The following is a 56,531-nucleotide window of genomic DNA, read 5'->3' on the forward strand; positions in this document are numbered from 1 at the left end:
CCTATGTCGAGGCGGACCGGTCCCGGGTCGATGACTACTACCTGGCCGAGGGCAGCGGCGTGGCCCGCCGTTTTGGCGCCGCACCCGGCACGGGCGTGATCGATCTTGGGGTGCTGGACGGCGATGGGTACGAGCAGTGGGTCGCCGGCTTCGACCCGGTGACGGGGCAGGCGCGTGATCGGCGCCGCGAGAACGGCAACCCGGTGCGGTTCGTGGAGATCACGGTCAACGGGCCGAAGACCTGGTCCCTGGCGGCCGCACTGAACCCGGAGGTCTCGGCGGCCTACGACGCCGCCCAGGACCGGGCCGCGGAGCAGGTCATCGGCTGGGTGGCCGAGCATGCCACCACCCGGGCCGGGCAGCGCAACCGTCAGGTGCAGGTCCCGGTCGAGCGGCTTGAGGCGGTGACGGTGCGGCACTACACGTCTCGCGCCGGGGATCCGCACCGCCACCTGCACCTCCAGGTCAATGCGCGGGTGTTCGCCGTCGGACAGTGGCGAGGCCTGCACACGGTCGGGTTCCGCGACTACATCGAGGCGCTCAACGGCATCGGCCACGCCGCGGTGATGTGTGACCCGGAGTTTCGCGCCGCTCTGGCCGGCGCCGGGTTCACCCTCGACCCAGCGTCCGGCGAGATTCTCGAGCTGGCGCCCTTCGTGGGGGCGTTCAGTGAGCGGGCCGCGCAGATCGGCCGGAACATCGACCGGTACGAGGCCGAATGGCGCAGCGCGAACCCCGGACAGGAGCCCGGCCCGGCGATCCGTCGGTCGTGGGACCGGCGGGCGTGGAAGGACGCCCGCCCCGACAAGATCGCCCCCAAAGACGGCGCCGAACTGGTGGCAGCCTGGAACCAGCAGCTGACCGACCTCGGCTACCAGGACCCCCCACCACAGCCCGGGCTGCCGATCATCGTCGACGCACCGCGAGTGGGTGAGTTCGACAGGGCTGGCGCGGTGGAGACCATCGTGGTCGGTCTCGGTGCCCGGCGGTCGGCCTGGAACGCCGCCGACATCCGCGGCCACGCCGAGAAAGCGATCGCCGCGGCCGGGCTCGTCCTCGACCCAGGTGTGCGCACCGAGCTGGCCGAGGACATCACCGCCCGCGCCATCGAGGCGTGCGTGCCGCTCCTACGCCACCCCGACGTCCCCGAGCACATCCGGTCACTCACCTCACGCCACGTCCTGGAAACCGAGGCCGACATCGTGGCCCGGCTCGCGGACCGAGCCACCCTCCCCCCGACACCAGCGGTGTTCTCCCCCGACACCGGGACAGGGCTGGATGGGCATCAGCGCACCGCAGTCGCAGCGCTCGCCGGGGACGCGGAGCTGGTGGTGGTCGAGGGTGCGGCCGGGGCGGGGAAGACCACCACGCTCGCCGCCACCCAGACCGTGCTCGGTGAGCAGGGCCGGCGGATGCTGGTAGTGACCCCGACGTTGAAGGCCGCCCAGGTCGCGGCCCGCGAGGTCGGCACCGCCGGGTCGGTGGCCTGGCTGGTCCACCAACACGGCTACCGGTGGGACACCGACGGCCGCTGGACCCGCGTCGCCGCTGACCCGGCGCCCGACGCGATGCTCGGGCGTGGTGACCTGCTGCTCGTCGACGAAGCCGGGATGCTCGACCAAGACACCGCCCGCGCTCTCCTCACCCTCGCCGACGAGATGGGCGCCCGCCTCGCCCTCGTGGGTGACCGGCACCAGCTCCCCGCCGTCGGCCGCGGTGGCGTCCTCGACCTCGGCGCCCGCTGGGTCCCACCCCAAGCACACGTCGACCTCGACGTCGCCCACCGGTTCGCCGACCCCGAGTACGCCGCAATCAGCCTCGCCCTGCGCACCGGGTCCTCCACCTACACCCTCCCACCACCAGCCCCATGCCAAGCAGATGGTGAGCCCGTTGGTCAGCCGGTTGGTGAGCCCGTTGGTGAGCGGGATGGTGAGCCGACAGGAGAGGTGTGGGCAGCGTTGTGGCGCCGCGGCCAGGTCCAGATCTACCCCAGCGAGGCCGAACGCACCCAGGCGCTCGCCCAGCTTGCCGCCGACGCCATCGGGAGCCGAGACCGGCGCGCCCGCCAGATGTTGATGCTGGCCGACACCCGCGAACAGGCGGCCGCTCTCAACGGCGCGATCCGCGACCGGCTCGTCGCCGCCGGCCGTGTCGACGACACCCACGCGGTCGCCACCGACGCCGGGGAACGGGTCGGGGTCGGGGACCGGATCGCGACCCGGCGCAACGACCGCGACCTCGGGGTCACGAACCGCGACACCTGGACCATCACCGCCATCGGCCCCGACGGCAGCCTCGCCCTGCGGGGCCGACGCCCCACCGACCTGCGCACCGTCCCCGCGAGCTATGCGCGGGAGCATGTCGAGCTCGCCTACGCCACCACGGTGTACGGCGCCCAAGGCGAAACCACCCAAACCGGACACCTCGCGTTGGGCGAGCACACCTCAGCTGCTTCCGCCTACGTCGCGATGACCCGCGGCCGGGACGACAACATCGCCCACCTCGTCGCCGAAGACGAAGCCGACGCGCGCCACCAATGGGAGCAGGTCTTCGCCCGCGACCGGGCCGACCTCGGCCCCGCCGCAGCCGCCCAGCGGGCTATCGAGGACATCGAGCGATACGGCACCCAGCCACCCACCCGACCCCTCGACCAGGTGCTCGGCGACCTGTGGGCGGCATGGACCCGTCAGGCCGACCTCCACGAACAGCACCAGCGTCTGGCCGGCGAACGCGACGCCCTCGAGCACGTCGGCGCGATCCACGCCCGCTACACACCCGACCGAGAGCGTCTCCACAACGATGTGGCCGACGCCAGACGCAAGTGGCGCCAGGCACGCCAGCAGGTCGACGACCTCGACACCGCACTCAAGTCCGAAACAGCCGACCTCCAGACCCGGATCTGGACCGCCTGGCGCCAAGACCTCTCTGAGGCCCGGCATGCCGCCGACGTCGTCCGCGCCGGCGCCGGACGACTCGGCCAACACCGCCGGCAGGTCCGCGAAGCCAGCGCCGACCTGACCGGGTTCGCCGAACGTTGGCGACCTGCCGTCCCCGACCTCGCCACCGACCCCACGGAGCTCGCCGACCAGGTGAGGTGGCTGCACGGGCGGCGCGGCGACGACTCGATCAGCGCCTTCATTGCACGCACGGTCTCCGACGCCCACCCTGACGCCGACCACATCCGCGACGCCGAACGCAACGGCTACGCCGCGTACGACCGTGCCGAGCGGGCGCGCACCCAGCTCGACGAGGCGATGTACGCCGAGCTGCGCCCGTACGGGCGGGCAGCGCACACTCGCGACGCCACCGGTCGGCTCAGTGCCGTCGCAGAAGAACTGGCGGGCGTTGAACGCGAGCTGCGCACCGTATCCACCCGCCTCAACGCCCTCAACATCGAACCAAGCCTCCGGACGCTCCCGGACGGAGACCTCGACAACGAACACCAGCGGTGGGCCGACGACCGCGGCGCCCGGCAGAAGGCCGCCACCCGGGAAGCCAACGAACACCGACAGCGCCTGGAGAAGGCACAGCGGATCGAGCCGCCTCCTCCGAGCCCGAGCACGCCCGACCACGGCCGGGGCATCGGCCGCTGAAAACTGGCCTCACTGACCAGCGCCCGCAAACGATGTCCGATCCGGGCCGCAAGTTGTTGCCTTTCAAGCCATGGACAACCGCACACCCGGCGCAGCTTGGTGGGCGCCCGTGATCGCCAGATGAGCCGTCACACCCTTTGGTCAACAACAGGCGCTGTCCATTCGGCACCCGCGAATGCGCCTGAACGTCATACACGACCGACGAGGAGAAGCACATGAGCACCACACCGCACCACGACGACGACAACAACCACGACCGGCACCACGCCGACGACGAGAGGGCCGCCATCGAGGAAGCCGCCGCCCAGCTCCGCGTGCCGGTCGCCACCCTGCGGTACTGGCGAACCCACCGCAGGTTGCGGCGGACCCAACCTGGACGCCGTCCGGGCTCCGGTTCGACCGGAGTCTGACCGTGGGCTACGCGGCCTCAGGCGTCGAACACGCCATGGCCTCTGCCCGCCGACGCCGCCGCGACTGCAGGCTCCCAGGCCGCCCGGATCTTCTCCGGCAGCACGAGCTCGGACCAGGCAACCACCAACAGGGCTCCATCGACCCAGCGCATGATCATGTGCTGGTCGCCCTCCACGAGCAGATTCTCGTACAGGCCCCGACGATCCGTCCGGTCCCGCAGATCCCACTCGCCCTGCTCGGTGTGGCCGACCAGGTCGGGCATCCGGACGGTGTCGAAACACCCCGGCACCTCCACCCGCCACAGCCGGTCCGGATACCAGAACGCCTTCAGCCCCGGCAGGAAGTCGACCTCCCACACCACCGTCGTCACCATCCCCAAGTCCGCGCCGGCCGCCTGCATCAGCCGCTCCGCGACATCGAGCATCGGGACCTTCCGACGCCGCTCGTACATCGACACCGCCGACTGCGTTGTCCCGCCTCGCCGAGCCAGCTCCGCCTGCGTCAGACCAGCCCCGCGCCGCGCCACCTCGATGATCGTCGGTCGCTCCACACCACGATTATCGCCAGCCAGCGATATTTTGCCATCTGATTCGAGAGCCCTGCGCACCTACTCAACGCAGGAATTCCCTGCGCCCAACCCCCAACCATCGCGATCACCCCCAGGAGTTCACCGATGACCGCCCAGCCCATCAACCCCAACCCGCGCCGCAACGCCGGTGACGAGATGCTCACCCTCCACGAGGCCTGCGCCCTCCTGCGGGTTCCCGAAGGCACCCTGCGGTACTGGCGCCACCTCGGCTGCGGACCCCGCAGCTTCAAAGTCGGCCGCCACGTCCGCTACTGGCGAACCGACCTCATCCTCTGGCTCACCGAGCAGACCAACCGTCCACAAGGCCACCGATGAGGCCCGGTAGTCGTCGGCGGCCAGGCGCAAGATGGCAGCAGGCGACAGCAGGAAGGTGATCTGCCATGGCACATGTGCAGAAGCGGCAACGCATGAACAAGGACGGGACACCGGGCGCCGTGCTGTGGTGCCTGCGCTACGTCAATCCGGAGACCGGCAGGGAACGCACCGAGACATTCCGACTCAAGCGCGACGCCGAGCGGCGACTCACGGAGATCGAGGCGAGCAAGCTGACCGGCTCGTACGTCGACCCTCGGGCGGGGAAGGTCACAGTCGGGGTCTGGGCCGAGCGGTGGCTCGATGTGCAGGTGCAACTCAAGGCGACGACGCAGGCGCGGTATCGCAGCATCCTCGACGTCCATATCATTCCGCGCTGGGGAGAGACCGAGTTGGCGAAGGTCCGGCACTCCGACGTACAGAAGTGGGTCGCGGACCTCTCGTCCGAGCTGGCGCCGGCCACGGTTCGCAAGATCCACCGAGTGCTCTCCCAAGTACTCGGCTCGGCGGTGAAGGACGGCAGGCTGGTGCGCAACGTCGCCGAGGGCATCGCACTCCCACGCGTCCGATCGAAGGAGCGCCTCTACCTCACCCACGAGCAGGTGTCCGACCTCGCCGATGCCTGCGCGGCCGTCCCGGTGAGCAAGTACGCCTCAACGACGGAGGCGGATCGAGGTGCGTACCGGCTGCTCGTCCTGTTCCTCGCCTACACCGGCTTGCGGTGGGGGGAACTCGCTGGGCTGCGCGTCGGGCGACTGGACCTGATGCGGCGTCGGGCGTCGATCGTCGAGACGTACGTCGTCGTTGATGGCCATGTCGTGCCAAGCGATCCGAAGAACCACGAGCGTCGGGAGGTTCCGATGCCACGGTTCCTCATCGACGAGCTGGCTGCCCACGTCGCCGGGAAAGCCCCCGATGCGCTCGTCTTCGGCGGCGAGAAGGCCGGTACTCCGATGAGATCGCGCACCTTCCAACGCGCAGTATTCGACGAGGCATCCGCGGCGGTCGGTCTCGACGGTCTCACTCCGCATGCGCTCCGGCACACCGCGGCCTCGCTGGCGATCGCCGCCGGAGCCGACGTCAAGGTCGTTCAGCAGATGCTCGGACACAAGTCGGCCACAATGACGCTCGACCTCTACGGGCATCTGTTCCCCGACCGTCTCGACACGGTTGCTGACGCGATGGACGCGGCTCGCACGGTCGCGCTGAACGTGGCAGCCGAAGCTGGGACGGGACGCAGACGGGACACGGCCGCTGTTGTGCCACTCCGGCGGTGAAAGCAAAAGGCCCCTGGCTCTGCGTTTCCGCAGGCCAGAGGCCGTTCACTACTGGCGACCCCGACGGGACTCGAACCCGCGGCCTCCGCCGTGACAGGGCGGCGCGCTAACCAACTGCGCTACGGGGCCTTGTGAAGCGGTGGAACTCTAACCCATGGCGTCCGGCCGATCCCAATCGAGGGGCCCGGTCGAGGTGGCGCTCGATAGTCTCCCGGCATGGGTGCGAGTGCGGGTGGGTCGGCAGACCTTCCTGAGCCCGTCGTGATCGAGCTGCGCCGCACTGCCGCCGAGCTGTTGGGGGACGTGTCGTCGTACGCCGATGACATGCTCGACTACATCCTCGAACGTATCCCGGAGGCCGCTGCCGATGACGATCTCCGCGGGCTGACGCTCGGGTCGTGCTCGTCGAACCTCGAGGCCGCGCTGTCGATGGTCCGGCACGGTATCGACGCGAGCGCCGCGACGGCGCCGGTCACGGCCCTCGAGCACGCACGGGCCATGGCGGCCCGCGGCTACAGCGTCGACGTGATGCTGCGCTTCTACCGGATCGGTCACGCCTACTTCACCGCCCGCATCCTCGCCGGGATCACCGACGTGGTGCCCGACCCGGCCCTCGCCCTCGCCGTGGTGACCGACCTGCAGCGCTTCGCCTTCGCTTACGCCGACCGCATCTCCAGCGAGGTCGCCGCCGAGTACGTCGCCGAGCTCGACCGCATCCAGAACCGGGTCCGCGCGGCCCGGACCGATGCGGTCCGCGGGTTGATCGCCGGGGACAAGATCGACCTCGGGCGAGCCGAGCGCACGTTGTCGCACCGGCTGACCGGGTGGCAGACCGCGTTCGTCTGCTGGACCGATGGCGACGACGCCGACCTCGCACGGGTCGGCGCGGCGGTCGGTGCGCACTTCGGTTCGCCTCCTCCCCTGCTCGTCCCGGACGGCGCCCACGCGCTGTGGGGCTGGGTCTCCACCACGCGAGCGCCCGAGGTGGCGCCTGAGGACCTCGCGCCCTTGGCCGAGCAGGTCCCTACCAACGTCCGGATCTCTCTCGGCACGCCGGCGCAGGGCCCCGGCGGCTTCCGCGACTCCCACGCCCAGGCGCAGCGCGGCCGTCGGATCATCGAGCTCTCCGGCCGGGCAGCTCCGGTGACGTCGTACGCCGAGGTTGCGCTCGTGGACACGATGAGCGGCGACCTGGACCTGGCCCGCGCGTTCGTCGCGACGGAGCTCGGTGCCCTGGCAGTCAAGGGACGCCGGGAGGACGAGGAACGACGGGCACTGCTGGCGGTGCTCGCCGCACAGGGAGGGCTGGCCGCCGCAGCCGAGGCCCTGGGGGTGCACCGCAACACCGTGCTGCAGCGCATGCGCCGGGCAGAGGAACGGCGGGGACGCCCCGCCACGGAGCGGGTCGTCGAGCTTCACGCCGCGCTGCGGCTGGCCCAGGTGCTCGGTCCGGCGGTGCTCACCACGGAGCCCGGCGCTACCTGACCGGCATGTGCTGCGCGCACACGCGCGTGGGCTCGGACCCCCTAGCACCGGTGGCTCGCGGTTCATAGGTTGCGGGCATGTCAGCAATCACCGAGCAACCCGCGCCCGCAGCCTCGCGCCACGCGCTTCCTGACCCCGGCGTCGGGGTTTCGGCGATCTCGTGGCCCATCGTCGGCATCTTCTCCGGCGCTCTCGCCGTCTTCGCGTTCTCCACGTGGGCAGCGCTGGCCGATCGGCTTCCCGCCCCGGCGACGGTCCTGCTCAGCGCGTCCGCGATCTTCGTGCTGTTCACCGTGCTGCACGACGCCGCCCACTACTCGGTGAGCACCCACCGCTGGGTCAACGTGGCCTTCGGCCGGGTCGCGATGCTCTTCGTCTCGCCGCTGATCTCGTTCAAGTCGTTCGCGTTCATCCACATCGAGCACCACCGCAACACCAACGACGACGCGAACGACCCCGACCACTTCGTCAGCGGCGCCCCCTGGTGGCAGCTTCCCGTCCGGTTCCCGCTGATGGACGTGCCGTACCTGGCCTTCCTGGTGCGCAACGTGAGGCGTCGTCCCCGGGCCGAGGTGCTGGAGACGGTCTTCCTGATGGGCACGACCGTCTCGGTGATCGTCGCCTCGGCGTTCACCGGACATTTCTGGACGCTGGCGGTCCTGTACCTGATCCCCGCGCGGGTCGCCATGTTCGTCCTGGCCTGGTGGTTCGACTGGCTGCCGCACCACGACCTCGAGGACACCCAGCAGGAGAACCGCTACCGCGCCACCCGCAACCGCGTCGGCTCCGAATGGATCCTCACGCCCCTGCTTCTCTCGCAGAACTACCACCTCGTCCACCACCTGCACCCCTCGATCCCGTTCCACCGCTACGTCGCGGCCTGGCGGCGCAACGAGGAGGCCTACCTCGAGCGCGACGCTGCGATCGGCACCGTCTTCGGCCAGCAGCTCGACACCGATGAGTACCGCGAGTGGAAGAGGCTGAACGGCAAGCTGGCCCGGCTTCTCCCCGTGCGGATGCCGAAGCGGTCCTCCGCCCGTGCCGCGGTGTTCCACCCGGTCCGGGTCACCAGCGTCGACCGGCTGACCGAGGACAGCGTGCTGATCCGCTTCGAGGTGCCCGACGACCTGCGGGACGAGTTCTCCTTCGAGCCCGGTCAGCACGTCACCGTCCGCACCGACCTCGGGGGCGAGGGCGTACGGCGCAACTACTCGATCTGCTCCCCGGCCACCTCCGACACGCTCGCCATCGCCGTCAAGCACATCCCCGGCGGTGCCTTCTCCACCTTCGCGATGGAACAGCTCCAGGCCGGCGACACCCTCGACCTGATGACGCCGACCGGTTCGTTCGGCACACCGCTCGACCCGCTGGGCAGGAAGAACTACGTGGCGATCGCCGCCGGCAGCGGCATCACCCCGGTGCTCTCGATCCTACAGACGACACTTGCCGTCGAGACCGAGAGTCGCTTCACCCTGGTCTACGGCAACCGGGACGCCGACAGCACGATGTTCCGCGACGAGCTGGACGAGCTCGAGGCGCGCTACGCCGACCGGCTCCGGATCATCCATGTGCGCTCGCGCGACCCACGACACCCGGCACAGCTCCGCGGTCGCGTCGACCGCCCGAAGCTCGAGGAATGGCTCGGCTCCGACCTGGCCGCGGCCTCGGTGGACGAGTGGTTCCTGTGCGGACCGGTCGAGATGGTGACCGACCTGCGCGACCTGCTCCTCGAGCGCGGCACCGAGCCGGACCAGGTCCACGTGGAGCTCTTCCACGGCTACCAGAAGCCCAAGGTCGCCGACGACTTCTCCCCGGCGACGGTCGGGGTCAACCTGCGCGGCCGTGAGCACCAGGTCTCGCTGGCAGCCGGCGACACCGTCCTCGAGTCCGCGCTGAAAGCCGGGCTGGAGGCGCCGTACGCGTGCCTCGGCGGGGCCTGCGGCACCTGCAAGGCGAAGGTGCTGCTGGGCTCGGTCGCGATGGAGCAGAACTTCGCCCTGTCGCCGGCCGTCGTGGAAGCCGGCTACGTGCTCACCTGCCAGTCGCACCCGACCAGCGACGAGGTCCACGTTGACTACGACGCCTGACCTGCACGGAACGGGAGCGGCGCGACCGGTGCCGGGGTACGCCCGATTCGTCCGTGGGTTGCAGCAGCGCTTCGTCATCGACATGCCGGGCGGACCACGCATCGTCACCTTCGCGACCGTGATCAACCTCCAGAAGTGCTTGATGTTCGCCTACCTGGGTGCACTCATGTGGCTGTACGAAGGTCACACGCCGGCTGCCACGAGTACTGCGGCGTGGATCTACCTGGCCTTGCACGGCTCGTACGGCCTGGTCTGGTACCTCAAGGACAAGGCGTTCCCCGACCCCGGGTGGCAACATCGGCTCACCTTGCCGGGCGCCGCGAACGCGATCCTTGCGATCCTCGGTTGGTATTGGCTGTTCGGCTGGCTGCTGATCTCCGGCCGCGGAGGCGACTATCCGATCGATGACAACCCGTGGTTCGCGGTGTGCATCACGCTCGTCGTGCTCGGCTCAGTGGTGATGATCGCGGCCGACGCGCAGAAGTTCTACACGCTGCGCATCCAGCGCGGCCTCATCACCGACGGCACGTTCCGCTTCGTGCGCCATCCGAACTACACCGGCGAGATGATGATCTACCTCGGCTTCGCCCTGATGGTCTGGCACTGGCTGCCGTTCGTGGTGTTGGCCTGGGTGTGGGGCGGCCTCTTCACGGCGAACATGCTGGCCAAAGAGGCGAGCATGAGCCGGTATCCCGAGTGGGCGCCCTACAAAGCGCGCTCGCGTTGGGTGATCCCCTACGTCTTGTAGTGGTCAGCGCTGGAGCATCCCCAGCACTTCGTCGAGGGTCAGGCCGGGGTCGGTCAGATCAAGCCCGTCGAACAGCTGCCAGATGTAGGACGACGAGCCGTGGACCCGGAGCGGGTGCAAGTCGGCCAGGGCAGGATCGTCCCGGAAGCTGTCGAACGCTGCTTGGGATTCCCATTCGACGAGGATGAGGATCTGGCGGGGGGTCAGGTCGCCGGTCACGTTGGCTCGGAAACGGCCGAGTGCGATCGGGCGGCCGCCGTGTGCCGGAATCTCAACGGGCAGACGGCTGAAGTAGCTCAGGTACTTCTCGTCATCTTCCAAGTCGAAGAGATTGAGTGCGTAGACCTTCCCCCCGCGCGCGTTCTCGCTCATCCCATATCTCCTTTGGTTGAAGGCTCCTCAGACCGCACTGATCCGGAGCGGTTTGCAAACTTGGGTGTCAGGCGTGGCAGGTCAGCGGCATGCCGCCGTTGTAGGTGACCATGTCCTCGAGAGTGGCGGCTGCGTCGAGCGGCGCTCCCCAGGGCGCACCGCGCTCCTCCGCATACGCGCGATGGAGGTTGCCGACGATCCGCTCGCGGTCGAGCAGGTCCGCGAACTCTCCGAGGTCGGTGTCCAGCGCCGCTTCCAGTGGCGAGACGCCGGCCGCGACCCCCCGCGCTGCGACATCCTGCACGAACCGGAGGTAGGACGTAACGTCCCCGATGACGTCCGGACCGCAGACCGGCCCGTGCCCGGGGACAACGACCTCGGCACCGAGGCGTTCCACAGCAGCCAGGGTCTCGAGCATGCCGCCGACCGACCCCTGGACCACGAACGGCGTCACCCCGTTGAACAGGAGATCCCCGCTGAAGAGGACCTTGCGCTCGGGCAGCCACACCACTGCGTCGTTGTCGGTGTGGGCCGGCAGTCCCAGGTGCTTGACCTCGCACCTCAGCTCGTCGACGTAGACGGTGACGGACTCGTCGAAGGTGAGGAACGGCGGCGCGAGCTCGACGTCACCCCACTCCACGTCGGTCCAGTACGGCGCAGAGCGCGGCAGGCCCCAGGCCTGGATCGCGGCCCGTGAGCGCTCCTGGCCGACGATCGTCGCCGACGAGAACAGGTAGTTCCCGAACGTGTGGTCCCCGTGGTGGTGGGTGTTGATCAGCGTGCGCACAGGCTGGTCGCTGACCGCCGCGATCGTCTCCAGGTAGGCCCTCGTGCGCGCCTCCGTGGAGGAGGCGTCCACGCTCACCACGCCCCGCGACCCCACCAGGAAACCGGTGTTGTTGATCCACCAGCTGCCATCGGGCTGGACGTAGGCGTAGACGCCCTCGCTCACCTCGACGGCCTGGCCGAGGCCAACTCGCCCAGAGTCCTGTAATGACACGCTCACCTCACCTCCTGCGGGTGGATGTTCCCGGTCGTGTGACCGCGCCAACGCTGCGCCCACTCCGTCATCTCCTCTACGACCGGCAGGAGGTCGCGGCCCTTTCTAGTGAGCCGGTACTCGTAACGGTCAGGACGGCTCTGGTACTGCTGGCGCACAAAGATCTCTTCGGCCGTCAACTCCTTCAACCGCTCCGCCAGAACCTGGCGCGAGATGCCGAGCTCGGCCTGAAAGTCGTCGAACCTGCAGACGCCGAGCAGCGATTGCGCGACCAACTCCAGGTCCCACGGACTACGGAAGAGATTCACTCGCGCTCGCGCGGCCATGAGTCGAAGCGTCGACGTGGTACGGGTCGCAGACAAGCCCTCACTCGCATTGAGGCGTTTCCGTACCAGTGCGCGGCACGCGCGTTCTATTGGCGGCGGAACGCTGCTTCCTACGGTGGCAGGACCGGTGTCGACAATCGAGTCGCTGCGCCCCGCTGCGGGCAGCAGATCCCTTGCGGCAGGAGATGCAATGAGCCACCTTCGACACGAGCTGGGCGTGTTGACGTTCGAGGTGCTCGTCGTGGACGGCCAGCCGATCCCCGGACGACCCGCCCCCGATGGCTCGCCGAGCATGTGGTCGCCCACATCGGCGACCCTCATCTGCGGCGAGAAGCGCGCCGTGCTCATCGACGGACTGACCACCAAGGAGCACGCGGCCGCACTGATCGACTGGATCGACGGCCGCGGCCTCGAGCTGCAGACGATCTACGTGACCCACGGCCATGGTGACCACTTCTTCGGCCTCGGCCCGCTCGTGGCGCGGCACCCGGGCGCCGAGGTCGTCGCGCTGACCGAGGTCGTCGACCGGATGCAGGAGCAGACCTCCCCCGAGGTCTACGACAGCCTCTGGGGGCCGCTCTTCGGCGACCAGATCCCCGAGGAGATCGTGAAGGCGGTGCCGCTGGAGGGCGACCGCATCGACCTCGAGGGCCACAGCCTGTTGGTGCACCGCGCCGGTCACTCCGACCGGTCGGACACGACCTTCGTGCACGTCCCGGAGCTCGACCTCGTCGTGGCGGGCGACATCGTCTACAACGGGGTGTTCCCGTACACGGTCGACACCGACCGCGCCAGCCGTGACGAGTGGCGGCAGGCGCTCGACGCGATCGCCGCCTGCAAGCCGTCGCGGGTCGTCGCCGGCCACAAGGCCCCGACCGCGGACGACGACCGCCGGCACATCGCCGAGACGCGGAAGTTCCTCGATGACTTCGACGCCGCCCTGGACTCCGGCGCCCCACCGGAGGAGATCTTCGACAGCCTGGTCGCGACGCACCACGACCGGCTCAACCGGACGGCCCTCTGGGTCGGCATCTCCGTCCAGGCCCACCACCGCGACAAGCAGTCGACCCACAGATAGGGATCACCACCATGCAGGAGCTCTTCTCAGTCAAGGGCAAGAAGGCCGTCGTCACCGGCGGAACCCGCGGTATCGGCTACATGATCGCCGAGGGCCTCCTCAAGGCAGGCGCGGAGGTCTACATCTCTTCCCGCAAGGCCGACAGCTGCGAGGAGGCCGCACGGGATCTCGGGAAGCTCGGGACAGTGCACGCCTTCGCCCGCGACCTCAGCCAGGAGTCGGAGTGCCGGTTGCTGGTGGAACAGATCGCCGAGCACACCGACACCGTCGACATCCTCGTCAACGACGCGGGCGTCACCTGGGGAGCACCCCTCGAGGACTACCCCGACAGCGGCTGGGACCGGGTCATGGACCTCAACGTCAAGGGCGTGTTCAACATGACCCGCTTCCTCCGGCCGATGCTCGACAAGGCCGCGATGCCGGATCACCCGGCTCGCGTGATCAACATCAGCTCCATCGACGCGACCATGGTGCCGCTCTTCCCCGCCTTCGCGTACGGGGCGTCGAAAGCGGCGGTCAACCAGCTCACCGTGCACCTGGCCGCCGAGCTGGCACCGAACATCCTCGTGAACGCGATCGCTCCGGGCCCCTTCCCGACCAAGATGATGAACGCGATCCTCGACGAGCAGGGCGACGAGATCCGCGCCATGACCCGGGTCGGGCGGACGGGCGAGCCGGACGACATCGCCGGTGCGGTCATCTTCCTCGCCTCCCGTGCGGCGAACTACGTGACCGGCGCGGTCCTGCCTGTCGATGGCGGACTCAGCACGACCGGCGCGGCGAACTAGTGGCATGAAGACAGTCGTGTACGCCGAGAACGGCCCGTCCAGCGTGATGGGCGTGGTCGAGCGCGACGTCCCGGACCCGGGCGCCGGGGAGGTCCGGGTCCGGGTCGTCCGCTCGGGGGTGAACCCCACTGACTGGAAGTTCCGCGCGCGGATGCCGTTCCAGCACACGGAGATCTCGCCCGGACAGGACGGTGCCGGCGTCGTCGACGCAGTGGGAGAGGGCGTCGTCGACCTGGCCGTCGGAGATCCCGTCTGGCTGCTGCTGGCCCAGTACGGCCGCGCCTACGGCACGGCGGCCGAGTACACGGTGCAGCCGGTCGAGCGCGTCGTACCGATGCCGGCGGGAGCCGACTTCGACCTCGGTGCGTCGCTCGGCGTCCCCGCCGTCACCGCCCATCGCGCCCTGACCTCGGCCCAGGACGGGCCCACGAGACTCGGCCCGGGAGCACTCGCTGGCCGGGTGGTGCTGGTCGCGGGCGGCGCCGGTGCGGTGGGCAACGCCGCAATCCAGCTGGCTCGATGGTCGGGAGCCACCGTCATCACGACGGTGTCCACCACCGAGAAGGGATTCCTGGCGCGAGCGGCCGGCGCCCACCACGTCGTCAACTACCGGGAGTCCGACACGGCCGCGGCGATCCGGGCACTCGCCCCTGAGGGCGTCGACCTCGTGGTCGAGGTCGCTCCGGCCGAGAACAACGAGCTCGACATCGCGGTCATCAAGAACCACGGCACGATCGCCGTCTACGCCAACAACGGCGGCAACACCTTCACCGTCGACATCGGCAAGACGTTCTGGCAGAACGTGCGCTACCAGTTCGTGCTGCTCTACCCCCTCGATCCCGAGCTTCTCCGGGCGGCCGCGGAGGACATCAACGCCGCGGTGGCCTCGGGAGCACTCCGCGTCGGCTGGCCGGCCGGCCTGCCTCTGCATCACTTCACGCTGGACCAGGCCGGGGCGGCCCACGACGCGGTGGAGAACAACGTCATCGGAAAGGTCATCGTCGATGTTGCCCAGCCACCGCAGACGCGCCCTGCTGTGGCGACGACGTTCCGCACCACTCCGACGGCCCACGCCGTCTCGCCGGACTGCGGGCAGCACTGGGCGGCAGAAGGTGCGTGGCAGGTCGCGGAGGGCATCCACCGGATCCCCCTGCCGCTGCCGTCCGACGTCCTGAAGGCGGTCAACGTCTACGTCGTCCAGACCGACGACGGACTCACCCTGGTCGACGGCGGTTGGGCCATCGAGGCTGCACGGGACGTGCTGGAGCGGAGCCTGCGCCTGCTCGGGGCCGGCTTCGGCGACATCCGGCGGTTCCTGGTCACGCACGTGCACCGCGACCACTACAGCATGGCCGCCCAGCTCGGCCACGAGTACGGCGCCGACGTCGCGCTCGGCGCGGACGAGAAGGCGACGCTCGACCTGCTCAACGACCACGCCCGGCCGCGGACGGAGACCCCGTTCTTCGCCAGTCTCGTGAGCGCCGGCGCGGTCGGGCTCGCGGAGCAGTGGAACCAGGTGGAGAACGCCGTCCCGAACCAGGCGGTCTGGCTCTATCCCGACACCTGGTTTGAGGGCGACCACGCGATCCCGGTCGGCAACCGGACACTGGACGCCATCCACACACCGGGCCACACCGCGGGTCACTACGTCTTCGCCGACCGGGGCGCGGGACTCCTGTTCGCCGGTGACCACGTCCTCCCGACGATCACGCCATCGATCGGCTTCACGATGCCGCCGGCACCCGACCCGCTGGGTGACTTCATGGCGTCGTTGACGAAAGTTCGTGCGCTGCCGGACCTACGGGTGCTCCCCGCGCACGGACCGGTGGCGCCGTCGACCCATGCCCGGGTCGACGAGCTGCTGGTCCACCACGAGCAGCGCCTGGTGAACAGCCTGGCCACGCTGGCGGGGGGCCCGCTCACCGCCCTGGACGCCGCGACCCGGTTGAGCTGGACGCGACACGAGCGCTCCTTCGACGAGCTCGACGTGTTCAACAAGGGCATCGCGGCGATGGAGACCAATGCGCACCTGGAGCTGCTGGTCAGCCGGGGTCTGGTCACCCGCAGCTCGACGACCGAGGGTGTGGTCCTGTTCACCCGGGCAGAGAGCGGAGCAGCTCGATGACCATCCACGCTCCGACCGACCCGCTCTCGATCGCGCTTCCGCCGCTGGTCGTCGGCCGCTACCGCTCCCCCGACGGGCGCGCCGAGGTCGCCCTGCGCAGCAGCGTCTGGCTGGACGGAGCGTGGTGGTCCTGCATCGACCGGACCTTCCAGGCCGGCGCCGGCTTCCTGGTGCCCCACCGACACGCCCACACCGACGAGGTGCACCTCGTGCGTGACGGCGCCGTTCGCTACCTGCTCCGCGGGCGCGTGCGTACGGCGCACAGCGGCGACGTCATCGTCGTACCTGCCGGCACCGTCCACGCGGACCCGTGGGCGACGAAGGACGGGCCTGCGACCGTCACCTCCCTGCTGTCCCCGGCCGCCCGCGAGTGGATCGACTTCGGTGTCCGGCTGGGGGAGGCCACGCGACGAGGACAGCTCGCCTCCAGCGGGCAACCACCGCTGCCGGTGGTGATGCGGATCGTGCACGAGACCGGTGCCGACGTACTGGCGCCGGGCCTGCCCGCCGCCCTGCAAAGGCGCGTCGCCATCCCGGCGCTGGCCGCGATCGGCCGACTGTTCTGGAAGGAATCATGAGCGAACATCTGGCGACGTGCCCGCTGTGCGAGGTGGCCTGCGGGATCCGGGTCAAGGTCGAGGGCGACGAGATCGTCGGAATCCGTGGCGACGCCGACCATCCGGCGACGCGTGGGTTCATCTGCCCCAAGGGCACCGCGCTGCAGAGCCTGCACCACGATCCCGACCGGCTGCGCGCTCCGCTGGTGCGACGCGGCGGGGAGTTGGTCGAGACGACCTGGGAGGACGCGTTCCGGTTCCTCGAGGAACGGCTCGCGCCGATCGTCGCCGAGGGCGGGCCCGACGCGGTCGCGTGGCACCTCGGCACCCCGCTCACCCACGACTACGGCACCTGGATCTACGGCAACCTGTCGTTGCGCCTGGCCGAGGCGAAGCAGGTCTACACGACGGCCACCGTCGACCACATGCCGATGATGACCGCGGCCGGGCTCATGTTCGGCGCGCGCGACACCAACTCGTTCTCGAGTGCGGCACCCGATGTCGACGCCTGCCACCTGCTCGTCCTCGTGGGCTGCAACCCGCTGGTGTCCAACGCGACAGGCATCACCGCTCCGCGCGGACGACTCAAGGCCATCCAGGAGCGCGGTGGCCGGATCATCGTCATCGACCCGGCGCGCACCGCCACCGCTGAGCTGGCCGACCTCCACCTCGCCGTACGACCGGGCGGGGACGCCGCACTGCTCGCGGCCGTGGCCCAGGTGATCTTCGACGAGGGCCTCGACCGGCTCGACGTCCTCGGTCCCCACATCGCCGGCGCGGAGGAGCTCCGCACCGCGGTGGCCCCGTTCACGCCCGAGGCGGTGAGTGATCGCTGCGGCATCGCACCTGAGGTGATCCGGGAGCTGGCGCGCGAGATGGCGAACGCTCCGTCCACGGCGATCTACGGACGGGTCGGCGCCATGACGCAGGAGTTCGGCACCGTGACGACCTGGTTCATGTACGCCCTCGCCGCGGTGACCGGCAACCTGGACCGGCCCGGCGGGACGCTCTTCCCGATGGGGGCGGCCGCGACCCACAACACGCGCGGCGTTGCCGGCCGCGGGGCGCCCTTCCCGACGGACCGCTGGCGGAGCCGCGTGGGCGGGCACCCCGAGGTCCTCGGCGAGCTCCCGGTGGGCGCGCTGGCCGACGAGATCCTCGCGGACGGCTCACCGATCCGTGCCCTGATCACCATGGCCAGCAACGGCGCCCGCTCCGTGCCCGACAGCGCGCGCTACGAGGCCGCCGCCCGCCACGTCGAGCTGCTCGTCTCGGTCGACCACTACGTCAACGAGACCACGCGCCACGCCGACCTGATCCTGCCCCCGCCGTCGGCCGTCGAGCGCGACCACTACGACATCTTCTTCGAGCAGCTCGCCAGCCGGAACCACACGCGCTGGACCGACGCGGTGATGCCGCCTCCGCCCGACGCCTACTCCGAGCACGACATCCTGCTGGAGCTCACCGCCGTGCTGGGCGGGTTCGGCGACATGGATCGCGGGGTCATCGACGACATGCTGCTCTCCGCACTCGTCCACGACATCGTGGAGGAGCCCGGCAGCGTGCTGGCCGACCTCGACCCTCAGGACGTGCTCGCCGCGCTCGGCGACGTGCGCGGACCGCAGCGTGGTCTCGACCTCCTGCTGCGGGCCGGGCCGTACGGCGACCACTTCGGCCAGCGGCCCGGTGGCCTCACCCTGGACGAGCTCAAACGCCATCCGCACGGCATCGACCTGGGCCCGCTGCAACCCCGCCTGCCTGACGTGCTGCGGACGCCGTCGGGCCGCGTCGAGCTCGCGCCCGAACCGCTGGTGGCCGACCTGCGCCGGGTGTACGACGGGCTCGGCGACGACCCCGGCCTCGTCATCATCGGCCGCCGCCAGACCCGGTCGCTCAACTCCTGGATGCACAACGTCCCCGCCCTGATGCGCGGCCGCGACCGGTGCACGGTGCTGCTCCACCCCGACGACGCGAGCGCGCACGGTCTGGTCGACGGCGCCCGCTGCGAGATCTCGTCCGACGCCGGCGCCGTCGAGGCGACGGTCGAGGTCAGTGACGAGATCCGGCGCGGCGTGGTCAGCCTGCCGCACGGATGGGGCCACGAGGGGCCGGGACTGCAGCTCAGCGTCGCCGAGCAGCACCCCGGTGCCAACCTCAACGCGCTCACCGGACCGGGTGGCCTCGACGTCCCGTCGGGCACCGCGGCGTTCAGCGGCGTGCCGGTCGCGCTGCGCGCGCTCCCCACACCCGCCTGACCCGGGTCCCGGGAGGCCCAGTCACCAGGCGAAGAGCACCTTGCCGGCCCGGCCGGTCTCGGCCGCGTGGGCCAAGGCGGCCTGGCACTGATCGAGCGTGTAGGTCGCCGTCACCGGCGCCTTCAGGACGCCGTCGCCGACGAGCGCGCCGAGTCGGGCGTACGCCGCGGCGACCTCCTCGCGTGGCGTCCTCTCGAGCCAGTGCATCTGCCAGAAGCCGCGGACGCGGATGTCGCGGAAGATCAGGTCGGCGGGACTCATGGCGACCGGACCTCCGCTCATCCCGCCGTAGCTCACCAGCGTGCTCCCCTGGGCGAGCCACGGGACGAAGTCGGTCACCGCGTCCCCGGCAACCCCGTCGATGAGGAGGGAGATCCGGTCGTCGCCGAGGGCGTCGGCCACGTCGTCCGCGAACTGGGGGCCGGTGACGACGACCGCGTCGGCGCCCGCGGCGAGCAGGGCCGGCACCGCTTCGGGTCGCCGTACCAGGCTGAGACTGCGGAGGCCCGCCTGCCGGGCCAGCGCGACGACATAGCTGCCCACGGCCGAGCTGCCGCCGGTCTGGGCCACCCACGCACCGGGCGGGAGATCGACGAAGCTCCGCAGCAGCAGGTCCGCGGTCATGGGGTTGATGCCGAGCATCGCCATCTGCAGCGCGTCGGCATCGGGATCGACCGGTAGCGCATCGTCCGCCTCGACGGCGACCTGGTCCTGCCAGGTGCCGTGCCGGAGCGTCGGGACGATGAGGACCCGCTCGCCGACACGGGTCGGTGCGACCGCAGCGCCGACATCGATGATGCGACCGATGCCTTCGGTCCCCAGCTCGGCGGGCAGGCGCGGACGGTGTCCGTAGCGCCCCCGCATGAGCAGGAGGTCCGACGGGTTGATCGGCGCCGCCTCCATGGCGACGAGGACCTGACCGGCCTCGGGCCGGGGAGCATCGCGCTCGACCAGCTCCACGACGGCCGCGGGCTTCCCGAAAGTGCTGATCTGCAGACTCTTCACTCTGACCTCCATGGCAGCTGAGCGTGGCGGATGACGGGTGCGGAACGACCGCCGCGCACCCCGGTGCACCGACTGCTCGGGGTGCTCGAGGTGCGCGACGGACGTTCAGCAGTACCTACATGCCGGTGCTGGGCGGGAACGGACCACTCTCGATGTAGTCGCGCCGCTTCTCGAGGGGGATCTCCAGGAACGCGAGGCAGGCCGCCTTGGCGTCGTCGGACTGCATGGCCTCCTGCCAGAACAGGCTCTCCATCTCGAGGCCGCTCTGGAGGTCGGTGTTGAATCCCTTGTAGATCGAGGCCTTCGCCTTCGCGATGCCCATCGGGGGCAGGGTCGCGATCTCCTTGGCGATCTCGAGGGCGCGCGCCGGCGCGTCGTCGACGAGCTCGGAGGTGATGCCGAGCGACTGGGCCTCCTCCGGCGTCACGACCATGCCCCGCAGGATCATGTTGAGGGCCTTGCCCAGGCCGATGAGGCGCGAGAGCCGCTGGCTGCCGCCGGCGCCGGGGATGATGCCGAGACGGACCTCGGGCTGGCCGTACCGGTAGTCGCCGCGCTCCCCGATGCGGATGTCGCAGGCGAGCGCCATCTCCTGGCCCCCACCCATGGTGTCGCCGTTCATCGCCGCGATGGTCACCTTGGGCAGCGCCGCGATGCTGTCGAGGAGGGCCTTGAACTGGCGCACCACCTCGGCGGCGTACCGCGACGTCTCGGGCGACTTGATGATCAGCTCGTAGATCTCCTCGACGGAGAAGTGCGTCAGGAAGCCGGTCTCGTCGGGGCGGGACTGGAAGATCACCGCGCGGAAGCGTGGCTCCGCCATCACCGGCACCAGCTGTCCGAGCTCGCCGAGAGCGGTGACGTTGAGGTAGTTCAGGGGGTCGGCCGAGTAGGTCACGATGAGGACGCCGTCGGCCTCCTCCAGGGTGAAGAGCTCGGTGGATTCCGGCAGAGGCATAACAGACGCCTTTCGTCTTGATGGCTGTCCTTGCAGGCTAGGGAGGCCTGACGGAGCGCCCATAGAACGACTGCGCCTCGTCGTGGGACCTCCGCGCCCGACCGGGAGACGGGCCGAGCACAGGTAGCTACCTGCGTAGTTCTGCGCTCGTCCGGGCGTGGTCCGCGGCGCACGATCGGATCATGCCTTCCGGTCGCCCAGTGGCTCGATCACCGAGGCTGATCGCGCGCCGTGCGGCGCAGGTCCGAGGGTGACGTGCCGAACCACCGCTGCACCGCGCGCGTGAGGCTCGACTGCTCCCGCAGGCCGACCCGGACAGCGATCCGCGTGAACGCCAGGTCGGTGGTCGTGATCAGCTTCCGCGCTTGCTCGCGCCGCACCAGGTCGACCAGGTCTTTGAATCCGACCCCCTCGACGGCAAGCAGCCGCTGGAGCGTGCGCGGATGAAGACTCAGCAGGCGCGCAACCTTGGCCAGGTCCGGCTGGTCCGGTCCCGGCTGGCCCTCGAGGATCGCGGTGACCAGGTCGGAGACCGGCACCTCCTCGTGACCGAAGTGGCTCTCGAGGTAGTCGACCGCGATGTCGCGCAAGATCTCGTTGCCTCCGCTGACCGGCACGTCCAAGAGCTGTCGCGGCATCCGCAGAGCGGCGCGGTCACAGTCGAAGGCGACCTCGGCCCCGAAGTGGTCGCGGTACGCCGTCTCGGGGGCGAGAGCGGGATGGGGAAGCTGGACCGAGCGGAGTCCGTACGACCCGCCGGTCACCAGCGTCACGACGCGGTGGACCATGCCGAGCCCGTAGTCGATCGCCTGCGGCGACGCGGTGCCGGTCGTGCTTGCGTAGCGGATCGCGAGGACCCCAGGGTTGTCCAGCGGGTCCGGGATCACCTCGTGGGACAGCGCGGGACTGAGGACGGACAGGTAACGGCTCGCGCACTCCAGGGCCTCGCCGACCGTGCGAGAGTTCTCCATCGCGATCGCGAGTGGGCCCAGGACGTGGAGGTCCTGCTGGGCTGCCATCCGCAGGCCGAAGTCGGGGACGTCGAGCTGTGCCGCAGCATCCTCCAGGACCTTCTCCACCAGTCGCACGCTGACGAACGTGTCTTGCTGCGCCGTCAGCCGCTCGTCGACGCCGTACGCCGCGAGGAACTTCTCCCCCGGCCCGCCGACGCTCGTGACCACGGCGGGTAGGCCGCGCAGGATCGACGCGCGGATCGGGACGTCGCTGTCGCGCAAAGACAAATCCTTGTCGTGTGGGGGCAAGTAACCACTGTCACACCGAAGCAAACTACAGAGCACCTATGAAGTCGAGAGCTCCAGCACCAGACCGCCTCGACACCAGAGAGAGCAGCGAGCAGACCGTGACCATGACCCAGACCCAGACGATTCCCGAAGTCTCCCCCGCCATCTCGCACGAGGAGCGGGACTTCCGCTGGCGGATGGCCATCCATGACCGCCTGGCGAGCCTGAAGCTGAAGCCCACGAACCGGATCCAGGGTTACGGCTCCCACCAGGCGCGGGACATCGGCGACCTCCTCATCACCGACTGGCGCTGTCCGGACCTGGAGGGCGTCCGCGGTAAGACCATGGCCGACAAGGAAGCCGAGTCGGTGGTGCTGTTCATGGTGACCACCGGGCGGCAGATCGTGCAGACCCCGACCGAGACCCTGGTGCTGCGGCCGGGCGCCCTCCTGCTAATGAGCACCCGGGCCACGGGCAGCGTCGTCATCCCCGACAAGGTCCGGAAGCGCACGGTGCGGGTCCCCCTGACGGCGCTCGCCCCGTACGACACGGGGCCGGGCGTCCCGGACTTCCTGTGCCTCGACACCAGCGCGAATCCGCTCGCCCGGCTGACCCAGGACTTCCTGAGCGGCGTGGACGCGCAGCTCGGTCAGATGTCGCCGCTCGACGTCGAGGCCGGCCGCAACGCCCTCCTGGTCCTGATCGCCGGGATGATCCGTTCCAGCCACACCCCGGACGTCAGCGAGACCGACTTCCTCCCGTTCCTCCGGCAGGAGCTGGAGAACTGGATCGCCGGCCACCTCAGCGAAGGTGCGATCCGGGTGCGCGACCTCGCGGTCGCCCACAACGTCGCGCCGCGTACCGTCCACCGCGCGTTCGCCGCCACCGGCGACACCATGGGAGCCGTCGTACGGGCGCACCGCCTGGCCGCCGCGCGGAACGACCTGGTGCACACGTCCGCCTCGGTCGCGGCGATCGCACACCGGTGGGGATTCTGCGACGCGAGCCACCTCGGCCGCGAGTTCCGACGCGAGTTCTCGATGTCGCCGGGTGACTACCGCGCGGCTCACGGTATCGCGTGAAACGCATGGCGCGCCGGTTCCACAGCCTGTCGCGATCGTTCTATGAGGCGTCCGTCACAGATCCGTACGTTCGTCCTGTCCGAGACCACGAGTGAAGGCGGCGCTGAAGATGACCCGAGAAGACATTGAGTTCCCCGGCGAAGGTGGCATCACCCTCCGGGGCTGGTTCTACAAGGCCGAGGGTGCGACCGGCCCCGCTCCGGCCGTCGTGGTGACGCACGGCATGTCCGGCGTCAAGGAGATGCACCTCGACGACTACGCGCAGGTCTTCGCGGAGGCCGGCCTCAACGTCGTCGTGTACGACCACCGCAACTTCGGCGCGAGCGATGGCTCGCCCCGCCAGGAGAACGACCCGGTCCTGCAGCACCGCGACATCCGCAACGCGATCACCTACGCGACCACGCGTCCCGAGGTCGACGCCTCGAGGATCGGCGTGTGGGGCACCAGCTTCGCCGGCGGCCACGCGCTCGTCGTCGCCGCGATCGACAAGCGGGTGAAGGCCGTGGTCTCGCAGGTGCCGTTCATCTCGGGATCGCGCCAGCTGGCCCAGGCGGTCCGTCCCGACTTCATCCATCACGTGCGTGAGCAGTTCGACGGCGACCGGGCCAACCGGTTCGCCGGCGGCGAGCCCGCCATGCTGGATGCCGTCACCCCGGACCCGACCCTCCCGGCGATGATGCCGTCCCTCGAGGCCTACGAGTGGTTCACCAAGACCTCCGCGGACCGGGCGCCCAGCTGGAAGAACCAGCTGACTGCGCGCAGTCTCGAGATGGCCTCCGAGTACGAGCCCGGCAGCTACATCAGCCGGATCGCGCCGACCCCGCTCCTGATGATTGTCGCCGCCGAGGACGCGGACGCGCCGTACCAGCTCGCGCTGGAGGCCTACGAGGCGGCACGGGAGCCGAAGCAGATCATCGTCACCCCGGGCGGCCACTTCGCCAACTACAGTGGCCCCGGCTTCGACCAGGCCGCCGCGGCCGCGCGCGACCACTTCGTCAAGCACCTCAGCGCCTGATCAACAGACGATGACCACCATCACCGGCCGCCCCGAGCCTGCGGCCATCGCGGCGAACGCGGGCGCTGTCATGCGCCCCGCGTTCGCCGGCCAGGAGCTCGCCGAGACCGGGCTCGGCAAGTACGTCGCGTGGCTCGCCACCCGAGGCCGTCGCTTCGACTCCTACCTCGACCTGTGGGCCTGGTCCGTGGAGGACCTGGAGGACTTCTGGTCCTCGCTCTGGGAGTACTTCGACGTCCCTGGCTCTCCGGGCACGTGCGTCCTGCCCGACCGGGAGATGCCCGGGGCCAGCTGGTTCCCGACCGCCCGCCTGAACTACGCCGAGTGCGTCCTGAGGGCGGTCGACGACCCGGACCGGCCCGCGATCCTGGGCCGGTCCCAGACCAGGGAGCCGGTCGAGCTCACCTTCGGAGACCTGGCGGAGCAGGTACGCCGCGCCCGCGCGGCGTTCCAGGCTCTCGGCGTCCGCAAGGGCGACCGGGTCGCGGGCTACCTCCCGAACGTTCCCGAGGCCGTCGTGGCGATGCTCGCGACCGCCTCGCTCGGGGCGACCTGGGCGTGCTGCCCGCCCGAGTTCGGGGCCAGGAGCGTCGTCGACCGGCTGGCTCAGCTCGAGCCGAAGATCCTGATCGCCGTCTCCGGCTACACCTACGGCAGCAAGGCGGTGGACCGGACCTCGGAGCTGCAGACCATCCGCGCCGCACTGCCGACGGTGACCGACGTGGTCGGCCTGTCCTACGGGATCCACGAGGTCGCCGACGCCCACGACTGGACCGCGCTCCTGGCGGCCCAGAGCGCGGACGCACCTCTCGAGTTCGAGCCCGTCTCCTTCGACCACCCGCTGTGGACGCTGTTCTCCTCGGGCACCACCGGGCTGCCGAAGGCAGTGGTCCACAGCCACGGCGGCATCACGCTGGAGCACCTGAAGCTGCACGGACTCCACCTGGACACCCGGGCCGGCGACCGGGTGATGCTGATGACCACCACCGGCTGGACCGTGTGGAACTGCATGGTCAGCGCACTCATGGTCGGTGCGACCATCGTGGTCAGCGACGGCAACCCGCTGCACCCCGACCTCGAGGAGCCGTGGCGCACGGTGGCCGAGACCGGCGTCACGATGTTCGGCACCAGCCCCGGCTACCTGATGGCCTGCCGCAAGGAGGCGATGCGGCCCGGTGACAGGTTCGACCTGAGCGCGCTCCGCACTCTCGGGGTGACCGGCGCGGTCCTGCCTCCCGAGGCGTACGACTGGCTGTACGACGTCCTGCCCGCCGACGTCTACCTGAACTCGATGAGCGGCGGCACCGACATCTGCTCGAACTTCATCTCGGGGAGCCCCTGGGTGCCGGTCTACCGGGGCGAGCTCTCGGGACCTGCGCTCGGGTCGGACGTGACCGCGTTCGACGATGACGGTCTCGAGGTGACCGGCGTGGTCGGCGAGCTCGTGGTCCGCTCCCCGATGCCGTCCATGCCGGTCGCCTTCTGGAACGACAACGGCATGGAGCGCTACCGGGCGGCGTACTTCGACACGTACCCGGGGATCTGGCGCCACGGTGACTGGGTCACGGTAAGTGAGCGACGGAGCTTCGTGATCCAGGGCCGCTCCGACGCCACATTGAACCGTGGCGGCGTCCGGCTCGGGACCGCCGAGTTCTACAACCTCGTCGAGAGCCTCCCGGAGGTCCAGGACAGCCTCGTCGTCCACCTCGAGGACGCCGCCGGCGGGCCGGGCGAGCTGATGCTCTTCGTGCAGCTCGCTCCGGGCCACGAGATGGGCGCCGACACGGTGAACGCCCTGCGGGGAGTCATCCGAAAGGAGCTCTCCCCCCGGCACGTGCCCGACCTGGTGGCTGCGGTCCCCGCGGTCCCCCGGACGCTCACCGGCAAGAAGCTCGAGACGCCGATCAAGAAGATCCTGGCCGGCGCCAAGCCGGACCAGGTCGTGTCCCGGGGCTCGATCACCGACTACGACGCCATCGAGGCCTACATCCGCGCAGCTTCCAAGACTGTGTGACCCACCACCATTTCGCGCCAGCAGGAGGAACAGCAATGCCGTACTGGGAGATCTTCACCCCGGAGAACGCCTATACCGAGGAGGACAAGCGCCAGCTGTCCAAGGACCTCACCAAGGTGTACGTCGACTTCGTCAACCTGCCGGAGTTCTACGTGGTCATCCGTTTCCACGAGATGCCCGAGAACACGATGTACGTCGGCGGCGAGCCCAAGAACAACTTCGTGCGGATGGTTGTCGACCACATCGCACGGCAGATGGACGACCCCGAGTTCCGCAAGCTCGCCATGTCCGTCTTCGAGGCGACGATCGCTCCCTACGTGAGGGACCGCGGCTACGACTGGGAGATCCACTTCGACGAGACGCCCATCGACCTGTGGCGGGTCCAGGGCCTGATGGCGCCGCCGGAGAACTCCGAGATGGAGAAGCTCTGGGCCAAGGAGAACCGGCCGATTCCCTATGACGAAGAGACCATGCTCCCCCTCGAGCCCGTCCCCGCCCCCTGACGGAGGACCCGGGGCGCGGCTCACCCCCCGTGCCCCGGGACCTCATCCACCGTTTCCACCCCGGTCCGCCGGCCAGCACGCCACGACAGAGAAAGCACCCTCATGCCTGAAGCAGTCATCGTCGCCCACACCCGCTCCCCCATCGGTCGGGCCATGAAGGGCTCACTGAAGGAGGTCCGGGCCGACGACCTCGCCGCCCAGGTCATCGAGTCCGTCCTGAGCTCCGTGCCGGAGCTGGACCGGGAGGAGCTCGGCGACCTCATCCTCGGGTGCGGCCTGCCCGGTGGCGAGCAGGGCTGGAACATGGCGCGACGGGTGGCGGTGCAGCTGGGGATCGACACCCTGCCCGGCACGACGGTGACGCGCTACTGCTCCTCCTCACTCCAGACGACCCGGATGGCGTTCCACGCGATCAAGGCCGGCGAGGGCACGGCGTACCTCTCCGCCGGAGTCGAGTCGGTGTCGGGCTTCGTGCGCGGCAGCTCCGACCACTTCCCGGGCACGGAGCACCCGCTCTTCGACAGCGCACGTGAGCGCACGGCCGCCCGCAAGGTGAGCGGTGCCGCGTGGAGCGACCCCCGCGAGGACGGCCTCGTCCCCGACGTCTACCTCGACATGGGCGAGACCGCCGAGAACGTGGCCTCGCTGACCGGGATCCCGCGCGAGCGACAGGACGAGTGGGCCGTGCGATCGCAGCACCGCGCCGAGGCGGCCACCAAGCGGGGACACTTCGAGTCCGAGATCACGCCCATCACGCTGGCGGACGGCACCGTGGTCTCGACCGACGACTGCCCCCGTTTCGGTACGACGTACGAGGCCGTCGCCGGGCTCAAGCCCGCCTTCCGCGAGTCGGGGTCGGTCACCGCGGGCAACTCCTGCCCCCTCAACGACGGCGCCGCCGCGCTCGTGATCATGTCCGACGTGCGGGCACGCGAGCTCGGGCTCACGCCGCTGGCGCGCATCATCTCGACGGGCGTCACCGGTCTCTCGCCGGAGATCATGGGCCTCGGTCCGATCGAGGCGACCAAGCAGGCGCTCGCGCATGCGGGGATGAGCATCGGCGACGTCGACCTCGCCGAGATCAACGAGGCGTTCGCGGTGCAGGTGCTGGGCTCCGCCGACGCGCTGAAGCTCGACGAGGACAAGCTCAACGTCAACGGCGGTGCGATCGCCCTGGGTCACCCGTTCGGCATGACCGGCGCCCGGATCACCGGCACCCTCATCAACAACCTCCGGTCGCAGGACAAGACGATCGGCCTGGAGACCATGTGCGTGGGCGGCGGCCAGGGCATGGCCATGCTCATCGAGCGTCTCGCCTAGCAGGTCGGAGCCGCGCATGGGCCGAGCACCAGCGCCCGACCAGCCCGAGGTGGGCCGCCGATACCGGATCGACCGGCCCACCCTCGGGGTCGTCGTGCGCGACCTGCGGATCCCTGCCGACCATCCGGGGCCCGGGGACCAGGTCCCCCTCTTCGACCTCCCCACGACGGACGGCGGCCGGTTCAGCAGTGCCGACATCACCGTTCGCGGTCGACCGCTGGTGCTGGTGTTCGGGTCGCTCACGTGCCCGATCACCGAGGGCGCTGCGCCGGGACTGGTCACCCACCACCGCAGGTACGGCGACGCCGTCGACTTCGTTGTCGTGAACGTCCGCGAGGCCCACCCCGGTGCCGACGTCCGCCAGCCGCGACTCGCCAGCGCGAAGATGGCGAACGCCTGCGCGTTGAGGAGCCAGCACGGCTTCGATTTCCCGGTCGCGGTGGACGACATCGACGGCACCGTGCACCGCGCCTTCGGGACGAGGCCGAGCTCGGCGTACGTCATCGACGCGACGGGCACCATCGTCTTCCGCGCCCACTGGTCCAACCGCCTGGCTGCTCTCGAGGACGCCGTACGAGCGGTCCGTTCCGGGGAGGTCCCCCGGCGTGCTGCCGTCGGCGAGACCGTGCGCGCACTCGCCGGGATGGCGGGACCTGCCGACGTCACGCTGCAGACCGCCGGGCGGGGTGCGATGCGCGACTTCTGGCTCGTCGCGCCGCCGGTCGGCCTGTTCCTGACCGTGTCGAGGGTCTGCCGGAAGCTCTCCAGGCGGCCCGAACCACCTGCAGCGGGGTGACCCGACGCCTATCCTGACGCGGTGAGCCAGTTGGCCGCCGCACCGGCGGCCCGATCGAGCCTGCCGGCGGAGCTAACCGAGTTCGTCGGCCGGCGGCAGGATCGCGCCGACGTACGGCGACTCCTGACCGAGGCGAGACTCGTGACGCTCACCGGCCTCGGTGGCGTCGGCAAGACGCGACTGGCGCTCCGGGTGGCGGCGGACCTGCAGCGGGCGATGCACGACGGGGTGTGCTTCGTGCCGCTCGCCGAGCTGTCCAGCCCCGAGCTGATCCCGGAGGCGACGGCGACGGCGCTCGGCATCCACGACCGGTCGAGCGAGTTCGGGACGATCCGCCTCACCGAGTACCTGCGCGACCGCGAGCTGCTGCTGGTGCTGGACAACTGCGAGCACCTCATCGACGACTGCGCGATCCTGGCCGACACGCTCCTGCGGACCTGCCCGGGGTTGCACGTACTGGCCACGAGCCGGGAGCCGCTGCGCATCGCCGGCGAGGTGATCCGTCCGGTGACTCCGCTGTCCATCCCGGACTCGGCGACCGAGCTCACCACGCTCCAGGACTACGAGGCGGTCCGCCTGTTCGTGGAACGGGTGCGGCAGGTAGCGCCGGGATTCGAGCTCGACGGCGAGAACCGGGCAGCCGTGCTGGAGATCTGCCGACACCTGGAGGGCATTCCGCTGGCCCTGGAGCTGGCCGCCACGAGGCTGCGCGCGACGTCGCCGGGCGAGCTCCTCACGCGGCTCCGGGACCACTGGCAGCTGCTCGACCTCGGCAGCCGGAACGCGCCCGAGCGGCACCGCACGATGTCGGCCTGCACCGAGTGGAGCTACGCCCAGTGCACGCCGGCAGAGGCCGGGCTGTGGGAGCGGTTGTCGGTCTTCGCCGGACGCGTCGAGATGGACGCGATCGAGCACGTCGCCTCAGCGAACGGCGCCTCCGTCTCACCGGAGGCCACCGCCGACCTCGTGCAGGCGCTGGTGGACAAGTCGATCCTCACGGTGGAGGTGGCCGACGGCCGCACCCAGTTCCGGATGCACGAGGTCCTGCGGCAGTACGGCGCGACGCGACTCGCCTCGACCGGGTCCGTTGCTGAGACCCGTCGTGCCCTGCTCACGTTCTACATCGACCTGCTGGGCCGCGCCGATGCGGAGTGGATGAGTCCGCGGCAGATCGGGTGGATGCGCCGACTCCGGCGCGAGGATGCGAACTTCCGGACCGCGCTCGAGTTCGCCGCCACGGAGCCGGGCGAGGCCGCGAGCGGCCTCGAGCTCGCCGCCCGGCTGCGCAAGTACGCCATCGCCTACGGCGCCTTCACCGAGGTTCGCTACTGGCTGCGCCGACTTCTCGACCTGGTGCCTGAGCCCGGCCTCGGGCGGCTCCGCGGGGTGCGCGCCGCGTGCGGGCTCGCAGCCCTGCAGGGCGATCGGCAGGCTGCCGCGGCACTCGCGGCCGAAGCACGGGAGCTCGCAGACGGTCTGCCGCCGCCGGCGACGTGGCTCGCCGACCAAGCCGCCGGTTGGCAGCTGATGTTCCTGGGAGAGCACGAGGCGTGCGTCCAGCGCCTCGAAAGCGCCCTCATCGCGCTGGAGGACGGAGGGAACGCACGCGACATCGCCGAGACGTACACGCTGCTGGGGATGGCGCGGGCCTTCGCCGGCGACTTGTCGGGCGCCGCCGCCGCCCACGAGAGAAGCCTTGCGATCTGCGAGGCCAGTGGCGAGTCGTGGTGCCGGTCGTTCTCGTTGTGGCACCTCGGCCTGGTCGTCTGGGCGGGCGGTGACCTGGTCCGGGCGATCGAGCTGGAGCGGCAGAGTCTCGAGCTCCAGCGGCTCATGGACGAAGGATTGGGTCTGGCGCTGTGCCTGGAGGCCTGCGCCTGGATGCACGCGGCCGATGATCCCCGGAGGTCGGCGACCCTGCTCGGCGCAGCCGACCGGCTGTGGCACGTCATGGCGACCTCGCTCGAGGTCCTGCCCGGACTCACGCCGTTGCGGCATGGGTGTGAGACCGCGGTGCGGGCGTCGCTCGGCAACGACCAGTTCCAGAGCTCGTACGACGCCGGCTTGGCCATGGACGAAGGAACGGCCATCGCCTGCGCGCTCGACGAGAAGCCGACCTCCCCGACCAACACCGGAGCGCCGACCGAGGGCGGCGCCACGCTTCTCACGAAGCGTGAGCGGCAGGTGGCCGAGCTCGTGGCCACCGGACTCACGAACCAGGAGATCGCCGGCAAGCTCGTGCTGTCACGACGGACCGTGGAGGGCCACGTCGAGCGCGCTCTCACCAAGCTCGGCTTCAGCTCCCGGACCCAGCTCGCGCTCTGGGTCTCCGAACACCCCCGGTCCTGAGACCGCTCCCCTACAGCGTCGCGGCGAGCTCGACGCCCTGGCGGATGGCCCGCTTGGCATCGACCTCGGAGGCGTCGAGGGCTCCCCCGATGATGTGCGGCTGGAACCCGGCGTCGCCGAGGGCGTCGTACAGGTCCCGGCTGGGCTCCTGGCCGGCGCAGACGATGACGGTGTCCACGGCCAGCACCGACCGCTCACCGGCGATCTCCACGTGCAGACCCTTGTCATCGACCTCCAGGTAGGTCACGTCGGGAACCATCCGCACTCCCCTGGCGGTCAGCTCGGCCCGATGGATCCAGCCGGTCGTGAGCCCGAGTCCTGCGCCGACCTTGCCCTTCCTCCGCTGAAGCAGGTGGACGGTGCGGGAGGCACTCTCGGCGGCAGGGGCGACCAGGCCGCCCTCACCCTGGTGGTCCGGATGGACGCCCCAGCGCCGGTTGAACGCTTCGACGTCCTGGCTGCTCGCCGGCCCGTCCTGGGTGATGAACTCGGCGACGTCGAACCCGATGCCGCCTGCGCCGATGATCGCGACATTGCGGCCCGGCACGACCCGCCCCTGGAGGACGTCCAGGTAGCCCACCACCTTGGGGTGGTCGGAACCCACGAGGTGGACGGCTCGCGGGGTGATGCCGGTCGCGACGACCACTTCGTCGTACGCCGCGGCCGCGAGGTCGCTGACCGTCACCCGCCGTCCGAGCCTGACCTCCACGCCGGCCGCATCGAGCTCGGTCGAGAAGTAGCGCAACGTCTCGGCGAACTCCTCCTTGCCGGGGATCCTCCGGGCCAGGTCGAACTGGCCGCCCAGGGTGTCGGCCGCGTCGTGGAGCTCCACCTGGTGGCCGCGCTCGGCGGCCGCGAGGGCGAAGGCCATGCCCGCGGGTCCGGCGCCGACGACGCCGATCCGCTTGCGGCGACGGGTCGGCGACAGGTCGAGCAGCGTCTCGTGACACGCGCGCGGGTTCACCAGGCAGGACGTGATCTTGCCGCCGAGGGTGTGGTCGATGCACGCCTGGTTGCAGCCGATGCAGGTGTTGATCCGATCGGGCCGACCGACGCGGGCCTTGATCACGAAGGCCGGGTCGGCGAGGAACGGCCGCGCCATCGACACGAGATCGCTGACGCCGTCGGCCAGCAGCTGCTCGGCGACCTCGGGCGTGTTGATGCGGTTGCTCGCGACCACGGGGATCCCGACGCTCTGCCTCAGCTGCGCCGTGCTCGCCACGAAGGCCGCCCGCGGCACCGAGCTCGCGATCGTCGGGACCCTGGCCTCGTGCCAGCCGATCCCCGTGTTGATCAGCGTCGCGCCCGCGGTCTCGATCTCCTTGGCCAGCCGCAGGTTCTCCTCGAGGGTCGAGCCGCCCTCGACCAGGTCGAGCAAGGACATCCGGAAGCTGATGATGAAGTGGTCGCCCACGCGCTCGCGGGTCCGCCGCACGATCTCGATCGGGAACCGCTGCCGGCGGTCCGCGTCGCCGCCCCAGGCGTCGGTGCGGGTGTTCGTGACGGGCGCGAGGAAGGTGTTGATGAGGTATCCCTCGGACCCCATGATCTCCACGCCGTCGTACCCCGCGGCGCGAGCGAGCTCGGCCGCCCTGACGAAGTCCTCGACCGTCTGCTCGACCTCGGCAGTCTCGAGCGGTCGGGGCGCGAACTTGTTGATCGGCGCCTGGAGAGCACTCGGAGAGACCAGGTCGCGGTGCGCGGCGTACCGGCCGAAGTGCAGGACCTGCATCACGATCTTGCCGCCCTCGGCGTGGACGGCATCGGTGATCTGGCGGTGGTCGTCGACGTCACTCAACGAGGCCATGACCGCGCCTCCCGGGACATGCTGACCCACGTGGTTGGGGGCGATCCCCCCGGTGACGATGAGGCCGACCTCGCCCCGGGCTCGCTCGGCGTAGAACGCCGCCATCCGCGCGAACCCGTCCGGTGCCTCCTCGAGCCCGAGGTGCATCGAACCCATCACGACCCGGTTCCTGAGGGTGGTGAACCCCAGGTCCAGCGGCTCCAGCAAGCGGCGGTACGACGTCACAGGTCTGCCCCCGTGTACGGCGAGCTCCGGTTCTCCCGCGCCCACTTCTTCTCGACCTCGGACCACGGCGGAGGCGGCTCCATGCCGTCGATGTTCCAGGTCTCGTGCGGCACGTTCTCGACGTGCAGCTCGGACTCGTAGCCACGACCGGGCACGTACGGGTCGAGCGCCTCGTGGGCGAGCTTGAGGAACACGTTGTTGACGTCGGCCTCCGACACCCCGAGGCGCTCAGCGATCTGGCCTGCGGTGCGGGCGGCGTGGACGATGACGACCTGGACGAACTTGCCGCGCATCTCTCCGCCCACCAGGAACGACGCCGGCTTGAGGTCGTGGAAGATCACGGTGGTGTAGAACCGCGGAAGGTCGAAGTTGTCCGAGTAGATGTTGGTGATCCGGTCGCCGAGGTCCAGCTTCTCCTCTTCGGTGTACGCGTCCTCGGGGACGAAGAGCTGCCATAGGGGCATGGTGGAGGTCTCCTTGCATCGGGCCGGAACTCGGCGGTCTCGACGCTAGGCGGCGCTGACGGCGTCCGAGTAGAACGCACGTGCCGCCCGTTGGTACCGAAACGCCTCGATCGGGCCCTGGTCTTGTGCTCCCCCGCCACCACGCCGACGCTGCGTCAGATGGTCCGATCGCATCAACGACCGAGGAGAGCCACCCATGTCCGAGAACATCCTTGACCGGATCGCCTACGACCTCGTCGACGGCGTCGCTCGCATCGAGCTCGCCCGCAGCGGCGCGCACAACAGCCTCGACCAGCAGATGGGCGAAGCCCTGCACGTCGCAGCGGACCGTGCCGCGAAGAGTGCGGCGGCCGGCGACGCCCGGGTCGTGGTCGTGAGCGCCCAGGGGCGCGTATTCAGCGTCGGCGGTGACCTCGGCGAGTTCGCCGCGGCGGACGACCGGGGCGCGCAGGTCGGGGCCGCCGCGGACCAGCTGCACGCCGCGCTCGCCATCCTCCGGTCGCTGGACGTGCCGGTCGTCTCCGTCGTCAGCGGGACGGCAGCCGGAGGCGGCCTCGGGTTCGCCCTGGCCGGCGACATCGTCATCGCCGCCGCCGAGGCAAAGCTGGTGATGGCCTACACGGCATCCGGACTGACCCCGGACTGTGGCATCACCTCGGTGGTCCCGAGCCGGGTGTCCTGGCCGCGAGCGATGGACCTCGCCCTCACCAACCGCCTCATCACTGGAGCCGAGGCCGCGGACTGGGGACTGGTGAGCCGCGCCGTACCGGCGGCTGAGCTCGCTGCGACCGTCGAGGCCGTCGTCTCCAGCTTGCGCGCCGGCCCGGCGGACGCGCTGGCCGCCACCAAGCGCCTCATGGCCGAGTCCCGAGACCGGACGTTCGCCGACCAGCTGGACCACGAGGCCGCGTCCATCTCGCGCGCCATCGGCGAGCCCGACGGCGTCGAGGGCGTCGACGCGTTCCTCGCCAAGCGGAAGCCGGTCTACGGCTGAGCGGTGCCGCTCAGACCGGCATCAGTCCTGCGATCTTCCACTCGTCACCATCGCGCTCCATGGTGACCTCGACCCGGCTCCCCGACACCGACGACCGGTCTCCCTTGGCCGTGGTGGTCTGCGTCAGGAAGAGGAGTACGACGACCTCGTCGCGGTCGCCCGAGACGACGCCGGCGGCGCTGATCACTGCCTTGGTGCTGATGCCGCGCCGGTGTGCGGTGGGCTCGACCACCTCGGTGAGGATCTGCTCGTAGTCGTCGGTGAAGGATCCGGTGGTCTGGTCGAGCGCCCGGTCGAGGTCCTCGGCCAGGGTGGCCTTGTCATAGCTCAACAGGTCCGGGACGCGGGTCTGGGCGGCCTTGAGCGCGTCTTCTCGCGCGTCGGAGGCCGCTGCGGCGCGTTGGGCCTGCAGGCCGGTGAAGGCAGCGAGGGCCAACGCCGCCACCAGCAGGCCGAGCGCGATGAGTCGGAGCTTGTTCATGCGACGAACTCCAGTCCGGAGACCAGCCAGCGGTCGTCGTCCTGCTGCAGGTCGACGCGCAGCCGGTAGTTGCGGGGTTCCGCCTTTGCGGTCTGATCGTTCTCGACGGTGCCGGTCGCGGCGACGATGACCGTCGCGCGCCCGTCCTCGAGTTTCACCACGCCGGTGGAGACCACGTCACCGGTCGCCGTCACCTTGTTCTTCGACAACGCCTTGCGCAGGCGGTCGGCCTGCGCCTCGAGCTCGGCACGGAACTCGGCGGTTGCGCCGTCGAGCAGCTTGTCCAGGTCCTGCTCCGAGGTGGCGCCGCTGACCTCGATCAGTCCCTCCACCTCCGCCGTGGCCGCGGCGGCCGCGTCCTTCTCGTCGGTCGCGCGCTGCCGCTCGTCCTGCCAGGCGAGCGCGCGTTGGCCGGCCACGACCAGCAGCGCGACCAGGACCAGGACGAGGAGACCGGTCTGCCACGTGACCCGTTCGCGCACCGCGGAGAGCCACTGCGTCATCGGACGGCCAGCGGCGCCAGCACCAGGATCTTCCACAGCTCTTCTCCCTTGTCTTCGCTTACGTCGAGCTCCTTGGTCTTCCCGCGATCTGCGCCGTCCCCGACGGCGAGGTCGTAGGCGACCGTGCCCCCCGTCTGGGGCCACTGCCCTTCGCGGAACGTCAAGCCGCAGTCCTCAGGGAGCGGGCCACGCCCCGCCGAGCTCGGGCACGGCAGGTTCCGGGCGCCGCGGACCGCCCTCGGGTCATCGGCCGCCACGTCGCAGTGGGCGAGCGTGTCCACGGTGCGGGAAGTGGTGACGCTGGGGCTGCGGCGGCGGTTCGGCGGCAGGTAGCCGGTCGAACAGCTCGGGGGGTTGTTGTACCCGGCCCGGAGGCCGAGCGTGGCGTAGCCGCGCTCGGCGTTCGGGTTCGTCATTCCCTGCATCCGCGCGATCGTGGCCGGGTAGACCACGAGCAGCTGCCGGAGGCCCGGGAGGTAGGTGTTGAGCACCTGGGCATTCGTCGTCAGGTTGTGGAGCAGCATCGGCAGCGTCGGCTGCAGGTCGGTGACGGTGCGGGTCAGCGCATCCAGTCCTCCGGGGCCGGACTCCAGGAGCGCGCGCAGGTCGGCGCTGTCATCGGCCGCGAGGGCTGCGGTGAGGTCATCAAGCGCGGCTGCGTAGCTGCGGGTGGTGGGTCCGAGGTCCTGCTGCGTGGCCAGCACCGGCTGGAGCGCGGCGACCAGCGAGGTGGTCGCGTCGATGTTGGCCTGCGCCTCGGTGAGGAGCCGACCCGAGGCGTCGATGAGTCGACCGATGTCGGGACCGGTCCCGCCGAAGCCGTCGCCGACCTGCGCCAGCACCCGACGGGTCTGCTCCCGTGGCACCGCGGCCAGCAACCGGTTGAGCCGGTCGAGGACGGGGGTGATCTGGGGCATCTCGACCGCGCGGTCCCGGGGGATCTCGGCGCCGTCGTCGAGGAACGGGCCGCCGCCGTCCTCGGCGACCAGGTCGACGTACTGCTCTCCGATGGCCGACGTGCTGTGCAGCTCGGCCGTCGCATCGGCGGGGATGTCGACGTCGCTGTCGATCCGCAGCGTGGCGACCGCACCGTCATCGCTGACCTCGAGCTTCGCGACCCGCCCGACCTTCACGCCGTGGTACGTGACCTGCGCCTTGGGGTAGAGGCCGCTGGCGTCGGCGAAGTCGACCTGCACGTCGTAGACGCCGATGCCGACCATGGCCGGGACCTTGGCGTAGGAGAAGAACGTCAGCCCGAGGGCGACCACCGCGATGACGGCGAAGATCCGCAGCTGTCGCTTGATCAGCGTGGTGAGCAACATCAGCAGAGTCCTAACGCCGAGAGCAGGCAGCCGCCCGGATCGTCGGAGGAGTTCTTGTCGTCCCGATCGTCCTTGTTGCCCAGGTCGAGGTTGTCGAGCAGGTCGTCCACGGTGCCGCCGACGCCACCGGCGGGGTCCTCGCCCTGGTCGGGGCCGGGCACGGTCAGCGGGTCCTCGACCGGGTCGCCGGCCTGGAGGGCCGGCGGCAGACCACCGAGCCAGGCGTCGGCGAGGGTCGACCCGCGGAGGTCGAAGGTGACGAACATGTTCATGTAGTCGCCCTTGACCCCGTTGGTGGCGGTCATCACCGGGAACGGGACGGTGATCCCGATCTTCAGCGCCTCGGGCAGTGACTCGCTCACCCGGCCGAGGTTGGTGAGGATCGGCCCGAGCGCGTCGAGGTTGGCCAGCAGCGCCGACTCGCTCGCGCGGACGACGCGGACCGCCCGGTTGCTGGTACGGGCCGTGTTCGTCACCGCGCTGACCAGCCGTTCGCGCTCCTCCTCCAGGACCCGGAGGCCGGGGGTGATCCGGTCGATGGCGGAGACCAGTCGCTTCTCGTCGCCACGCAGGCCGGAGCTGAGCGCGTCCAGGGACTCGAGCGCCGCGACGATCTCGTCGCGGTTGCTGTCGAGGACGGAGAGGAGGTCGTCGGCGTGCCGGATCAGGCCCCTGGTGTCGGGAACCCGGCCCTGGAGCGCGGTCGACAGCTCACCGGTGATGGTGCTGATCTGCGAGAGCCCGCCGTTGTTGAGCAGCAGCGCCACCGCACCGAGGACCTGCTCGGTGGCGGGGTAGGTGCCGGTCTGCTCGACGGGTACGACGTCGCCGTCGCCGAGAGTGCTCCCGCTCGGCTTCGGCGGTACGACGACGTCGACGTACTGCGCTCCGAGCAGCGTCTTCTGCCCGATCGAGAACACCGCGTTCTCCGGCACCGGTGCGTCGTCCAGCAACCGGAGCTCGACGACCGCCTCCCAGTCCTCGGTGTCGATCGACGCCACGGTGCCGATCACGACGTTGTCCTTCTGCACCGTCGAGTTCGGGACCAGGTTCTCGATCTGGTCGAAGTGGACCGAGACCCGGTAGCCGTCGTCCCCGACCGCGGTCTGCCCGGGCAAGGTGTTGTCGTTGGGCTGGATGGCGCACCCGGCGCCGAGGAGCACGAGGGCGATGCCGCCAGGCAGCAGCCGGCCGAGAGCGGTCCGCCGGGCCCTCACCGGACACCTCCCGACCCAAGGCCGACCAGGTCGAGCGGCGGCTCGAGCGCGTCGCGGCACTGCTGGCTGGTCGCACCCGTCCCGAGCAGCGCTCCGCAGAGCAGCTGCGCCGCGCTGTCGAAGTCGGCCCCGTTCACCTGCGCGGTGAGCGCCTGGTCCTGGAGGGTGTTGTGGAGGTCGATGGGCCCGTGCGGGGCCACGTGCAGGACACCCGCGAACTCGTTGGACCGGTCGGCCAGGGCCGCGGCGAGCAGGTTGAGGTCCTCGAGCGCGCCGGTCAGCCGGCCACGGTGCCGGTCGAGGTACCGCTCGGTCATCCCGAGCACCTCTCCCAGGTCGCGCATCGCCCCGCGCAGCGAAGACCGGTTGACCGCGAGCGTCGTACCCACGGCGTCGAGCTCGTCGGTGAACCCGCGGAGGGCGGCGTCGTTGAGCGCGAGGTTGCGGGTGAAGGCGTCCAGGTTCTCGATCGTGCTGAACAGGTCCGAACGGCCGTCGGACAGCGCCGTCGCAGCGCCACGCAGCTCAGCGATCGCCGTCCGCAACCGGCCCGAGTTGCCGTTCTTCATGCTCCGCTCGAGGGCGATGATGGTGGTCGCCAGCGCACCCCCACGCCGGCCCCTGGTGGGGCCCAGCGTCGTCGCGAGGTCGGTCAGCTGCTGCTTGACGTCGTCGAACGTCACCGGCACAGCGGTGTGCTCGACGTCGATGGTGGCGCCGTCCTCGAGCCGGTCGCCGCCGTTCCACACCGGCGCCAGCTGGACGAACCGGCCGCTCACCAAGCTGGGTGAGACGATCGCGGCGCGGGCATCGGCAGGGATCGGCTGGTCGGCGTCGACCTCCATGGTGACGAGCACGTCGTCGCCGTCGTTCTCGATCGCGGTGATCTTGCCGACGGACACGCCGAGAACCTTGACGTCGTCGTCGACGTTGAGACCCTCGGTGCTGGCGAAGCGCGCCCGGATCGTCGTGTTGCTGCTGTCGCCGTGCCACACGACGGAGCCGAACGCGAGGGCAGCAGCGACCACCACGGCCACCACGGCGCGACCGGGCTTCAGCCAGCCCAGGAGGGTTCTCATTGGGTCACCCCCGAGAGGATCGGCGCCATCGTCGCCGGCGAGGTGAGGTTCTGGAGGTAGACGTCGAACCAGGGCCCGCTCGAGACGGCCTCGCCGTATGCCGTGACGTAACCGCGGAGGCCGGTGATGGTGCCCTGCAGGTTCGCCTTGTTCTTGTTGAGCACGTCGACCACGTCGTCGAGCTCCTGCAGCGCCGGGCCGAGCACGTCGTCGGTGTCGTTGATCATCAGCCGCAGCTGGGCTGAGAGGTCGCGGGCGCTGTGGAGCAGGCTGATGATGACGTCCTGGCGGGCGTGCACCTCCGAGAGCAGCGACCGGCCGGCGCCGAGCAGGGAGGCGATCTGCTCGTCACGACCGGCGAGGACGGCCGTCACCCGGTCGGCTCGATCGACGAGCGACCTGAGCTCGTCGTCGTTGGTCGAGACCGCGGACGACAGGGCGGTGATGCCGTCAAGAGCGGGCCCGAGGTCAGGACTGCTCGCGCTCAAGGTTGCCGACGCCTGCTCGAGTGCCTCTGCGAGCTGCTCCTTGTCGATCTCGGCGCTGGTCTCGGTGAGCTGGTTGAGCGTGCTCGTCAGGTTGTACGGCGAGGAGGTCCGGTCGACCGGGATCGTCTCGCCAGCTTCGAGCTCACCGGAGCCACGGGGATCGAGCTCGACGGCGGCGCGGCCGAGCAGGGTGATGGTGATGATCCGCGCCTCGGTGCGGTCGCCGAGCTCGATGTCGCCGTCGGTGAGGACGATGTCGGCGACGACGTGCTCACCCTCGATCCGGACGCCGCGGACCTTGCCGACCCGGGCCCCCGAGATCATCACCGCGTCGCCGCTGCCGAGGCCGCCGGCCTCGGCGAACTGCACGTGGATGACGTCGCTGTTGCCGATCAGCGGCAGCCGGTTGATGTTGAAGGCAGCGACCACGACCAGCACCAGCGTCATCGTGCCGATGACACCTCGGACCGCGATCCGGTCAGGACTCCGCCGGCTCATGGCTCACACCTCTCGGCGCCGGAGAAGTGCCACGGACTGGTCGCCAGGTCGGTCCGGAGGCGGACGCCGCACAGGAAGAAGTTCAGGAAGTCGCCGTAGGAGGCCACGTTCTGCATGGCGCGGTAGTGAGGAGGCAGCGCCGCCAGCACCTCCTCGAGGGTCGCGGACTCCTTGTTGAGACCGCGGGCGGCCACGATCAGTGCGGCGAGGTCGTCGCGCAGGTCGCCGCGCGCACCCGCCAGCAACGCCGAGGTCTCCCGGGCGAAGCGGTCGATGTCGACCGCGGCGTCAAGGAGCTGCGTGTCCTGCTTGTCGAGCCCGACGACGAGCGCGTCGAGCCCGTCGATGAGCGCGCCGAGGGACCCGGAGTGCTCGTCGACCGTGCCGAGCACGCTGTTCAGGTTGCGGATGACCTGACCGAGCAGCTCCTCCCGGCTGCCGATCGTCGTCGTGAAGGACGCGACGTGGCGGACGAGCGTGGCCACCGCCGACTGCTGGCCCTGGAGGACCTGCACCAGCTGCCCCGACAGGTCGTTGATCTCCGAAGGGCTCAGGCCCGCGAACAGCGGCCGGAACCCGTTGAGCAGGGTGTCCAGGTCGAGCGCCGACGCGGTCTGGGAGACGGGGATGGTTCCGCCGACGTCGAGCACCGCTGCGCGCTCCCGGCCCTGGGTGAGCTGCACGACGCGGTCACCGGTCAGGTTGCGGTACTGGATGGTCGCCCGGGTCGCCGTGGTCAGCTCCTGGTCGCTGCGGACGTCGAAGGTCACGATGACGGTGCTGTCGTCCTGGACGTCGATCTCCTTGACCTTCCCGACGTCGACGCCGGCGATGCGCACGTCGTCGCCCACTCCCAGCCCGGACACGTCGTCGAAGACAGCGCGATACCCCTCCCGCTCGCCGGGCCGGTACTCACCGGTGATGGCCGCGACCCACACAGTCACGACCGCGGCCAGCACCAGGAACGCGGTCAGCTTGGCCAGGTCGGCACGCTGGCGCTTGCGTTCGACGCTGAGCTTCATGGCAGCACCGCCCCTTCCGCGAGCAGCCCGAGCAGGGAGTCGAGCACGGCCTGGTCGAGCGTGGGCTGCGGGCCGGCGTGCGGGTTCGCCCCGGTGTGGAGGTACGGCGGCGGCCGCTCGGCCTCGGCGGCCGTCACGTAGGGAAGGCCGTAGCAGGCCGGGCCCCGGTCGTCCCCGATCAGCGGCAGGTTGTCCTCGTAGGCGTACGGGTCGCGCGCCGGGATCAGCCGGGTCATCGCGTAGAGGCCAGGATGGATGCCGCCGACCGCACGCTCCACGATCTGGTTGAGCGACGCGAGACCGAGGACGAGACAAGGGAGCTCGGGCGAGTAGCGCTCCAGCGTGCGGCTGACCGGCTCGAAGAGGTTCAGCGAGGTCACGATGCCCTCCTCCGAGCTCCGCAGCAGCACGTCGGCCTCGTCGGCGAACGTGGTGAGGCTGCGCTCGAGCGCCCGCAGTGACGCCCGGTGGCGGACGAGGGCGTCGGAGATGTCCCCGGTCTGGTCGAGGGTGCTGACCAGGTCCGGGCGGGCCGCTTCGTAGACGTCGAGGACGTCGTCGGCGGCGCGCAGGTCGTCGCTGAGCGTGGGCAGCGCGGGGTTGAAGGAGACGAGGTAGCGATCGGTCTGGCTGATCAGCTCCCCGATCAGCGCGCCCCGCTGGTCCACGGCACCGGCCGCTGCGGTGAGCGCCGCGTTGACCTCCGCAGGCCGGGCCACGTCGAGCACCTGGGTGAGGTTCTCGAACGCCTCGTCGACCTCGACCGTGACCCGGGTGCCCGGGATCACCGCACCAGCCTCGATCGGCTCCGCAGTGCTCCCGTCCGGCTCGGTCAGCTGGACGTACTTCGCACCGAACGCGGTCGGCGGCACGATCTGCGCCGTCACGTCCGCAGGCACCTGGTCGACGTCGTCGGCATCGATCTCGAGCTCGATCATGACGGTCCCCCCGTCGTCCTCGACCTCGCCCACCCGGCCGATCTCGACGCCGCGCAGCTTGATCGCCGCGCCCTTGGCCAGGGTCAGGCCCGCGCGGTCGGCCTCGACGGTCACCACCACGTTGTCCTCGAACGCGCCGTTGTAGCGGGCAATCGTCCCCAGGACGACCAGGCCGACCAGGCCGACCAGGCCGAGGAAGAGGAAGCCGTACACGACCTGGCGGTCGATCCGGTGCGGGTTGAGATGGGTCATCAGCGCGTCACCCGGCGATGTGGACCGTCGGACCGCCCCAGACGGCGATGGCGAAGATCAGGTCGACGAACATCGTGCAGACCAGCGAAGAGCGCACGGCCTTCCCGACGGCCGCGCCCACCCCCGCAGGCCCGCCCGAGGCCCGGAAGCCGTGGTAGCAGCAGATCGACATGATGACCAGTGCCATCAGCATCACCTTCACGATGGCCAGGAAGATGTCCCCTGGAATGAGGAAGGTCCCGAAGTAGTGCTGGTAGGTGCCCGGCGCCTGGTCGTAGCCGACGACGACCACGAGGTACGTCGCGAGCCAGCACATCAACAGAGCGACCGCGAAGAGCGGCACCACGGCGACCAGGCCGGCGATGATCCGGGTGGTGATGAGATAGGGCACCGGCGGCACCGCCATCACCTCCAGCGCATCGATCTCCTCACTCACCCGCATCGCCCCGATCTGCGCGGTGAAGCCGGCACCGACGGTGGCCGTCAGCGCGATCCCCGCGATCAGCGGGGCGATCTCCCGGGTGTTGAAGTACGCCGAGAAGAAACCCGACAACGTCGAGACGCCGATGTTGTCGAAGGAGGTGTAGGCCTGCAGGCCGACCTCGATGCCGGAGGCGGCCGTCAGGAAGCCGATCACCATCACCGTGCCGCCGATCAGGGCGAGTGCGCCCGACCCCAAGGACACCTCGGCCAGGAGCCGCACGACCTCCTTCGGGTAGTGCTTGATCGCCCGCGGCATGTGCGCGTAGGCGTTGCCGTGGAAGGCCAGCTGGTCGCCGAGCTCGCGCAGCGACTGGGTGGGTCTCGCGAGGTGGCGGATGAGATCCGAGCCCGCCCGGTTCGTCGAGAGTGCCATCTCAGGCTCCCGGCTTGAGCTGGAAGAACAAGGCCGTGATCACGCTGTTGGCGGCGAAGAGCAGCATGAACGCGAAGACCACCGTCTGGTTAACGGCCTCCCCCACGCCCTTGGGCCCGCCCTTGGCGTTGAGACCGAGGTAGCAGGCGGTCAGCCCGGCCAGCAGACCGAACACGGCAGCCTTCAGCTCTGACGCCAAGAAGTCGGGGAGCCCGACCAGCAGGGTCAGCTCCGAGAGGTAGAGGCCGGGCGTCGCCCCCTGGAGCACCACCGAGAAGAAGTAGCCACCCATCAGGCCGACCACGGTCACCATTCCGTTGAGGGCGACCCCGACGAGGGTGGACGCGACGACACGGGGTACGACGAGCCGCTCGATCGGGTCGATGCCCAGGGTCACCAGGGCATCGATCTCCTCGCGGATCTTCCGCGACCCGAGGTCCGCGCAGATGGCGGTCGCGCCGGCGCCCGCGACGACCAGGACGCTCACGATCGGGCCGATCTCGCGGACCACTGCCACGGCGGCGCCCGCGCCGGCGAGGTCCACGGCGCCGATCTGGATGAGGACCTGGTTGATCTGGAAGATGATCACCACGCAGAACGGGATGGCCACCAGGACGGCCGGCCAGAAGGACACGGTCGTGATGAACCAGGCCTGGGAGACGAACTCCCGGAAGTGGAACTTGCGGGTGAGCATCTGCACGAAGACCTTGCCGGCGAACCCGTAGAAGTCACCGAACGTCGAGAACGTCCTGAACGGCATCGACGAGCGCACCGCTTCCCGGGCGAGCTGCCGCGCCTCTGGGCTCATGCCGTCGGGACCCTGCCGCGGGACCGGCGGCCCGGCCGGAATGGCGCGCGCCAGCTCGACGTTCCGCTGCCCTCTCGTGCTCAGGTCTGGCGAGTTCATCGGCCCCCGTCCAAGTTCGCGCCGCCCACTCCCGCTCGGCTGTCTCGACAGTAGGAAAATGTGACGGGCGCCTCATAGAACGATCGCGCCTGGTGTTGGGACGGGCGCGCCACTGGCCGGTTCCGCGTGCCGATCCGGCGCTACCTTGCTGAGATGTCCCAGCCAGCAACGCACATCGTCCCCGCCCGTCGCTACGGCATCACGTGTGTCCAGGACGGCAGCGTCCTCACGATCACGATGGATCGGCCCGAGGTCCGCAACGCCATGCGTCCGAGCACCTGGGCCGCCCTGGCAGAGGTCGGGGCCACGGTCGGCGACGACGTGCGCGTGGTCGTCCTCCGCGGCGCCGGCGAGGCGTTCAGCTCCGGCCTGGACCGGCGCCTGCTGACGGGCGAGACGGTCGGGGAGGACGCCCCACTCACCACGCTGTTCGAGATGTCCTTCGAGCAGTTCGACCGGACGGTGGAGACCTATCAGCAGGGTTTCCTGTGGCTGCGCGACCCTCGGTTCATCAGCATCGCGGTGGTCCAGGGACACGCCATCGGAGCGGGCTTCCAGCTGGCACTGGCGTGCGACCTCCGCATCGCCACCGAGGACGCCAGGTTCAACATGCGCGAGCCCGCGCTCGGGATCGTCCCGGACCTCACCGGCACCAAGCACCTGGTCGAGGCGGTGGGCTACGCCCGCGCCCTGGAGTGGACGACCTCCGCACGGTTCGTCGAGGCGGACGAGGCCCTGGTGAGCGGGCTGGTGAGCAGGGTGGTCAGCCGCCAGGACCTGGACGCGGCCGTCGACGATCTCGTCCAGGGGATGACAGCGCATCCGCACGGAGCGGTCACCGCGACGAAGTCCCTGCTGCTCGGTGCGATCGAGCGGACCTTCGACGAGCAGCGGGTCCACGAGCGCGCGGCGCAGTTCGACCGCTTCCAGGCGCTCGCCGCTGCCACGGAGAACGCCTGACGATCAGCACCATGAGGAGCTGACGAGGATGGCGGGCCGCACGGTGCAGCCCGCCGGTCCCGTCCGTCAGATGCGGCGCATCAGCTTGAGCAGCACGTCAGCAACCTTGCCGTACGGCGGGTAGAGCATCTGGCCACCGGTACGTCCGAAGATGGCCCGCTGGTACATGACCGGCCGCAGGTGCGACATCGCGTCGAAGCCTTCACGGCCGTGGTAGGCGCCGTACCCGGACCCTCCGCGTCCTCCGAAGGGCAGGTCGTTCTGCAGGTAGCCGACCATCATGTCGTTGACGACGGCGCTGCCGCTGGTGACGCGGGTCAGCCAGTGCTTCTGGCGTCGCCGCGCGGTGCTCAGGACGTAGAGCGCCAAAGGCGTCGACCGTGAGTTCACGAAGTCCTCGGCGGCCCGATCGCTGTCGTACCCGATGATCGGAAGGACCGGTCCGAAGATCTCGTCCGTCATCACCGTCGACTCGACCGGCGGATTGATGATCATCGTCAGCGGAAGCTGCCGGCGTGACCTCCCCAGCTCGGGATCCTCGACCGTGATCACCTCGGCACCGAGCGCCTTCGCCTCGGTGACGTAGCCGGTGATCCGGTCGTAGTGCCGTTCGTTGAGGACCGCGGTGTACTCGGGGTTTCCGGCTGCCTTCGGATAGAGCTTGCGCGCTGCCTCCTGCGCGGCCGTCGCGAACTCCTTCTCGCGCCCGCGCGGCACCAGGACGTAGTCCGGCGAGATGCAGACCTGACCGCCGTTGTAGAGCTTCGCCCAGGCCACCGTGGCCGCCGCGCGCGCGATCGGGTAGTCCTCGTCGACGATCACCGGGCTCTTGCCGCCGAGCTCCAGGGTCACCGGGGTGAGGTTGTCGGCAGCGGCCTTCGCGACGATCTTGCCGACCTGGGTGGAGCCGGTGAACAGCAGATGGTCGAACGGCAGGGACGTGAAGGCCGAAGCCACCTCGCCACCACCATCGGTGACGTAGAAGACATCCCGGCTGAAGTTCTCCTCGATGAGCCGCTTCAGCACCGCCGAGGTGCGCGGGGTGAACTCACTGACCTTCAGCATCACCCGGTTGCCCGCGGCGAGCGCGGTGGCCGCCGGGATCAGGGCGAGGTGCAGCGGGAAGTTCCACGGCGAGACGACGCCGACGACGCCGAGGGGTCTCGGCTCGACGCGGTTCTTGGCCGGCCGGTACCAGATCGACACCGACCGGCGGCGCGGCGCCATCCACGACCGGAGGTTCCGCCGCATGTAGCGGATGATGCTGATCGTGCCCACGATCTCGGACATCTCGGTCTCGAACGCGGCCCTGGTGCCGAAGTCCGCGTTCGCTGCCTCGACGAGGATCAGCCGGTTCTGCTCGACGAGGCGCTGGAGCTTGAGCAGGTTGTCCTTGCGCTCCTGCAGGGAGGGCGCAGAGGTGCCGGCGAACGCAGCGCGCTGGCGCGCGAAGATCTCGCCGAGCTCGGTCACCTCGGTAGCCGGCGGCTCCTGATCATTGCGCTGCTTCTCCGTCGTACGGGTTCTTCTGCCGGACACCGCTGGGGTGACGTCCTTGTCGATGATGGTCATCGTCGTTCCTCTCGTGTGGTCGATGCAGGCAAAGCAGGTCGTCGCAGCGCGCGCTCAGGCCGCGCTGGCCCAGGTCGTCTTGGCGTGATGGCCGAACGGGTAGTACGCCACGGCGCCCGGAGCGGTGCGGATGAAGAGGTCGTACAGCGGTCCCATCCGGTTTCGCTCGATGTTCCAGATACGACGATCGCGGGTGACCTCACGTACGGCGCGGCGAGCGGCGCGATCTGGATCGAGGCCACGGATCACGGCCTCAGCAGCGGCCACCGCCGCCGATGCGCCAGTGGTCATCCCGTCCGAGAAGGTCGCCGAGACGCCTTGGTGAGCGATCAGCTGCAGCTCCAACGACCCGGGCGGAGACGCGGGCGCCTTCCAGGGGGCCCCGGGGATCATCCCCGCAGCGAGCGTCTCGTCGGCGTCGTCGACATCCATTCCGAGGGCGTCGGCGACGCCGTACAGCTCCTCCGTGATCTCGTCGAGCTCCTGCTGCTTGTCGTAGCCGGCGCGTGCGGAGACCTGGCCGACGATGATCCCGTAGAAGGTCGAGCTCGGCGACAGCGGATCTCCATAAGGATTGAAGAGACCGACGTCGACCTTGTTGCGTCGACGGACGGTCGCAACGAGCGAGGCGTTGGTCTCGACGGTTCGGAAGCCGCCGGGCCTGACCTTCAGAGGCGCTTGAACCGCGCTCGTCGCCCAGTCGACATTGGCTGCCTTGCCACTGAGGATGCCTGAGTTGTGGCTCGCGTTGACGATGAGCGGCCGCCTGCCCAGGGCAAGCGAGAACGCCTCGTCCAGCGAGCTGACCGTCTCGGGCACCTCGATCAGTCCGTCGCGGTCCATCAGCTCGTAGATCGCAGCCTGCATCCGGCTGTTGCGGGCGCCGTAGAACAGGGGACGCGCGGAGCCCTTCTTGCCGCCCTGGAACGAGGCGACACGGCTGAACTCGTAGGCCCCGCTCGATCCCTTCCGCGCCATCGTCACCTGGTTCCGCGTCCCCAGGCCGCGGCCGTCGACGATGTCGCCGTACAGAGCGTCGACGTAGGCATAGTGCGGCACGTCCAGCGCATAGCAGATGTAGTCGGTGCCGTGGCCCCGCAGCGTTGCCCCGTCCTTGAGCCGGCGGGACTCCTCCGTCCGCGGCCCGGCCATGACGACCCTGCCGTGGAACTGCTCGCTCCGCGCCAACCGGGCTGCCATCACACTGGCGCTGAACCCGGCGCCGACGATCACGACCGAGTCGTAGTAAGGGCGCGAGCCCGTTCCGACGGTGCGGTCGACGAGCTTGCCGATGTGAGCGGCTCGGGTGGCGTCGCGCTCGGTCGGGAAATAGGTCCTGGCGCTCCGGTCGACCTCGACGGCAGCCGTCGCGAGGGCGCTCATCGTCGTGCTCCTGCGAAATCGAGGACCTGGCGACCGAGTGCGGAGAGCTGTTCGGCGCACCGGGCATCGGTCACCTGCCCGGCGTCGTCGAACCGTGTCTGCGAGGAGTTGATCGCGACACCCAGCGGCGTCGGCCAGCCGCGAAGCGCATGCACGGTGGAGCGCAGCGACACCAACGTGGTCGTCGTCGCCTGCCATCCGTAGGCGCACACGATGCACCCCACCGCGCGGCCGTCCAGGTAAGGCCGCCCGTCCGCGCGAAGATCCTCGATGTAGTCCAACGCGTTCTTCACCAGCCCGGAGATGCCGCCGTGATAGGCAGGCGTGGCGATGATGACGCCGTCGGCCTCCGCGAGGGCATCCACCAAGGCGATGGCGGCTGGGGTGCGCCGCGAGCGGTCCACGGTGTACATCGGCAGATCGAGCGCCTGGGCGGTGAACAGCTTCGTTCTCGCCCCCTGCGCGGCTGCGGCAGCCAACGCATAGCGCAGGGCGCGCTCACTGGACGAAGCCTCGCTCAAGGTGCCGCCGAGTCCGACGATGAGCGGGCGCGGATCGTGAGCGGCTTCTCGGCGCGTCATGACACTGATAGACATTTCCTGCACGACTCCCTCGTTGGGTGCGGCGCCCGACCGTGCCCCGACGAGCTGTCGGGTGTGATGCGGGCCATACCGCGGAAGTTAGGTCAGTCGCTCGCGACGTTGTACGTGGCGGCCGCACATGGAAATGTGCACAGCGCACACACCGAGTGGCCACTCCGGCCCCGACGCCGCCCGTCATCTGTCGACCAGCGCCGGCCCGAGCGCGTCCATGAGCGCCAACGCAGCCAGGAGCTCCGCCGGCCGCTCGGTCAGCGGTCTGCCACGCAGCTCCTGGGCCTTCTTCACCCGCTGGAGCGCGGTGTTGCGGTGGATGTGCTGGCTGCTCGCCACCGCGGCATAGCTGTAACCGGACGCGACGAACGCTTGCGCGGTGTGGCGCAGCATCTCGATGTCATCGCCGGCCCGGGTGAGCGCCCTGAGCTCATTGCGAACGAGCGCTCGCGCCGCGTCGAGGTCGGCACTGAGGGCGTCGACCAAGGCGACATCTGTCCATCCGGTGAGTGTCGGAGCCTGCCTGCGGGAGAGGCTGACCACCCGTCTGACGCGTTCGGCACCGGCCCGGCTGCTCCGAAAGCCGCTCGGGCCGGGCAGCACCGGGCCGAGCGCGACATGGGCCGCTGGCGCTGCGGCGCCAGCCGCAGCGGCGAGCTCGTCGACGCGCACGCAGCCCCGAGACATGTCGAACCAGCCAGCGATCGCGTAAGCGTCCATGGCGAGGAGGACCGGCCTCGGGGCGTTGATCGTCTCCTGCAGCGCAGAGACGGCTCGTTGCGGTGCAGCCCTGTCACCGTCGCTCCAACAGATGAACGCCAGCTGAGGTCCGATCAGGCGGTGGCCGAGCAGCTGCTCCGCCCGAGCGATGTTGATGCTGTCGTTGTCGAGCAACGCGCGCACCACATCACGCCGCTGCGATGCGGTTCGGCTGTTGAGGCGTTGACACTCCTCGACGTAGACGGCGCCGATCCCGGAGGAGACGACGTCGACCACCGCGAACGAGAACCGCTCGCTCTCTCGTACGGCGTTGGCCAGCTCCGCAGGATCCTGCTCCAGAGCCATGATCGCGTCCGTCAGTATCTGACCGAAGCACGCGTGGCCGAGCCGGAAGGAGCGTAGGAGATCACCGAGGGGAAGCCCGTGCTCGGCGGCCAGGCAGGCATACTCGATTGCGACGACCGGCGGCTCGGCCCGGTCGGCTGGAATGGCGTGTTCCATCATGGCCAACACGAGCTCGACCATGCCGAGGCACGTTCCCCTGGCCAACCGTGTGAGCGGTTCGTCCTGTCTCAGGGCGGGCAGTGCCGAGGCGATGAAGCTGAGCATCTCGTCGGCGAACTCTTGCTGCTGCTCGGCGGCCAAGGTCGCGGCCAGCGCCCGAACGGACGGCAGCCGGATGGCGGGGTTGGACTGCTCGTCGACGGCGCTCATCGGCACGGCCGGCTTCCCCGGCGGCCGGGGCGACGCTCGCGGGACTGCGTCAGGCCGGTCGTGTCAGGAACGCCCTCCCTGGTGACGAGAGACATGCACCAACGTTGGATCGTGTGGCGTTCGCCTCATAGAACGATCGCGCCCGGCTCAGGTACCTGCGCGCCGACTACGGGCACATCACTGCTGCCAGCGTCGTGCGAACCGACTCGAGCGCCCCACCGTCGTGTTCGGACAGCGCGACGACGAAGCCGCCCTGCAGCAGCACGAGGACGGTGGTGGCCAGGTCGTCGGCGGTTCGATCGTTCCTGATGTCGCCACGTTCCTGGCCCAGGGCGAGCATCGCGACGAGGGCAGCCTTCAAACGCGCGAAGCCACCGTTCAGCTGCTGGCGGAACGTGTCCGACGAGGCGGCGAGCTCGGTGGAGAACTTGCCGGCGAGGCATGCCCGTTCGTAGCCGGACCGGACAAAGGCCGAGACGAGCTCGTCGAAGTAGCCCTCGACCTGTCCATGGGTGCTGAGGTCGTCGCGGTCGGCCCACTTCGCGATGAGGTCGAGCTGGAGCTGCACGTACTGCTCGAGGACGACTCGGGCGAACGACTCCTTCGAGCCGAAGTGGTGGTAGAACGACCCCTTCGGAACCTCCGCCGACTCCAGGATCGCATCGACCGTGGTCCCGTGGAATCCGAGAGCGTAGAAGGACCGCATCCCTTGCCGGACGAGACGATCCCGGTGCGACAGGGTCTCCCCGCTGGCCGCCCTGTTCCTGGTGCTCCCTGTCGGGGCCACTCGACTCTCCTCTCGTCCGCGGACCGTTGACGACTTAGTCTAGACGATTTAGTCTAACGCCGGCGCAGGCACCTCGTGCGCTCACAAGACCTCCAAGGAGCAGTGCATGAGTCAGGTGAAGCTCGAGTTCGTCGACAAGGTCGCGGTCGTCACCACGGTCAACCCCCCGGCCGAGCTGTTCGACGAGGGCCAGGTCGTCGGACTGCTCGAGGCCCTGCGGAGGGCCACGGAGAACCAGGCCCGGGCCATGGTGATCAAGTCCGACTCCCCCAACTTCTCCGGGGGCGCCGACGTCACGATGTTCCTCGACAAGGACCGGCAGGCCGCGCGCGAGTTCCTGTCCGAGGCCATGGACGTGATCTGGGCGATCGAGGACGCGCCGTTCCCCGTCATCGCCGCCGTCAACGGCTTCTGCTTCGCCGCCGGACTCGAGCTCGCCCTCGCTTGCGACTTCATCTACGCGGCCGAGGACACGGCTTTCTCCCAGGTCGAGGCAATGATCGGGGTGACCACGTTCCTGGGCGGCGCCTACCGACTCGCTGAGCGCTGCGGACCGGGGATCGCTCGCGAGATCGTCTACACCGCGGGCGTCTACAGCGCCGACCAGTTCGCCCAGTGGAACATCGTGAATCGCGTCGTACCGAACGCCGACCTGCACGACGAGGCCCTCGCGGTCGCGACCAGGATCGCTCGCGGACCTGCTGTCGCGCATGCACTGACCAAGTCGATGGTGCGTCACGCGCTGACCAACGACACCCGGTCCGCGGACGTCTTCACGCTCGACGAGGCGACCGCGGTCTTCGAGACGCGGGACATGCACAACGCCATCGGCTACCTCCTCGAGCACGGAGCGCGGAGGTTCCGCTCCAACCACGACGAGATCGTCTTCGAGGGTCGCTGACGAGCATCCCGTCGCCGCACGTACGACGCACCGAGCACGACTGAGATCAGATTGCGGTGCCCATGGTCAGCCGGCAACGCCTTCTGCCGCGAGTGCGGCGTCGACGAGGACCTCTGCGGCCTTCCGCCCCTGCAGCGCGGTCTGCTCGTGGTTCGTGTGCATCTGCGCGCTCACGAAGACGCCGTCCAGCAGCATCAACAGCTGTGTGGCCAACGGCTCGGTCTCACGGAGCCCGGCCTCAGCGAGATACCGGGAGAGCGTCTCCCGGACGAACTGCTTGTGGGCCACCGCGATGCGGACGAACGGGTGCTCCGTGTCTGCCATCTCGACGGCGACGTTGATGAACGTGCAACCCCGGTAGTCCGACCCCGCGATCAGCTGCCCGAGCACGTCGAACATGGCAAGGACGCGTTCTCTCGGCGTGTCAGCCAGGCGCTCGACCTCGCGCTCGAACAGCGCCCGTACCCGCCTGTCCTTGTCAAGGAGGAACTCCTCGACAAGGCCCTCCTTGGAGCCGAAGATCCGGTACAGGCTCATGATGGGCGCCTGCGCCTCTTCGAGCAGCCGGTTGATCCCGACGGCGCGAATCCCCTCCGTGTAGAACAGGTCGGCCGCAGCCATCAGTCGCTGCCGGGGGCCCTGGGGATTCGTCTTCACCGCGCTTGCCATGGGCCGATGATAGCGATTTATCTCTCCTGCTCCAATCGTGCCCCGCCTCAAGCCGCGCGGCGACGGAGACAGGGTCTTGACGCGATAGAGAGTGATCTTTATCGTCAGGATCTCACCGATGAGAGGACGACAGATGTCGGGCAGTGCAGCCGAGGTACAGGCAGAGGCGGGTCAGACGACCGGCGGTGTGGTGACAGAGGTTCAAGGTCAGGTGTTGCTGATCGGACTGGACCGGACGGACAAGCGGAACGCGTTGACGCCCGAGATGTTCGCTGAGCTGTCCGCGATCTACGCCCGCTACGACGCAGATGAGAACCTGCGTTGCGCGGTCCTGTACGGCGAGGGCGCCGTCTACTGCGGCGGGGCAGACCTGACCCGGCTCCAGGAGCTGGTGACCGACGACGGCGGCGTCACCTACGGCCCTGACGACTTCGACCCCTTCGGGACCGAGGGTGCTCGCCTGTCCAAGCCGCTGATCGCTGTCGTGCACGGGATGTGCTTCGCGGGCGGGCTCGAGCTGGCACTGGCCAGCGACATGATCATCGCCGCCGAGGGCACCTACTTCGGTCAGCCCGAGGTTGCTCGCGGCCTGTTCGCGTTCGGAGGCGGGGCGGCCCGCTGGAGCGATCGCGTCGGCTGGGGCAATGCGATGCGCTACCTGCTGACCGGCGACATCCTCGATGCCCAGGAAGCACATCGGATCGGTCTGATCCAGGAGGTGGTTCCGGCCGAGCGGCTCAAGGACCGGGCCGTCGAGCTGGCTACCGCGGTTGCGAATGCTGCGCCCATCGGCGTGCGGCACACGCTCGCTGTGGCACGACGCGTGCACGACGAGGGCCTCCAGGCCGCGCTCGACACGATCGCGCCGCTCCGGACGGAGATCCTCGGCACCGAGGACGCCGCCGAAGGGCTGCTGTCGTTCAAGGAGAAGCGCGCCGGCAACTACGTGGGCCGCTGAGGTCCCGACCTCACCGCCCGCGAAACATTCACTCCGATCACACGAACCTAGGACTCAACCATGCGTGAAGCCGTCATCGCGTCCACAGCGAGGACCCCCATCGGAAAGGCCTATCGAGGAGCCTTCAACGACACCCACCCCACCACCATGGGCGGGCACGTCGTCAAGCACGCTGTCGAGAGGGCCGGGGTCGACCCGGACGAGATCCAGGACCTCACCGTGGGGCTCGCCATGCCGTCCGACGTTGCTGCAGGCGGCATCGCCCGCCAGATCGCGATCCGTGCGGGTCTGCCGGTTTCCGTCCCGGGGAGCACCCTGAACAAGTTCTGCACCTCCGGGCTGGAAGCGATCGCCTTCGCGTCGTACAAGGTGCTGAACGAGGGCCTGGATGTCGTCGCGGCCGGCGGCGTCGAGTCCATCAGCATGGTTCAGGTGCCCGGCTTCCAGTTCATGTCCCCGGAACCGTGGATCGAGAAGAACAAGCCCGACTTCTACACCCACATGATCGACACCGCCGAGGTCGTCTACGACCGGTACGGCGTCAGCCGAGAGATCCAGGACGAGCTCTCTCTCAGAAGCCAGGAGCGGACCGCTCGCGCCCAGGCCGAAGGCAAGTTCGACGACGAGATCGTGCCGATGGAGTCCACCAAGCGCATCGTCGACAAGGAGACGGGCGACGTGTCCTACGAGACGGTGACCCTGACGAAGGACGAGGGAAACCGGCCCAGCACCACGCTCGAAGGGCTTCAGGCACTGAAGCCGGTCGTTCGTCCCGAGGGCTGCGTCACTGCCGGCAACGCCAGCCAGCTCTCGGACGGCGCTTCAGCGGTCGTCGTGATGAGCGGCGAGGAAGCCGAGCGCAAGGGAGTGGAGCCGCTGGGGTACTTCCGCGGCTACGCCAGCGTGGGTCTCGAGCCCGACGAGATGGGCATCGGTCCGGTCATCGCAGTCCCGAAGCTGCTGGACCGGTTCGGACTCACCGTGGCTGACATCGATCTGTGGGAGCTCAACGAGGCTTTCGCCGTCCAGGTCGCCTACTGCCGTGACACGCTCGGGATCCCCGACGAGTTCCTCAACGTCAACGGCGGCGCGATCTCCATCGGACACCCCTACGGCATGAGCGGGGCGCGGATGGTCGGGCACGCGCTGATCGAGGGCAAGCGACGCGGTGCGAAGTACGTCGTGACCACGATGTGCGCGGCCACCGGGATGGGTGCCGCGGGCCTCTTCGAGGTCGTCTGACCGATGACCGACATCAACTCGAGTCGAGCTCCGACTCTCGCGAGCTCGTCCGGCGCATGACCGAGCTCTACCCCGACCACGTCAACCCGTCGGCCCTGGTGATGTCCGCCGTCACCGCGTTCAAGCAGAAGGCGCGCGCCTGACCTAAGAACGAATGCAACAACGGACCTACGGCGAACGCCATAGGTCCGTTGTTGCATTCTCGGTCAGTGGTGGGACAAGTCGATGGCCCGCTTGAGCACCTTGCCGCTCGGCCCGAGCGGGAGGTCACCGACGATCCGCACGATGCGGGGGTACTTGTCCCCGGCGATCCGCTCCTTGACGAAGGCACTGATCTCCTCCGTCGTCGCCTCGGCACCGGGCTTCAGCATGACGACCGCCGCGACCTCCTCGCCGACCTTGTCGTCAGGGACGCCGATCACGGCGGACAGCTGCACCGCTGGGTGCGCGCTCAGGACGGCTTCGATGTCCGACGGATACACGTTGTGGCCGTTCCGGATGATGAGGTCCTTCTTGCGGTCGACGATCTCGACGAAGCCGTCCTCGTCGATCGTGACCAGGTCGCCTGTCGCGAACCAGCCGCCGGAATCGATCACGGCGGCCGTCGCGTCGGGTCGGCCGTAGTAGCCCGACATCACTGCGTGGCCGCGCACGTGAAGCTCGCCGACGTCGCCCACACCCAGCACGGTGCCGTCGTCGCTGACGACCCGCTGCTCGATCCCCCACAACGGCTGGCCGACCTTGCCGGGCTTGTGGGAGCCCGGGCCGCAGACATGGGTGATCGGAGAGGTCTCGGAAAGGCCGTAGCCCTCGAACACCGGCACCGGTATCTCGCGGGCCAGCTCCTCGCGGAGGCCGGCTGCCAGGCCGCTCCCGCCCGACGCCATCCATCGGAGGGAGGACAGGTCCCGCGGCTTCGATCGTTGTTCTGCCAGGACCGCTGCGTGCATGCTCGGCACCCCCATGAACAGGGTGATCCTGTGGCGCTCGACGAGATCCAGGGCCGCGGCGGCGTCGAACCGTGGCTGAAGCACCAGCTCGACGCCTGCGTGCAGGCCGGCGTTGAGGATGCAGGTCTGCCCGAAGGAGTGGAAGAACGGCAACGCGGCCAGCGCGACGTCGCCGGCCACCAGGCCGACCTTCTCGCTGAAGATGCGCGTATTCCACAGCAGGTTGTCATGCGTCAGCGCCGCGCCCTTCGGCGAGCCGGTGGTGCCCGACGTGTAGATGATCACCGCGAGATCAGAGGCGTCGGTACAGGCGATCTCGTCATCACCGACCGCGCACGCTGCACTCTCGAGCAGGTCGGGAAGCCCCGTCTCCGGCCCGCCCGGTGGTCCGGCCGAGTAGACCACCTTCACACCGCAGGTCTCGGCGGCCTTGGCGACCGCTTCGTGGAAGCCGCTCCAGACGACGACGACCGTGGGCGCACAGTCACCGAAGATGAACTCGAGCTCCCCCGCAGTGAGCAGTGGGGACAGCGGGACGACGGTGGCGCCGGCGCGGAGGGCGCCGTAGTAGGCCACGGGGAAATGCGGCACGTTCGGCATCACCATCGCCACCCGCTGCCCCCGGCCGACGCCGTCAGTGGCGAACAGACGGGCGCACTGCTTGGCGAGGGTGTCGAGAGTCTCGACCGACATGTCGACGTCGCCGAACCGCAACGCCGTGCGATGAGGCGCGGCCGCGGCCG

Annotated in this window: 50 protein-coding genes and 1 tRNA gene (2 of these 51 running past the window's edge); 24 read left to right on the plus strand and 27 right to left on the minus strand. The window is 69.6% G+C overall.

Translation table 11 applies throughout. From position 1 onward, the window contains the following. Both mobF and D0Z08_RS15165 read left to right on the plus strand, forming a co-directional pair. On the plus strand, positions 1–3,593 hold the 3' portion of the coding sequence (mobF, locus tag D0Z08_RS15160; protein ID WP_118926084.1) for a MobF family relaxase. The gene continues 49 nt to the left of window position 1, outside the view; the window shows 3,593 of its 3,642 coding nt (coding positions 50–3,642); its start codon lies beyond the left edge, outside the window; its stop codon occupies positions 3,591–3,593. Positions 3,594–3,808: 215 nt separating this feature from the next. Then, positions 3,809–4,003, plus strand: coding sequence for a hypothetical protein (locus tag D0Z08_RS15165; RefSeq protein ID WP_118926085.1), 195 nt, complete (start codon positions 3,809–3,811; stop codon positions 4,001–4,003). 17 nt (positions 4,004–4,020) lie between these two features. On the opposite strand, the gene D0Z08_RS15170 is transcribed toward D0Z08_RS15165, so the two are convergent. Further along, positions 4,021–4,554, minus strand: coding sequence for a helix-turn-helix domain-containing protein (locus tag D0Z08_RS15170; protein ID WP_182481322.1), 534 nt, complete (start codon positions 4,552–4,554; stop codon positions 4,021–4,023). A 123-nt stretch (positions 4,555–4,677) separates the two neighbouring features. On the opposite strand from D0Z08_RS15170, the gene D0Z08_RS15175 reads away from it, so the two are divergent. Continuing rightward, positions 4,678–4,908: a helix-turn-helix transcriptional regulator gene (locus D0Z08_RS15175; RefSeq protein ID WP_118926087.1), complete on the plus strand. Its 231-nt coding sequence runs from the start codon at positions 4,678–4,680 to the stop codon at positions 4,906–4,908. Between the two features lie 65 nt (positions 4,909–4,973). Continuing rightward, positions 4,974–6,182 carry a tyrosine-type recombinase/integrase gene (locus D0Z08_RS15180; RefSeq protein WP_118926088.1) on the plus strand — a complete coding sequence of 403 codons (1,209 nt, stop codon included), beginning with the start codon at positions 4,974–4,976 and terminating at the stop codon, positions 6,180–6,182. A gap of 52 nt (positions 6,183–6,234) precedes the next feature. Here the strand turns inward: D0Z08_RS15180 and D0Z08_RS15185 are convergent. Next, positions 6,235–6,311, minus strand: a tRNA-Asp gene (locus tag D0Z08_RS15185). Between the two features lie 87 nt (positions 6,312–6,398). On the opposite strand from D0Z08_RS15185, the gene D0Z08_RS15190 reads away from it, so the two are divergent. The 3 genes from D0Z08_RS15190 (at position 6,399) to D0Z08_RS15200 (ending at position 10,502) form a co-directional block, all read left to right on the plus strand. Beyond that, positions 6,399–7,667, plus strand: coding sequence for an RsbRD N-terminal domain-containing protein (locus D0Z08_RS15190; protein ID WP_118926089.1), 1,269 nt, complete (start codon positions 6,399–6,401; stop codon positions 7,665–7,667). A gap of 77 nt (positions 7,668–7,744) precedes the next feature. After that, positions 7,745–9,754: a fatty acid desaturase gene (locus tag D0Z08_RS15195; RefSeq protein WP_118926090.1), complete on the plus strand. Its 2,010-nt coding sequence runs from the start codon at positions 7,745–7,747 to the stop codon at positions 9,752–9,754. Then, positions 9,738–10,502, plus strand: coding sequence for a methyltransferase family protein (locus D0Z08_RS15200; protein ID WP_220454197.1), 765 nt, complete (start codon positions 9,738–9,740; stop codon positions 10,500–10,502). The genes D0Z08_RS15195 and D0Z08_RS15200 overlap by 17 nt, the downstream gene beginning before the upstream one ends. Before the next feature lie 3 nt (positions 10,503–10,505). Here the strand turns inward: D0Z08_RS15200 and D0Z08_RS15205 are convergent, their stop codons facing one another. The 3 genes from D0Z08_RS15205 to D0Z08_RS15215 form a co-directional block, all read right to left on the minus strand. After that, the gene (locus D0Z08_RS15205) at positions 10,506–10,874 is read right to left on the minus strand and encodes a DUF1330 domain-containing protein (RefSeq protein WP_118926091.1); all 369 of its coding nucleotides are present in this window, start codon (positions 10,872–10,874) and stop codon (positions 10,506–10,508) included. 67 nt (positions 10,875–10,941) lie between these two features. Beyond that, complete coding sequence (locus D0Z08_RS15210) at positions 10,942–11,880, minus strand: MBL fold metallo-hydrolase (RefSeq protein ID WP_220454198.1); 939 nt, start codon at positions 11,878–11,880, stop codon at positions 10,942–10,944. Next, positions 11,877–12,200: a winged helix-turn-helix transcriptional regulator gene (locus D0Z08_RS15215; protein WP_118926092.1), complete on the minus strand. Its 324-nt coding sequence runs from the start codon at positions 12,198–12,200 to the stop codon at positions 11,877–11,879. Before D0Z08_RS15215 ends, D0Z08_RS15210 begins: the two co-directional genes overlap by 4 nt. A gap of 190 nt (positions 12,201–12,390) precedes the next feature. On the opposite strand from D0Z08_RS15215, the gene D0Z08_RS15220 reads away from it, so the two are divergent. The 5 genes from D0Z08_RS15220 to D0Z08_RS15245 are packed head-to-tail and all read left to right on the plus strand — an operon-like array spanning position 12,391 to position 19,003. Further along, a complete protein-coding gene (locus D0Z08_RS15220; protein WP_182481323.1) occupies positions 12,391–13,278 on the plus strand; it encodes an MBL fold metallo-hydrolase in 888 nt (295 codons plus the stop codon). A gap of 11 nt (positions 13,279–13,289) precedes the next feature. After that, positions 13,290–14,066 carry an SDR family oxidoreductase gene (locus D0Z08_RS15225; RefSeq protein ID WP_118926094.1) on the plus strand — a complete coding sequence of 259 codons (777 nt, stop codon included), beginning with the start codon at positions 13,290–13,292 and terminating at the stop codon, positions 14,064–14,066. 4 nt (positions 14,067–14,070) lie between these two features. Further along, positions 14,071–16,191, plus strand: a complete 2,121-nt coding sequence (locus D0Z08_RS33000; RefSeq protein WP_245993985.1) for an MBL fold metallo-hydrolase — start codon at positions 14,071–14,073, stop codon at positions 16,189–16,191. Next, positions 16,188–16,769, plus strand: a complete 582-nt coding sequence (locus tag D0Z08_RS15240; RefSeq protein ID WP_118926095.1) for a cupin domain-containing protein — start codon at positions 16,188–16,190, stop codon at positions 16,767–16,769. Before D0Z08_RS33000 ends, D0Z08_RS15240 begins: the two co-directional genes overlap by 4 nt. Beyond that, positions 16,766–19,003 (plus strand): molybdopterin-dependent oxidoreductase, encoded by a 2,238-nt coding sequence (locus D0Z08_RS15245; protein WP_118926096.1) that lies wholly within the window; start codon positions 16,766–16,768, stop codon positions 19,001–19,003. The genes D0Z08_RS15240 and D0Z08_RS15245 overlap by 4 nt, the downstream gene beginning before the upstream one ends. Positions 19,004–19,024: 21 nt before the next feature. Here the strand turns inward: D0Z08_RS15245 and D0Z08_RS15250 are convergent, their stop codons facing one another. The 3 genes from D0Z08_RS15250 to D0Z08_RS15260 form a co-directional block, all read right to left on the minus strand. Further along, complete coding sequence (locus D0Z08_RS15250; RefSeq protein WP_118926097.1) at positions 19,025–20,008, minus strand: zinc-dependent alcohol dehydrogenase family protein; 984 nt, start codon at positions 20,006–20,008, stop codon at positions 19,025–19,027. 115 nt (positions 20,009–20,123) lie between these two features. Beyond that, complete coding sequence (locus D0Z08_RS15255; protein WP_182481324.1) at positions 20,124–20,966, minus strand: enoyl-CoA hydratase/isomerase family protein; 843 nt, start codon at positions 20,964–20,966, stop codon at positions 20,124–20,126. A 209-nt stretch (positions 20,967–21,175) separates the two neighbouring features. Next, a complete protein-coding gene (locus tag D0Z08_RS15260; RefSeq protein WP_118926099.1) occupies positions 21,176–22,201 on the minus strand; it encodes an AraC family transcriptional regulator in 1,026 nt (341 codons plus the stop codon). A gap of 131 nt (positions 22,202–22,332) precedes the next feature. Between D0Z08_RS15260 and D0Z08_RS15265 the strand changes: the two genes are divergently transcribed. From D0Z08_RS15265 to D0Z08_RS15295, 7 genes are all read left to right on the plus strand, one after another. Beyond that, positions 22,333–23,289, plus strand: a complete 957-nt coding sequence (locus tag D0Z08_RS15265) for an AraC family transcriptional regulator (RefSeq protein ID WP_118926152.1) — start codon at positions 22,333–22,335, stop codon at positions 23,287–23,289. 109 nt (positions 23,290–23,398) lie between these two features. After that, a complete protein-coding gene (locus D0Z08_RS15270; protein ID WP_118926153.1) occupies positions 23,399–24,304 on the plus strand; it encodes an alpha/beta hydrolase in 906 nt (301 codons plus the stop codon). 10 nt (positions 24,305–24,314) lie between these two features. After that, the gene (locus D0Z08_RS15275) at positions 24,315–26,318 is read left to right on the plus strand and encodes an acetoacetate--CoA ligase (protein WP_245993987.1); all 2,004 of its coding nucleotides are present in this window, start codon (positions 24,315–24,317) and stop codon (positions 26,316–26,318) included. Positions 26,319–26,353: 35 nt separating this feature from the next. Beyond that, positions 26,354–26,821 carry a tautomerase family protein gene (locus tag D0Z08_RS15280; protein WP_118926100.1) on the plus strand — a complete coding sequence of 156 codons (468 nt, stop codon included), beginning with the start codon at positions 26,354–26,356 and terminating at the stop codon, positions 26,819–26,821. Between the two features lie 102 nt (positions 26,822–26,923). Next, a complete protein-coding gene (locus D0Z08_RS15285; RefSeq protein ID WP_118926101.1) occupies positions 26,924–28,141 on the plus strand; it encodes an acetyl-CoA C-acetyltransferase in 1,218 nt (405 codons plus the stop codon). 16 nt (positions 28,142–28,157) lie between these two features. Beyond that, on the plus strand, positions 28,158–28,937 hold the full coding sequence (locus tag D0Z08_RS15290) for a peroxiredoxin family protein (protein ID WP_118926102.1): 780 nt from the start codon (positions 28,158–28,160) through the stop codon (positions 28,935–28,937). A gap of 21 nt (positions 28,938–28,958) precedes the next feature. Continuing rightward, complete coding sequence (locus D0Z08_RS15295) at positions 28,959–31,286, plus strand: ATP-binding protein (RefSeq protein ID WP_118926103.1); 2,328 nt, start codon at positions 28,959–28,961, stop codon at positions 31,284–31,286. A gap of 10 nt (positions 31,287–31,296) precedes the next feature. Here D0Z08_RS15295 and D0Z08_RS15300 read toward each other — a convergent pair whose 3' ends face one another. Together D0Z08_RS15300 and D0Z08_RS15305 are read right to left on the minus strand one after the other, a co-directional pair. Further along, a complete protein-coding gene (locus D0Z08_RS15300; protein ID WP_118926104.1) occupies positions 31,297–33,318 on the minus strand; it encodes an NADPH-dependent 2,4-dienoyl-CoA reductase in 2,022 nt (673 codons plus the stop codon). Next, positions 33,315–33,782, minus strand: a complete 468-nt coding sequence (locus D0Z08_RS15305; protein ID WP_118926105.1) for a tautomerase family protein — start codon at positions 33,780–33,782, stop codon at positions 33,315–33,317. The genes D0Z08_RS15300 and D0Z08_RS15305 overlap by 4 nt, the downstream gene beginning before the upstream one ends. Positions 33,783–33,978: 196 nt before the next feature. On the opposite strand from D0Z08_RS15305, the gene D0Z08_RS15310 reads away from it, so the two are divergent. Beyond that, positions 33,979–34,776, plus strand: coding sequence for an enoyl-CoA hydratase/isomerase family protein (locus tag D0Z08_RS15310; RefSeq protein WP_118926106.1), 798 nt, complete (start codon positions 33,979–33,981; stop codon positions 34,774–34,776). A gap of 10 nt (positions 34,777–34,786) precedes the next feature. On the opposite strand, the gene D0Z08_RS15315 is transcribed toward D0Z08_RS15310, so the two are convergent. The 10 genes from D0Z08_RS15315 to D0Z08_RS15360 are packed head-to-tail and all read right to left on the minus strand — an operon-like array spanning position 34,787 to position 44,339. Next, entirely contained in the window at positions 34,787–35,257 is a 471-nt protein-coding gene (locus tag D0Z08_RS15315) for a hypothetical protein (RefSeq protein ID WP_118926107.1), read from the minus strand. Then, complete coding sequence (locus tag D0Z08_RS15320; protein ID WP_118926108.1) at positions 35,254–35,760, minus strand: hypothetical protein; 507 nt, start codon at positions 35,758–35,760, stop codon at positions 35,254–35,256. The genes D0Z08_RS15315 and D0Z08_RS15320 overlap by 4 nt, the downstream gene beginning before the upstream one ends. Next, positions 35,757–37,082, minus strand: coding sequence for an MCE family protein (locus tag D0Z08_RS15325; RefSeq protein WP_118926109.1), 1,326 nt, complete (start codon positions 37,080–37,082; stop codon positions 35,757–35,759). Before D0Z08_RS15325 ends, D0Z08_RS15320 begins: the two co-directional genes overlap by 4 nt. After that, positions 37,082–38,299 (minus strand): MCE family protein, encoded by a 1,218-nt coding sequence (locus D0Z08_RS15330; protein WP_182481325.1) that lies wholly within the window; start codon positions 38,297–38,299, stop codon positions 37,082–37,084. The genes D0Z08_RS15325 and D0Z08_RS15330 overlap by 1 nt, the downstream gene beginning before the upstream one ends. Next, on the minus strand, positions 38,296–39,378 hold the full coding sequence (locus D0Z08_RS15335) for an MCE family protein (RefSeq protein WP_118926111.1): 1,083 nt from the start codon (positions 39,376–39,378) through the stop codon (positions 38,296–38,298). Before D0Z08_RS15335 ends, D0Z08_RS15330 begins: the two co-directional genes overlap by 4 nt. Then, positions 39,375–40,364, minus strand: a complete 990-nt coding sequence (locus D0Z08_RS15340) for an MCE family protein (RefSeq protein ID WP_118926112.1) — start codon at positions 40,362–40,364, stop codon at positions 39,375–39,377. The genes D0Z08_RS15335 and D0Z08_RS15340 overlap by 4 nt, the downstream gene beginning before the upstream one ends. Further along, the gene (locus D0Z08_RS15345; protein WP_118926113.1) at positions 40,361–41,386 is read right to left on the minus strand and encodes an MCE family protein; all 1,026 of its coding nucleotides are present in this window, start codon (positions 41,384–41,386) and stop codon (positions 40,361–40,363) included. Before D0Z08_RS15345 ends, D0Z08_RS15340 begins: the two co-directional genes overlap by 4 nt. Continuing rightward, positions 41,383–42,576: an MCE family protein gene (locus D0Z08_RS15350; protein WP_118926114.1), complete on the minus strand. Its 1,194-nt coding sequence runs from the start codon at positions 42,574–42,576 to the stop codon at positions 41,383–41,385. The genes D0Z08_RS15345 and D0Z08_RS15350 overlap by 4 nt, the downstream gene beginning before the upstream one ends. Before the next feature lie 7 nt (positions 42,577–42,583). Beyond that, entirely contained in the window at positions 42,584–43,432 is an 849-nt protein-coding gene (locus D0Z08_RS15355) for an MlaE family ABC transporter permease (protein ID WP_118926115.1), read from the minus strand. A 1-nt stretch (position 43,433) separates the two neighbouring features. Further along, positions 43,434–44,339 (minus strand): MlaE family ABC transporter permease, encoded by a 906-nt coding sequence (locus tag D0Z08_RS15360; protein ID WP_245993989.1) that lies wholly within the window; start codon positions 44,337–44,339, stop codon positions 43,434–43,436. A 153-nt stretch (positions 44,340–44,492) separates the two neighbouring features. Between D0Z08_RS15360 and D0Z08_RS15365 the strand changes: the two genes are divergently transcribed. After that, entirely contained in the window at positions 44,493–45,299 is an 807-nt protein-coding gene (locus tag D0Z08_RS15365) for an enoyl-CoA hydratase/isomerase family protein (RefSeq protein ID WP_118926156.1), read from the plus strand. 66 nt (positions 45,300–45,365) lie between these two features. Here the strand turns inward: D0Z08_RS15365 and D0Z08_RS15370 are convergent, their stop codons facing one another. The 5 genes from D0Z08_RS15370 to D0Z08_RS15390 form a co-directional block, all read right to left on the minus strand. Next, a complete protein-coding gene (locus D0Z08_RS15370; RefSeq protein WP_118926116.1) occupies positions 45,366–46,871 on the minus strand; it encodes an aldehyde dehydrogenase family protein in 1,506 nt (501 codons plus the stop codon). A gap of 54 nt (positions 46,872–46,925) precedes the next feature. Next, on the minus strand, positions 46,926–48,254 hold the full coding sequence (locus tag D0Z08_RS15375; protein ID WP_118926117.1) for a Rossmann-fold NAD(P)-binding domain-containing protein: 1,329 nt from the start codon (positions 48,252–48,254) through the stop codon (positions 46,926–46,928). Next, positions 48,251–48,850, minus strand: coding sequence for an NADPH-dependent FMN reductase (locus D0Z08_RS15380; RefSeq protein WP_118926157.1), 600 nt, complete (start codon positions 48,848–48,850; stop codon positions 48,251–48,253). The genes D0Z08_RS15375 and D0Z08_RS15380 overlap by 4 nt, the downstream gene beginning before the upstream one ends. A 180-nt stretch (positions 48,851–49,030) precedes the next feature. Continuing rightward, on the minus strand, positions 49,031–50,281 hold the full coding sequence (locus tag D0Z08_RS15385) for an RsbRD N-terminal domain-containing protein (protein WP_147381437.1): 1,251 nt from the start codon (positions 50,279–50,281) through the stop codon (positions 49,031–49,033). A 166-nt stretch (positions 50,282–50,447) separates the two neighbouring features. Then, the gene (locus D0Z08_RS15390; RefSeq protein WP_118926119.1) at positions 50,448–50,987 is read right to left on the minus strand and encodes a TetR/AcrR family transcriptional regulator; all 540 of its coding nucleotides are present in this window, start codon (positions 50,985–50,987) and stop codon (positions 50,448–50,450) included. Positions 50,988–51,174: 187 nt separating this feature from the next. On the opposite strand from D0Z08_RS15390, the gene D0Z08_RS15395 reads away from it, so the two are divergent. Further along, positions 51,175–51,969 (plus strand): enoyl-CoA hydratase/isomerase family protein, encoded by a 795-nt coding sequence (locus D0Z08_RS15395; RefSeq protein WP_118926120.1) that lies wholly within the window; start codon positions 51,175–51,177, stop codon positions 51,967–51,969. A 66-nt stretch (positions 51,970–52,035) separates the two neighbouring features. Here the strand turns inward: D0Z08_RS15395 and D0Z08_RS15400 are convergent, their stop codons facing one another. Next, positions 52,036–52,638 carry a TetR/AcrR family transcriptional regulator gene (locus D0Z08_RS15400; RefSeq protein WP_220454199.1) on the minus strand — a complete coding sequence of 201 codons (603 nt, stop codon included), beginning with the start codon at positions 52,636–52,638 and terminating at the stop codon, positions 52,036–52,038. 133 nt (positions 52,639–52,771) lie between these two features. Here D0Z08_RS15400 and D0Z08_RS15405 point away from each other — a divergent pair, with 133 nt between their 5' ends. Together D0Z08_RS15405 and D0Z08_RS15410 are read left to right on the plus strand one after the other, a co-directional pair. Beyond that, positions 52,772–53,596, plus strand: coding sequence for a crotonase/enoyl-CoA hydratase family protein (locus D0Z08_RS15405; RefSeq protein WP_118926122.1), 825 nt, complete (start codon positions 52,772–52,774; stop codon positions 53,594–53,596). A gap of 60 nt (positions 53,597–53,656) precedes the next feature. Beyond that, a complete protein-coding gene (locus D0Z08_RS15410) occupies positions 53,657–54,838 on the plus strand; it encodes an acetyl-CoA C-acyltransferase (protein ID WP_118926123.1) in 1,182 nt (393 codons plus the stop codon). A gap of 206 nt (positions 54,839–55,044) precedes the next feature. Here the strand turns inward: D0Z08_RS15410 and D0Z08_RS15420 are convergent, their stop codons facing one another. Continuing rightward, on the minus strand, positions 55,045–56,531 hold the 3' portion of the coding sequence (locus tag D0Z08_RS15420; protein WP_118926124.1) for an AMP-binding protein. 31 nt of this gene lie beyond the right edge of the window; only the last 1,487 of its 1,518 coding nucleotides appear in the window; its start codon lies off the right edge, out of view — the gene reads right to left on this strand; it ends in the stop codon at positions 55,045–55,047.

Origin of the sequence: Nocardioides immobilis (assembly GCF_003515065.1) — a bacterium.
In the GTDB taxonomy this organism is placed as follows: Bacteria; Actinomycetota; Actinomycetes; order Propionibacteriales; family Nocardioidaceae; genus Nocardioides; species Nocardioides immobilis.

Bases quoted from the DNA above. Each gene is read 5' to 3' on its own strand.
- D0Z08_RS15365 (WP_118926156.1), top strand. From the start codon at position 44,493: ATGTCCCAGCCAGCAACGCACATCGTCCCCGCCCGTCGCTACGGCATC.
- D0Z08_RS15350 (WP_118926114.1), bottom strand. From the start codon at position 42,576: ATGACCCATCTCAACCCGCACCGGATCGACCGCCAGGTCGTGTACGGC.
- D0Z08_RS15390 (WP_118926119.1), bottom strand. From the start codon at position 50,987: ATGCGGTCCTTCTACGCTCTCGGATTCCACGGGACCACGGTCGATGCG.
- D0Z08_RS33000 (WP_245993985.1), top strand. From the start codon at position 14,071: ATGAAGACAGTCGTGTACGCCGAGAACGGCCCGTCCAGCGTGATGGGC.
- D0Z08_RS15405 (WP_118926122.1), top strand. From the start codon at position 52,772: ATGTCGGGCAGTGCAGCCGAGGTACAGGCAGAGGCGGGTCAGACGACC.
- D0Z08_RS15215 (WP_118926092.1), bottom strand. From the start codon at position 12,200: ATGGCCGCGCGAGCGCGAGTGAATCTCTTCCGTAGTCCGTGGGACCTG.
- D0Z08_RS15305 (WP_118926105.1), bottom strand. From the start codon at position 33,782: ATGCCCCTATGGCAGCTCTTCGTCCCCGAGGACGCGTACACCGAAGAG.
- D0Z08_RS15320 (WP_118926108.1), bottom strand. From the start codon at position 35,760: ATGACGCAGTGGCTCTCCGCGGTGCGCGAACGGGTCACGTGGCAGACC.
- D0Z08_RS15275 (WP_245993987.1), top strand. From the start codon at position 24,315: ATGACCACCATCACCGGCCGCCCCGAGCCTGCGGCCATCGCGGCGAAC.
- D0Z08_RS15385 (WP_147381437.1), bottom strand. From the start codon at position 50,281: ATGAGCGCCGTCGACGAGCAGTCCAACCCCGCCATCCGGCTGCCGTCC.
- D0Z08_RS15225 (WP_118926094.1), top strand. From the start codon at position 13,290: ATGCAGGAGCTCTTCTCAGTCAAGGGCAAGAAGGCCGTCGTCACCGGC.
- D0Z08_RS15375 (WP_118926117.1), bottom strand. From the start codon at position 48,254: ATGAGCGCCCTCGCGACGGCTGCCGTCGAGGTCGACCGGAGCGCCAGG.
- D0Z08_RS15180 (WP_118926088.1), top strand. From the start codon at position 4,974: ATGGCACATGTGCAGAAGCGGCAACGCATGAACAAGGACGGGACACCG.
- D0Z08_RS15410 (WP_118926123.1), top strand. From the start codon at position 53,657: ATGCGTGAAGCCGTCATCGCGTCCACAGCGAGGACCCCCATCGGAAAG.
- D0Z08_RS15355 (WP_118926115.1), bottom strand. From the start codon at position 43,432: ATGGCACTCTCGACGAACCGGGCGGGCTCGGATCTCATCCGCCACCTC.
- D0Z08_RS15345 (WP_118926113.1), bottom strand. From the start codon at position 41,386: ATGAAGCTCAGCGTCGAACGCAAGCGCCAGCGTGCCGACCTGGCCAAG.
- D0Z08_RS15175 (WP_118926087.1), top strand. From the start codon at position 4,678: ATGACCGCCCAGCCCATCAACCCCAACCCGCGCCGCAACGCCGGTGAC.
- D0Z08_RS15360 (WP_245993989.1), bottom strand. From the start codon at position 44,339: ATGAACTCGCCAGACCTGAGCACGAGAGGGCAGCGGAACGTCGAGCTG.
- D0Z08_RS15255 (WP_182481324.1), bottom strand. From the start codon at position 20,966: ATGCCTCTGCCGGAATCCACCGAGCTCTTCACCCTGGAGGAGGCCGAC.
- D0Z08_RS15310 (WP_118926106.1), top strand. From the start codon at position 33,979: ATGTCCGAGAACATCCTTGACCGGATCGCCTACGACCTCGTCGACGGC.
- D0Z08_RS15285 (WP_118926101.1), top strand. From the start codon at position 26,924: ATGCCTGAAGCAGTCATCGTCGCCCACACCCGCTCCCCCATCGGTCGG.
- D0Z08_RS15240 (WP_118926095.1), top strand. From the start codon at position 16,188: ATGACCATCCACGCTCCGACCGACCCGCTCTCGATCGCGCTTCCGCCG.
- D0Z08_RS15280 (WP_118926100.1), top strand. From the start codon at position 26,354: ATGCCGTACTGGGAGATCTTCACCCCGGAGAACGCCTATACCGAGGAG.
- D0Z08_RS15335 (WP_118926111.1), bottom strand. From the start codon at position 39,378: ATGAGAACCCTCCTGGGCTGGCTGAAGCCCGGTCGCGCCGTGGTGGCC.
- D0Z08_RS15220 (WP_182481323.1), top strand. From the start codon at position 12,391: ATGAGCCACCTTCGACACGAGCTGGGCGTGTTGACGTTCGAGGTGCTC.
- D0Z08_RS15205 (WP_118926091.1), bottom strand. From the start codon at position 10,874: ATGAGCGAGAACGCGCGCGGGGGGAAGGTCTACGCACTCAATCTCTTC.
- D0Z08_RS15165 (WP_118926085.1), top strand. From the start codon at position 3,809: ATGAGCACCACACCGCACCACGACGACGACAACAACCACGACCGGCAC.
- D0Z08_RS15395 (WP_118926120.1), top strand. From the start codon at position 51,175: ATGAGTCAGGTGAAGCTCGAGTTCGTCGACAAGGTCGCGGTCGTCACC.
- D0Z08_RS15340 (WP_118926112.1), bottom strand. From the start codon at position 40,364: ATGAGCCGGCGGAGTCCTGACCGGATCGCGGTCCGAGGTGTCATCGGC.
- D0Z08_RS15400 (WP_220454199.1), bottom strand. From the start codon at position 52,638: ATGGCAAGCGCGGTGAAGACGAATCCCCAGGGCCCCCGGCAGCGACTG.
- D0Z08_RS15270 (WP_118926153.1), top strand. From the start codon at position 23,399: ATGACCCGAGAAGACATTGAGTTCCCCGGCGAAGGTGGCATCACCCTC.
- D0Z08_RS15325 (WP_118926109.1), bottom strand. From the start codon at position 37,082: ATGTTGCTCACCACGCTGATCAAGCGACAGCTGCGGATCTTCGCCGTC.
- D0Z08_RS15290 (WP_118926102.1), top strand. From the start codon at position 28,158: ATGGGCCGAGCACCAGCGCCCGACCAGCCCGAGGTGGGCCGCCGATAC.
- D0Z08_RS15245 (WP_118926096.1), top strand. From the start codon at position 16,766: ATGAGCGAACATCTGGCGACGTGCCCGCTGTGCGAGGTGGCCTGCGGG.
- D0Z08_RS15265 (WP_118926152.1), top strand. From the start codon at position 22,333: ATGACCCAGACCCAGACGATTCCCGAAGTCTCCCCCGCCATCTCGCAC.
- D0Z08_RS15195 (WP_118926090.1), top strand. From the start codon at position 7,745: ATGTCAGCAATCACCGAGCAACCCGCGCCCGCAGCCTCGCGCCACGCG.
- D0Z08_RS15370 (WP_118926116.1), bottom strand. From the start codon at position 46,871: ATGACCATCATCGACAAGGACGTCACCCCAGCGGTGTCCGGCAGAAGA.
- D0Z08_RS15315 (WP_118926107.1), bottom strand. From the start codon at position 35,257: ATGAACAAGCTCCGACTCATCGCGCTCGGCCTGCTGGTGGCGGCGTTG.
- D0Z08_RS15190 (WP_118926089.1), top strand. From the start codon at position 6,399: ATGGGTGCGAGTGCGGGTGGGTCGGCAGACCTTCCTGAGCCCGTCGTG.
- D0Z08_RS15380 (WP_118926157.1), bottom strand. From the start codon at position 48,850: ATGTCTATCAGTGTCATGACGCGCCGAGAAGCCGCTCACGATCCGCGC.